Raw genomic sequence first — 57671 nt, forward strand, 5'->3', positions numbered from 1 at the left:
CAAACGCGTCGCCCAGGCGCTGCGCGGCGGCGTCGAGCAATCGTTGACGACGTTGTCCATAAAGCGTGCGCATCTTGCGGATATGCGACGCGAAATGCCCTTCCGCGATAAATTCGGCCAGCACGGCCTGCTGCAGCAGTTGCCCCTCGCGATACAGTTCAGCACTCGCCGTGGCAAAGCTTTCCGCGAGCGCTTCGGGTACGACGAGATAGCCGACACGCAGCCCAGGAAAAAGCGTCTTGCCGAAGCTGCCGACGTAGATCACCTGTCCCGTGGTATCGAGTCCCTGCAGCGACGCGAGCGGCCGGCTGCCGTAGCGGAACTCGCTGTCGTAATCGTCTTCAATGATCCAGCACTGGGTCTGCCGCGCATACTCGAGCAGCATGCGGCGTCGCGCGAGGCTCATCACCATGCCTAGCGGGTACTGATGCGATGGCGTGACAAGCATCAGCTTCGGTGGTTGGGCGAGATCGGCAGGCGTCGGATTAATGCCTTCATCATCGACCGCGATCGGCCGCAGTTGCAGCCCGGATACCTGTAACACGCTGCGCACACCCCAATAGCACGGGTCCTCGGTCCAGATCACATCGCCCGGGTCGGATAACAGCCGCACCGCCAGATCGATCGACTGATGAATGCCGGTCGTGATCACCACCTGCTGCGGCGTGCAACGCACCGAGCGCGACGCGCGCAGATAGTCGGCCAATGCATGCCGCAAGAGTGCGGAGCCACCGCCCGGTGCATAGGTCAGCAGGTCGTGCCGTGCGCGCCGCCAGTACCTGTTCTGCAAGCGGCTCCAGACGCGCGCCGGGAATCGCGTGACGTCCGGCACGCCAGGCATGAAGGCGCCCCACTGCCGCTTCGACACGCCGGCGCCCGCGAGCCGGCGCTGGCCGCGCGCGGATAGCGAGCGACGCATAGGCAAAGCCGGCGTTTCAGGTGCTGCGTGTTGCGACATGGCGTGCCGCGTTGGCTGCGCCGTCGAGCCCGACGCCTCCCACCCGGTACACGCGGACTGCTCGTCGCGCGGCACGCCGCTGCCTGCCACCCCGTGCGTCGTGAGCGTGGCACTACCCGTGTCACCCCGCCAATCCGCCGCACGCCGCGTCGCGCCCCGCAACAGATCGACTGCGTGTTCTGGTACGCCGACGATTTCGTCCGGCGACGTATCCATCACGAACGTGCCTCGCCCGGTCGCCGCTGAAACATACCCTTCCAGCACGAGCTGTTCGTAGACCTGCGTGACCGTATTGCGCCCGACGTCCAACTCGAGCGCCAGCAAGCGCGACGACGGCAACCGGGTGCCCGCTGCCAGCTCGCGCGACAGGATGGCCTGCTGCAGCAGCTGGTGCAGTTGCCGGTACAACGGCTGATCGCCGCGGCGATCGAGCCGTTGCGCCAGCCAGTCGGACAACATCGTGGCCCGCAAGATTGGCTCCTTCATTTTTACAAAGATGGCTCTCAAACCAGGAGCCAAAGCTGATTATAGTCGGCCACATCAATCGCTCGCGCCCCGCCGCGGACGCAGCCCACCCAAACCGGACGACCCAGGAGGAGTGATGAGTGCCAGCAACGCTGACCTGCAACAACGCAAGAATGCCGCGACGCCACGTGGCGTTGGCGTGATGTGCGACTTCTATGCGGACCGCGCGCTGAATGCGGAACTGTGGGACATCGAGGGCCGCCGCTTTATCGACTTCGCGGCCGGCATTGCGGTAACGAACACGGGTCACCGGCATCCGAAGATCGTCGCGGCGCTTCGCGAACAGCTCGACCGCTTCACGCACACCGCGTATCAGATCGTGCCGTATGCGTCGTATGTCGAACTCGCCGAAAAGGTCAACGCGCGGGCGCCCGGCAAGCATGCAAAGAAGACCGCCTTCTTTACGACCGGCGCCGAAGCCGTTGAAAACGCGATCAAGATTGCGCGCGCCGCAACCGGCCGGCCGGGCGTGATCGCATTCACCGGCGGCTTTCACGGCCGCACGATGATGGGCATGGCGCTGACCGGCAAAGTCGCGCCGTACAAGGTCGGCTTCGGCCCGTTCCCTTCGGATGTGTTTCATGCACCGTTTCCGAATCCGTTGCATGGCGTCACAGCCGCCGACTCGCTCAAGGCACTCGAGCACCTGTTCAAGGCCGACATCGATCCGCAGCGCGTCGCCGCGATTATTTTCGAACCGGTGCAAGGCGAAGGCGGCTTCTATCCGGCGCCGGCCGAGTTCGTGCGCGGCTTGCGCGCGTTGTGCGACACGTACGGCATCCTGCTGATCGCCGATGAAGTGCAGACCGGATTTGCGCGCACGGGCAAGCTGTTCGCGATGGAGCACTACGACATCGTGCCCGATCTGATGACGATCGCGAAGAGCCTGGCGGGCGGCATGCCGCTGTCGGGCGTCGTGGGTCGCGCGGACGTGATGGATGGGCCCGCGCCGGGCGGTCTCGGCGGAACCTACGCGGGCAATCCGCTTGCCATCGCCGCCGCGCACGCGGTGCTCGACATCATCGATAGCGAGGCACTGTGCGACCGCGCGGCCGCGTTCGGCGAGCGCCTGAAGGCGAAGCTGACCGCACTGCGCGCGAGCGTGCCGCAAATCGCCGATGTCCGTGGCCCGGGCGCGATGATCGCCGTTGAATTCAGCAAGCCGGGGGCGCCGCACGAACCGGACGCGGCCTTTACGAAGCGCGTGCAGACGCGCGCGCTGGAGCGCGGGCTGCTGCTGCTCGCCTGCGGCGTCTACTCGAACGTGATCCGCTTCCTGTTCCCGCTGACGATCGAAGAGAAGGTGTTCGACGAGGCGCTGGCGATTCTCGAAGACGTGCTGAAGGAAACCGCCAGCATAGCCGCCTGACGCCGTGGCCAGCCTGCCCCACCTGCACAACACATCGACACCATGACCACTATTCAGCTCAGAGATCCTTCGCTGCTGCAAACGAAGTGCTACATCGCCGGCGAGTGGCAAGACGCCGACACACAACAAACCTTCGACGTGACCGATCCGGCGAGCGGAACGGTGATCGCGCGCGTGCCGAAGATGGCCGAGGCGGAAACGCGCCGCGCGATCGATGCGGCGCATCGCGCGTGGCCCGCATGGCGCAAGAAAACGGCCAGGGAACGCGGCGCGATTCTGCGCAAGTGGTCTGACCTGATGATCGCGAACCTCGACGATCTCGCGCTGATCCTGACGACCGAGCAAGGCAAGCCGCTTGCCGAAGCGAAAGGCGAGATCCAGTACGCCGCATCGTTTATCGAATGGTTCGGCGAGGAAGCGAAGCGCACCTACGGCGACGTGATTCCGACCGTCGCCAGCGATCGCCGCATCGTGGTCACGAAGGAGCCGATCGGCGTCTGCGCGGCCATCACGCCGTGGAATTTTCCGGCGGCGATGATCACGCGCAAGGTCGGCCCGGCGCTGGCCGCCGGCTGCCCGATGATCGTGCGGCCGGCCGACGCGACCCCGCTGTCCGCGCTTGCACTGGCCGTGCTGGCCGAACGCGCGGGTGTGCCCAAGGGCGTGTTCAGTGTCGTGACGGGCAGCTCGCGCACGATCGGCGCGGAAATGACCGGCAACCCGCTGGTGCGCAAACTATCGTTCACCGGGTCGACGCCGGTCGGCAGCCTGCTGATGGCGCAGTGCGCGCCGACCATCAAGAAGCTGTCGCTCGAACTAGGCGGCAATGCACCGTTTATCGTGTTCGACGATGCGGATATCGACGAAGCAGTGGCGGGCGCCATCGCGTCGAAGTACCGCAACTCCGGGCAAACCTGCGTGTGCACCAATCGCTTCTATGTACACGACCGCGTCTACGAAACGTTCGCGGCGAAGTTGACGGATGCGGTCAAGCAACTGAAGGTCGGCCGCGGCACTAGCGAAGGCGTGACGCAAGGTCCGCTGATTAACGAAGCCGCGGTGCTGAAGGTCGAGAGCCATATTCAGGACGCGCTCGACCAGGGCGCCCGCGTGCTGACCGGCGGCAAGCGCCACGCGCTCGGTCACGGCTTCTTCCAGCCGACCGTGCTCGCCGATGCGAAGCCATCGATGCTGCTCGCGCGCGATGAAACGTTCGGGCCACTCGCGCCCCTCTTCCGCTTCCATTCCGATGAGGAAGTGGTCGAACTCGCGAACGACACCGAGTTCGGCCTCGCCGCCTACTTCTATAGCCGCGACATCGGTCGCATCTGGCGTGTCGCGGAGGCGCTCGAGTACGGCATGGTCGGCATCAACACCGGCCTTATTTCAAATGAAGTCGCACCGTTCGGCGGCGTCAAGCAGTCGGGCGTGGGCCGCGAAGGCTCGCACTATGGGATCGACGAGTACATGGTGATCAAATACATGTGCATGGGCGGCATTTGATCCACGCGCGTCAGCCCGGTCGGTGCATGAGACCGTGGAATAATCAGTTTTGCGAAATACGTGAATCCGGCGCGGCGTACCGGCTCCTCGCTGCGCCCAGCCCGACGACGGTCTGCGGCACCAGCAGGATCAGCAGAACCACGAGCGGCGCGCTCCAGCCGCCGCTCGCCTGCCGCACGGCGCCGATCGCCAGCGGTCCTGCCGCGGCCAACAGGTAGCCGCAGCACTGCGCCATGCTGGACAACTGCGCCGCATGCCGGCCATCTGGCGTGCGCAGCACGATCAGCAGTAGCGCAAGCGAGAACGCGGCGACCTGCCCCAGACCCAGCAACAGAATCCACCCGTACGCGAACGAAGCGGGCGCGAAGATGAGCCCGGCAAGCCCACTCGCCGTGAGCGTTGCGACCAGCACGGCGAGCAGTCCGGGCCTGCCTGCGCGTACGGCCAAGGTCGGCGCGACGAAAGCAGCGACGATGCCCAACAGGTTGGCGAGCGACAGCATCCATCCCGCCTCGCCCGCCGACAGGCCGGCGTCGATCAGGATGGAAGGCAGGTACGCGGTCGTCGCATAGTAGCCAAACGACTGCAGGCCCATAAAAGCGGTGACCAGCCATGCCACAGGATGCGTCCACATCCCGCGCACCGGTTGCGTAGCCGGGCTAGTCCGGGCCGGCTGCCGACGACGTTGGCGCCGTAGCTGAGGCACCCACGCGACCAGTGCCGCCGCGGCGAGCCATCCCCACAACGCGAGCGTCGTGCGCCAATCGGTATGCGCGGCACGCGCGAGCGGGACGGTCACGCCAGCCGCCAGCGCGGCGCCGATGGACAACGACATCGAATAGAGGCCCATCATGAGGCCGATATCGGGACCGCAGTCCCGCTTGATGATCGCGGGTATCAGCACATTCGCCACCGCGATACCCGCGCCGATCACGACGGTGCCGCCGAGCAGCGCGGGCATCGACGGAACGTCGCGTATCGCCGTCCCGACGCAAACCGCCACCATTGTCGCGCACAGGACGGACTCGATGCCGCACCGGCGAGCAAGCCACGGCGCGATTGGCGCGAGCAGGCCGAAGCACAGCAGCGGCAGCGTCGTGAGCAGGCCGGCAACGGCGGTCGACATACCGGTGTCGTGCCGGATGAGGTTGAGCATCGGCGACACCGCGATGATCGATGGCCGCAGGTTGAGCGCAAGCGCAATCACGCCGACGGCAAGCAGCAGCCTCGCGCGCGCATCCGGCGGCTGGCTGGCGGGTGAAACGACGGACGTGGCGTCCGCAGCAAGGTCTGATTGGGTAGTCATCGGAAGGCTTCTGCTTCTAAGGAGGCCGCAAGCGAAAGTTACGACTATAAATCAAACAGTCATAACTTACACACAGAAACATCAGCCTAATTGTTATTATCGTACCCGTTTAGTTCATCACTGCAGTGTGATAGTCTGAGTCAATGATCAAAAAAACAGCCCCTTCCCGGATGCCGCACGTCCCGCCAGCCGTCGACGACGACATGGCGCTGCTCCTGCGTTTCGCGAACACGCGCAACGATCGCTTTGGCCGCAGCGAACGTTTTGGTGATGCCGCGGGACTCTCGGCATGGCTCAGCGAGAACGGCTTCGCCGAGGCCGCGGCCAACGTGACGCGTGCCGACGCCGCCGCCGTGCGCGAACTGCGCGATGCCGTGATCACGCTTCTGTTGAGCCATTCGAGCGCCCCTCATATCAGTGCACAGGACGTGGAGGACGCTGAGAATCTGCTGCGGCGGATGGCCGCGCGCTACCCGTTGGTCACGATCGTGGATCGTACCGGCGCTCGCCTGATTCCCGCGAGTGGTGGCCTGCCCGGCGCGATCGGCCGGATATTCGCCGCGATAACCGAACTTGCGCTCGCCGACGCCTGGCATCGAATCAAAGCCTGCCGTAACCAAGGCTGCCACTTCGCGTTCCACGACCACAGCCGCAATAGCTCCGGCGCGTTCTGCAGCAACGTTTGCAGTAGCCAGGTCGCGATGCGCAATTACCGACAGCGGCGCCGCGCGGTTGCACAGACGGGGAACGACTCTCACTGCTCATGAGCGGCTAACGCTGTTTCGAGCGAAGGACGTTCTTCGAAGTAACGCCAGATCCGACACGCGCTATAAAAAGCTTCATGCGACGAACTTCGAATCGAGCGACCTGCAATGGGATCGTCATTCCCGAAGCTTAGTGTCCAAGCCCACTGCTCGCGATCTGCCGCTCGACGAACTGCGCGAAGAGTGCATGCAGGTGAGTGGTCGGATGGAGGTCATCCGCGAACATGTAGGTCTGGTCCGCATTGGGCGTGGCGTAGGTCGCCGGCGAGCAGAGCAATGACGTGTCGTCAGGCGTTTTCGACGGGTCACACGCCTGAGCGGTATTCGACACCGTAAAGCCATTCGCCTGAAAGTTCGCGAAAATCTGGTTCACCCAGCTATACGCGTCAATCTGGATAACCCTGCCCTGCAAACCGTTGCTTTGCAGCGCCGCATTTAGCGTGTCGTTGAAGAGCTGCGACAACTGCGTCAGGTTGGCCCCGCCGTCGGCCGATGCGCGTCCTGTGGGCGTCAAACCTATGTTCGGAACGTTGACCACCACAACGTGCGTGGCGCCGCTTTGCACGATCTGACCAACGATCTGTGCCAGCGTCGTCGCCGCGGTCTGCACGGTCGGCGCCGCGCCCGGCAGCGGGCCCGCACGCAGCACATCGTTCGCCCCCGCCCACACCAGCACGAGTTGCCCCGCATTGAAGCTTCCGTGGGCAGTCAGATAGCTCGAAACCTGCTGATTCACAGGCATTTCGACATTGCCGATCACGTCAACGAGGAAGTCGTTCAGGTTGGCGGGCGTCGCGACGGTGGCGCCGCCCTCGGCATAACCCAAGCCGCCTTGCGGGCTCAATTGATGGTTGAAGTCGATCGTGTACGCGGCGCCTAGCGTATCGCCATAGTATTGCGCGACAAGCTGACTCCACACCTGCCCGGGATTGGTCGTGAAACGCCCGCCGCCCACCGCGCCAGCGATCGGCGCAAAGGTTCCGACGTCCGACAGGCTGTCTCCAAACGAAACGGTTTGCAGATGGATGCCACCCGCCGGTCCCGTCGACGCACTGCCGCTGCCGCTGCTGCCGCCGCCGCCGCACGCAGCAAGCAATGCAATGGCGACGGCGGAAATTGCAATACGTACCTTTCTAACGATCGCTGGCATCGGGATTCCCCCTGTTTCGACGGAGCGTTGCGCCCGGATGGTTCACTCATCGTCAGCCGATGAAGGGCTTTAACGAAGGGTTTAAGCAAGAAGGATGCAAACGCTGACCTGAGCATTGCGTTTGACTTTAGATTTCTAATGACATCTAATATGGATGTCGCTCATCTTCTAATGGAAGATGGGTTCGTTCGGCATTCCACTCAACCTCGGCACCGGGTGAAAGGACTTCGTCATGTCAAAGGTCATTCTTATTACTGGCGCGAGCAGCGGCTTTGGCCGCGATACGGCGGAAACACTTGCATCCGCCGGGCATCGCGTATTTGCGTCGATGCGCGATGTCGCCGACCGTAACCGGCCGCACGCGGACGCATTACGCGCCGCAGGCATTCGCGTCATCGAGCTGGACGTCACCGACGATGCGTCGGTTGAGCGCGGGGTGGCCTTGGTGCTCGAGCAGGCAGGCCGGCTTGACGTTCTTGTCAACAATGCGGGCATTGGCTGCGCGGGCGTTTCCGAATCGTTCACGGCGGATCAGGTGCGCGCACTCTTCGACGTCAACGTCGTTGGCATTCAACGGATGTTGCGAGCGGCGTTACCCGCATTCCGGCACCAGGGAGAGGGCCTGATTGTGAATATCGGCTCGTTCATGGGACGGGTGACGTTTCCGTTTTTTGGCCTGTACGGCGCGTCGAAATACGCGATCGAAGCACTCAATGACAGTTACCGCTACGAGCTGTCGCAACTGGGCATCGACGTGGTGCTCCTTCAGCCGAGCACGTATCCGACGAATATGTTTGCCAGTGCCCAGCGGCCTGCGGACACCGCACGCGGTGACGCTTACGGCGAAATCGGCACGATCCCCGGCAAGATGGTGGAAACGTTGATGGATCGTTTTCAAGGCGAGCATGCCCCCGACCCGCATGACGTCGCCGAAGCGATCGCCTGGCTCGTCGAGCAACCGAACGGCTCGCGCGCCGCTCGCGTGGTTGTCGGTGATCCGTTTGGCGCCGACCTGGTCAACGAACAGGCTGCGTCTGTCCAGAGTCAGTTGATGGAGGGGCTTGGTCTGGCACAACTCGCGACGCTGCGCGTCGTTTCCCCGACCAGCGGGAACTAGCGTCGCCGGTGGTAAGCGACGCTTAACTGCTTGCCATTCAACCGGTCTTCGACTGAGGTTGCGGCGGTCGCATCGGCAACGGCCCGGTCAACCCGGCGCCGAACCGTTGATCACCAGCAATGAGAGCGCTCGACGCGGCAATTCGCGCCATCAGGACGTTCTGCGCAACGACCGCCGCACCTGCGCCAACAACAAGCCAAACAACAGCTGCAGCGTCATCGCGTTGCGACTACGTCAGGCGACGGACGGTCATCGAGCTTAAGCTGCATGAAGGCGAGATCGAGCCATGCGCCGAACTTCTGGCCCACTTCTTTCAGGTGTCCGACTTGTTCGAATCCGAGTTTTGCGTGCAGCCTGATCGAACCTGCGTTGTTCGCGTCGATGCCCGCGATCATCACGTGCTTGCCGATTGACTGGGCCCTGCCGATCAGCTTCTGCATCAGCGCCTCGCCGATGCCCTTTCCTCGCTGGTCACTACGAACGTAGACGGAATGCTCAACCGTGTGGCGATAACCGTCAAAGGCCCGCCAGTCGCTGAACGACGCATAGCCGATTACGGCCCCGCGCCCGTCCAGCGCCACGAGCACCGGGTAGCCGGCCTGCTGGCGACCTGACAGCCATGCCGCACGGTTCGTGTAATCGACGGTCGAATCGTTCCAGATTGCGGTCGTGTGCTTCACGGCGTCGTTGTAGATTGCCGCGATACCTTCGATATGATTGGGACCTGCATCGCGGATTTCCATTTGCAGCCCTTCCAATAGTCCACTATAGTAATACGAGTGTACACGATATTAGACAATGTCGATGAGCGCATCGGCGCCCGCATTCGGGCCGAGCGAGAAAGCCGCGGCTGGTCGCTGACCGGTCTTGCGGAGAAGTCGGGCGTGTCGCGAGCCATGATTCACAAGGTCGAGCGCGGGGAAAGCAGCCCCACGGCCACTTTGCTGGCGAAGTTCGCCGGCGCGTTCGGCATGACCATGTCGGCGCTGCTGGCATTCGCGGAACTGGAAGAGGGACGCCTGCTGCGTCTGGCGGACCAGCCGCTATGGGTCGATCCGGAAAGCGGATATCTGCGGCGCCACGTGTCGCCGAAATCGGCGTCCGGGTTAAACCTGGTCGAGATCGACCTGCCACCTTCAGCGGAAATTCCGATGCCGGCGGCAGCCTATCGGCAGGCTCAACAGTTAATCTGGGTGCTAGACGGCAACCTGGTGTTTATCGAAGGCGGAGAACGCCACGAACTGAGCACAGGCGATTGCCTTGAACTTGGGCCACCTGGCGACTGCGTGTTCAAGAACGAAAGTTCACGGACATGCAAATACGCGGTCATTGTGGTTCGGAAATGAAGCCCCGCGCGCGCCCGGCGCGAAGCCACAAGTAGCGTCAAGGCGTCAGTAGTCGGGGGTCGAAAGGTATTCGGCCACACGAACCATCATCGCGTCGCATTCCGTCAACTGCGCGACGGTAATGAACTCGTCTGGCTTATGCCCTTGATCCATGCTGCCCGGCCCGCACACCACCGTCGGAATGCCCACCCGCTCGAACAATCCGCCTTCGGTGCCGAATGCAACGGTACCGAACTCCGACGAATTGCTTAGCATCGCCAATAGACGAGCCGCTTCGCTATCGGGCGCGGTGGCCAGTCCCGGGTAGGCACTCAACGGCTGCAGACGGATATCGGTGTCGCGCTGCACCGCGCGCATTTTAGGCAGCAATTCGGCCTGAGCGTACGTCTGCAATTGATCCGACACCTCCTGCGCGTTGAAGTCCGGCAGCGCCCGCACTTCGAAGTCGAACTCGCATTCGGCGGGCACGATGTTCAGCGCGCGCCCCCCCTTGATGACGCCAGTCTGGACCGTCGAGAACGGCGGGTCGAAGCGCTCGTCGTGGTGCTCGGGCTGCGCCAGTTCGTCACCGATCTGCTCGAGCTTGCCGATCAGTCGCGCCGCGTATTGAATCGCGTTGACGCCATAGGGTGCGTACGCCGAGTGGCACGCCGCTCCCTTCACATGGCAGCGCATCGCCAGCTTGCCCTTGTGGCCCAGCACCGGTTTCAACCCGGTCGGTTCGCCGATCAGACACAGCTGCGGCCGGTGCGAACGTTTTTCGAGTTCCGCCAGCATCGACCTCACGCCGAGGCACCCGACTTCCTCGTCATAGGAAAACGCGAGATGCACGGGCCGCTTCAGCGGCCACCTGAGAAACTCCGGCACGGCCGCCAACACCGAAGCAATAAAGCCCTTCATGTCCGCGCTGCCACGACCGTACAGCCGTCCGTCGTGTTCGGTCAGGCGAAACGGTTCCACCGTCCACGCCTGCCCGTCGACCGGCACCACATCGGTATGGCCGGACAGTACCAGGCCACCCCGATCGACAGGACCGATAGTGGCAAACAGATTGGCCTTGGTGCGCGCTTCGTTGTAGAAGAGTTCGCATTGCACCCCGTGCGCCTCCAGATAACGCTGGATAAACGCGATCATCTCGAGGTTGGAATCGCGGCTGACCGTCGCGAAGCCGATCAGCCTGTCGAGTAGTTTCTTGCTCGACCCTTCATTCATCGCCCGGTACTCCGTAGCTAGGGGCCGCGGACGGGTTCAACGCTCGCGTCAGATAGTCGTGCATCTGCGGCCGATAAGCTTTCCATAGCGCATCCAGTTGCCCGATCGGGTCTTCATCCGCCCAGTCGACGCGCAAATCGACGATCGGCCACACGACGTCGCCGACCACCTTGAGTGCCGCCGAATGCACCGGCCCCGCTTCGCCGCCGGCCGCGAGCCCAGCCTGCATCGTCGATAGCAAACGGTCGGCGAGCATGCCGGACGCTTTCTCGAACGCCTGAACCATTGCTTCGATCACGTGGGCGCCGGCCAGCATGTTGCCCGCCGCCACACACTGCGCGCCCGCAACCGCGTGGTGAGTGCCCAGTGCTTCCTTACCCGTGAAGAACGCCGTCCGGCCCTGACTATCGACCACGGTAACCTGCCGGTACTGGCTCCAGTTGTCGGCGTTGAGCGCATGGTCACGTGCGGCGGCGGGGGTGTGCTGCCCGGCGCCGAGAAGATCGAGAATCTGCACGCCGAGCGCCGGCAGTGTGACATTCTGCGTTGCCACCGCCCCGACGCCTGCGCGCACCCACGCGCATCGTGCGCCGACCGCGATACTGGACGAACTGACCGCGATCCCGAGCTGGCCCGTTTGCTGGCAGCGTCCGACAATCGAAAATGTCATGTCCTGCTCCTCAAACCTGGGCCGGCTTCCAATTATCGGGGATCACCGCGATCACATCGATTTCCATCAGCCATTGAGGCTGCCCCAACGCGCTCACCACCAGGCCGGTCGAAATCGGGAACACCCCCTTCAGCCATTTGCCGACCTCCTGATACACCGGCTCGCGATAACGAGGGTCGATGATGTACGTGGTGGTTTTGACGATATGGGACAGATCGCTACCCGCTTCCTCGAGCAATTGCTTGATGTTCTTCATCGCCTGCTGGGCCTGCGCTTGCGGATCGCCAAGCCCGACCAGATTGCCGTCGAAATCGGTGCCCACCTGCCCGCGCACATAGACGGTGTTGCCGGCCCGCACCGCCTGGCAGAGGTCGTTGTCCAGCGCCTGGTTCGGGTACGTATCCTTCGTGTTGAACATGCGGATGCGAGTGTGGGTCGGTTGGTTCATCGTGCACCTTGTTGGTCAGTCGAAAAGATCGGCGAGATGGCGCGAATCAGGTTGGGCGCCATCTGAGCCCTGCGTGCGGCAGTCATTCGCGTGACGCTGCGACGCATCGCGATACGACAGGTAATTGCGCTGGATCGCGATATGGTCCGCAATGTGCCGTGCGTCGTGCCATACCCCCCAGATGAAACTGGAGCCGCGGCGCGATAACCACGGCAGCCCCAGAAAATAGATACCGGGCTCGCTCGACACGCCGCGCTGATGTTGCGGCTTGCCGTTCGCGGAGAACGCATTGACCTTCAGCCAGCTGTAGTCTGCTAAATAGCCGGTTGCCCAGATGATCGTCGTCACGCCGGCCTGGGCCAAGTCGAGTTCCAGGATCGGATGAATCACGCAGTCCGGATCGGGCAGCATCCTGCGCGCCTCGGGTTCTTCCGGAAGATCGAGCCCATTGCGTGCGATATAGTCATCCGCGGCGTCGAGCACCGCCAGATAGTTCTCATCGCCGCGCGCGAGGTTGTCCGCCAGATCCGCCTCGAAAGCGATCACGCCGCGCTCGAACGACTTCGTCAGACCCACGAGTGTGATGCCCTGCTGAGCAAGCGCCCGGAAGTCGACTGTATGACCGCCGCGCGCGCCGCTGACCGCGATCGTCACATGCTCCCGGCCCGGCGTCGCGACTTCCTTGTCCCATTCGCCCAGCACGCCGAGCCACCAGCAATAGTCGCGATGGCGGTATGCGCGCGGGGGGCGATCATGAGGACCGACCGACAAATAGACCGTTTTGCCTGCGCGTTGCAGTTCATCCGCGATCTGCACGCCTGATGACCCGGCACCCACCACTAGCACCGCACCGTCAGGCAGTTCGCGTGGATTGCGATAGTCGGCGGAGTGGATCTGCGTCAGTGTCGCGTCTTTCGGAATGATCGGCGGAATCAACGGACGCTGGAATGCGCCGGTCGCAACCACCACACGGTTGACTTCGATCACGCCTTCCGATGTCTCGACCATAAAGCCCGGCCGGCCCGGCGCACGTTCGACGCGCCTCACTTCCACGCCGGTGCGGATCGGCGCGTTGAACTTCGTTGCGTACGCTTCGAAATACGCGGCGACCCGTTCTTTCGACGCAAACGCATCGGGATCGAGATCGTCGAACTCGAGCCCTGGAAACCGGTCATGCCAGACGGGGCCGTTCGCCACCAGCGAATCCCATCGCCCGGTGCGCCAGCGTTCGGCAATGCGGGCGCGTTCCAGCACGAGGTGCGGCACCCCTTGCCTGCCCAGGTGCTCGCTCATCGCCACGCCGGCCTGGCCGGCGCCCACCACGAGCGTATCGATTGACGTTACGTCAGCGGTCATCGCTGTCTCCTTCTAAAAGCGCTTGTGCAATCTACGCCCGCGTTCGGCATCCGAAAAACACATTTCAAAAATGCAATTCATCGTTTTTCCCTATGCAGGCCGATTTCTGGCGACCCACAATGGCGGCGGATAAAGGCATCGAGGGACAAGCGATGGAAGTGGGCCAGTTGCACTATTCGTTGCGGCAGTTGCGGTACTTCGTCGTCACCGCGGAAGTGTTGTCTTTCACCGCGGCGGCCCGAAAGCTGCATATCTCGCAGCCATCCATTTCGACGGCGCTGGCCGACCTGGAAGCATCGTTCGGCGTGCAACTGTTTATCCGCCATCACGCGAGCGGCCTGTCGCTGACGCAAGCGGGCCGCGACATGCTCGGACAGGCGCGCAATCTGCTCAAGAACGCAGAAGAACTGCAGTCCGCCGCGCGCGAGATGGACAGTGGCATGTCGGGCGCCATCGCGCTCGGCTGCATGGTTTCGCTCGCGCCGCCCGTGATGCCGGCGCTGATCAGCCGCTTTATCGCCAGCCACGCGGGGGTCAGCTTCCGCACCCAGGAGGCGCATCAGGACGACCTGTTGCGCGGCTTGCGCGACGGCACGCTCGATCTCGCGCTCACCTATAGCCTCGACCTCACCGACGAAATCGCGTTTACCCCACTCGTGTCGCTGCCGCCGTACGTGATCCTGCCCAAGCTGCATCGGCTGGCACGCGCGCGGGCACGTGCGGTTTCGCTCACGGAACTGCTCGACGAACCTTACGTGATGCTTGACCTGCCGCACAGCCGCGAATACTTCGCAGCCCTGTTCGATGTGGTCGGCACGCGGCCGGTGCCGGCGTTCCGTTCATCGCAACCGGAAGTAGTACGCGGCATGGTCGCCAATGGTCTCGGCTATAGCATCCTGAACTACCCGCTGAAATCGTTCCGAACGGTGGACGGCGCGGACTTCGTGATCAAGCAGTTCAAGGAAGACGTACTAGCGACGACGCTGGGTATCGCGCAATCGCGCGAACTCAAGCCGCGTCAGGTCGTGAAGCGCTTCGCGGAGTTCTGCGAGACCCAGATTCGCGAGTTGCACCGCAACGGCTGATTGAGCGGCCTGCATAAGCCGCCTGCATGCGCCAACTGACGCACTGCATAGGTAAAAACTGTCCTTTACATCCAAAAACAATATTTTGGCTGGTAATTTGACTTGATAGATTGGTGTGCATCGCAACGCATGCTAGATGGAGACCCTATGGCTGCTCTTGCACCCTCGCCCGACACCGCATCCGGGATCGCTCGTGAATTGCAGGCGAACTGCGAGCGGCCATTCGAGGACGCGCGCGCGATGCCGCCAAGGGTCTACACGTCCGAAGCGTTTCTCGCGCTCGAGCAGCGCGAGATCTTTCGCAAGGAATGGCTCTGCGTTGGGCGCGCCAGTTCGCTCAGCAACCCCGGCGATTATCTGACTGCGCACATCGACGGGCAGCCCGTCGTCGTTCTGCGTGACGAACAGGGTACGCTGCGCGGTTTATCGAACGTCTGCCTGCACCGGATGTCCGTGCTGCTCGAAGGACGCGGCAACGTCAGACGTATCGTGTGCCCGTATCACGCGTGGAACTATGCGCTGGATGGCACGCTCGCGGGCGCGCCGATGATGGACCGGCAGCCGGGCTTCTGCAAGGAAAGCTACCACCTTCCCTCCATTCGTTGCGACGTCTGGCAGGGTTGGATTTACGTCACGCTCAATGCGGACGTGCCGCCCGTCGCGACCCAGCTTGACGCGCTGACGCAACTGATCGAGCCATACGGTATGACGGACTACGTCGAGACCTTCCACGAAGCACACGTGTGGAACACCAACTGGAAGATCCTCGCGGAAAACTTCATGGAAAGCTACCACCTGCCGATGCTGCATCGCGCGACGGTAGGCCCGCATTCGCGGCTCGACGAGATGGAGTGTCCGCCCGGACAGCCCGCCTTTAACTATCATTGGATCACGAAGGAAGCGTCGCTGCCGATCGGTAATGCGCACCCGGACAACACACGTCTGCAAGGACACTGGCGGCGCACGACTGCGCTCCTCGCGATCTACCCGACTCATCTTGTGACGCTCACGCCGGGCTACTTCTGGTATCTGCTGCTGCAACCGCGCGGTGTGGGTCAGGTGGAGATCCAGTTCGGCGGCGGACTGTCACCGGAATTCATCAACGATCCGCAAGCAGCGAACTACATGGCCACGCTGAAAACGCTGCTCGACGAGGTCAATGCAGAAGACCGGCGCGGCGTCGAAGCCGTGTTTCGCGGGGTGCACGCGCCGCTCGCGAAGCCCGGCAACCTGAGCCATCTCGAGCGGCCGAACTACGACTTCGCGCGCTATGTGGCGCAGCGAACCGCCACGTCATGACGCGCGCGACCGCGCACCGGATAATCACCACACCATGTCCAGCCAATCGTTCATTTCCTTCGACGGGGTCAGCAAGTCCTACGATGGCGTGCACAGCGTCGTCGAAGGCCTCGACCTTGATGTCGCGCGCGGCGAGTTTGTATCGCTGCTCGGACCTTCCGGTTCAGGCAAGACGACGACGCTGATGATGCTCGCCGGGTTCGAATCGCCGACGCACGGCGAGATCCGCCTGAACGGCAAGCGCCTCGACGACAAGCCGCCGCATCAGCGCGATATCGGCATGGTGTTCCAGAACTATGCGCTGTTTCCGCACATGACGATCGCGGAGAACGTCGCGTTTCCGCTGTCGGTGCGCAGGATCGGCCGCAGCGAACAGAAGGCCCGCGTCGCACGCGCGCTCGAGATGGTTGAAATGCCGCATCTCGCGGCGCGGCGGCCGGCGCAGCTGTCGGGCGGCCAGCAACAGCGCGTCGCGCTGGCGCGCGCGCTGGTGTTCGAGCCCAGCGTGGTGCTGATGGACGAGCCGCTCGGCGCGCTCGACAAGCGGCTGCGCGAAAGCATGCAGTACGAAATCATGCGTCTGCATCGCGAGCTGTCACTGACGATCGTCTACGTGACCCATGACCAGAACGAGGCGCTGACGATGTCGGATCGCGTCGCGGTGTTTTCCGACGGACGCATCCAGCAGGCGGCGACACCGACCGAACTCTACGAAAACGCCGCGAACGCGTTCGTCGCGAACTTCGTCGGCGAAAACAACGGTTTGACCGGCCGCGTGGTCGGCAGCGCCGGCGACTGGGCCACGCTGCGGCTCGCCGACGGCACGCTGATCGGTGGCCGCGCGGGCGCCGGCCTGCACGACGGTAGCGAAGCCATGCTCGCACTGCGGCCCGAACGCGCGCACATCGCGACCGCCGCGAATGCGACGGCCGATGCCGCGCGCGGCGAAGGCGAACTGAATGTCGTTCATGCGCTGGTGCAGGAGCTCGTCTATTGCGGCGACCATCATCGCGTGCACCTGAAACTGGCACACGGCGAGAGCGTCGTCGTGAAGGTGCCCAATACGCAGCATCACGACCTGCCCGCACTCGGCCATACCGCGGCCGTGACGTGGCGGCGCGACGACTGCAAGGTACTGCCCGCCCTGTTGTCTCGCGTCGCGGTCACGACTGGCCACGACACCGCGTTTTCGCCTTCATCGTCCGCATCGCCACTTATCGCAGGAGCCAATTAAAATGCACGCCACACGTTCCCGCTTCCGCCACGGCGCCGTACTCGCCGCGGCCACCGTCCTCTGCGCATTGTCGTGCGCCGCGCAGGCCGCCACCACGCTATCCGTCGTCACGTTCGGCGGCGCTTATGAGAACGCTGCGAAGAAAGCCTGGTTCGAACCGTTCACCGCGAAAACCGGCATCGACTTCTCAACCGAATCGTACGACGGCGGTCTCGCGAAGCTGTCCGCCATGGAGCAGGCCAAGAACCCGACATGGGATCTGATCGACCTCGAAACCAATGACGCGATCACCGCGTGCGACGAAGGTCTGCTGCAGAAGTTCGACCGCAAGCTGCTTGGCAATACCAGCGACTTCCTGCCTGGCTCGATCAGCGATTGCGCTGTGTCAGCGATGGTGTGGTCGACCGTGTACGCGTACGACACGACAAAGCTGAGCACGCCCCCTACCACCATCAACGATTTCTTCGACCTGAAGAAATACCCGGGCAAACGTGGCATGCGCAAGTCGCCGAAGGTCGCGATGGAATGGGCGCTGATCGCCGATGGCGTGGCGCCGAAGGATGTCTACAAGGTGCTCGGTACGCCCGCGGGCGTCGACCGTGCGTTCAAGAAGCTCGACACGATCAAGTCGAGCATCGTCTGGTGGGACGCCGGCGCGCAGGCGCCGCAATTGCTCGCGGACGGCGCGGTCGTGATGACGCAAGCGTATAACGGCCGCATCGACGACGCGATGCACAAGGACCACAAGCCGTTCAAGATCGTCTGGGATGCGCAGGTGTACGACTACGAATGGTGGGGCATTCCGGCGGGCGCGAAGAATGCGGCCGACGCCGCGAAGTTCATCGTGTCGGCATCGACGCCGCAAGCCTACGCGGATTTGTCAAAGTACATCGCCTATGCGCCGCCGCGCAAGGATGCGATCCCGCTGATCGACAAGAGCCGCCTCGGCGATCTGCCGACCGCGCCGGCCAACTTCAAGCGGCCGCTGCAGATTGACGCGACGTTCTGGGCCGACAACGCGGATGCGATCAACAAGCGCTTCCAGGTGTGGCTCACGCAATGACGCGAAGCGGCGCGACGATGAACCCGTCCCTGCAGCCCACGGCAACCATCGACGCCGGTCTTCGCGGCGGCAACCTTCACGCGTGGCGGCGCGCACGCCGCAAAGCCGCCGTGCAGGCACTGCTGCTGGCGTTGCCGCTGCTCGTGTTTCTGCTTGCCACGTTCGTCGCGCCGATCGCCAGCCTGCTTGCGCGCAGCGTGCAGAACCCTGAAGTGCGCGGCAGCATGCCGCAACTGACGGCCGCGCTGCGTGCGTGGGACGGCAGCGGCGTGCCTGGCGAAGCCGCGTTTGCCGCGCTCGCGCAAGGCCTCAGACAATCGGCTGAATCCGGCGACCTCGGCAACGTCGCGCGCCGGATGAATTTCTATCAGCCGGAATTCCGCAGCCTGCTGATGAAGACCGCGCGCGAGACGCGCTCGCAGACCCCTGATGTGTGGAAGCCCACGCTGATCGGTATCGATCCGCGCTGGGGTGAACACGAAACATGGCGACTGCTGCAACGCGCCGCCGTGTCGCCGACGCCCGACTATCTGCTTAACGCCGTCGACGCGCAGGTCTCGCCTGACGGCTCGGTGACATCCGTGCCCGCGGACAGCGCGATCTATCGCGCCGCGTTCGTGCGCACGATTCAGGTCAGCGCGGTAGTGACGCTGCTGTGCCTGCTGCTCGGCTACCCGGTCGCTTATCTGCTTGCCACGCTGCCCGCGAAGCAGAGCAACCGGCTGATGCTGTTCGTGATCGTGCCGTTCTGGACCTCGCTGCTGGTGCGCACGACCGCGTGGTACGTGCTGTTGCAGCCCGGCGGCGTGATCAACACCGCGTTGCTGCGCTTCGGCATCGTGCACCATCCGGTGCCGCTGATCTTCAATCGCACCGGCGTGTTGATCGGCATGACGCATATCCTGCTGCCGTACATGATCCTCGCGATCTACTCGGTGATGAAAAGCGTGTCGCCCGTGTATGTGCGCGCCGCGCAATCGCTCGGCGCGCATCCGGTTACGGCGTTCGTGCGCGTCTATATTCCGCAAACGCTGCCGGGTGTCGGCGCGGGTTGCTTTCTGGTGTTCGTGCTGGCGCTGGGCTACTACATCACGCCTGCGCTGCTCGGCGGCGCAGGCGACGAAATGATCAGCCAGCTGATCGCGATGCAGACCAACGAGCAACTGAACTGGGGGCTGGCCGGTGCGCTGTCGTGCTACCTCGTGATCTTTACCGCGATTTTCTATTTCGTGTTCAACCGGCTGGTCGGCATCGACCGGCTGCGTTTCGGTTAGCGGGGAAACCGGTATGCAAGCCCAACGTCACCGCACGCTGTCTGAACGCATCGCCAGCGCGGGACTGCGCGTGCATTGCGCGCTGATCTTCCTGTTTCTGGTCGCGCCGATCCTCGCGATCGTGCCGCTGTCGTTCAACTCGGGCTCGTTCTTTTCGTATCCGATGGATGGCTTTTCGCTGCGCTGGTACGCGAAGGCTTTCGGCTCGCACGACTGGCAACTCGCGTTCGCGAACAGCATCGGCATCGGCGCGGTCGCCACGTTGATCGCGACTTGCCTCGGCACGTTGGCGGCGCTCGGCTTGAGCCGCCAGGTTTTCCCGTTTCGCGCGATCGTGATGCCGCTGCTGATTTCGCCGATGATTATTCCGATCGTCGTCGTGGCGGCCGGCTTCTATCTGATCTTCTCGCCGCTCGGGCTGGTGAATTCATACGCGGGCGTCGTGCTCGCGCACGCGGCGCTCGGCACGCCCTTCGTGGTGATCACGGTGACCGCATCGCTGCTGTCGTTCGACCAGAGCCTTTTGCGCGCCGCGTCCGGTCTCGGCGCACGGCCGTGGACGGCGTTCCGCCGTGTCACGCTGCCGTTGATCACGCCGGCCGTCGCGACAGGCGCCGTCTTCGCGTTCGCCACGTCGTTCGACGAGGTGATCGTGATCCTCTTTATCGGCGGCCCTGAGCAGCGCACGGTGCCGCGTCAGATGTGGAGCGGCATTCGCGATCAGATCGATCCGTCGATTCTCGCGGTGGCCACCGTGTTGATTGTCTTCGCGACGCTGCTCTTCACGGCGATGAACTGGCTACGCGGCCGGGCGGCCGCTGCGTCGCGCACCTGATCGCGGCACGCACAGGCACCGCGTCGCCAGGTCCTCCACCTTTACATGAACGCTTTGGATGCTCTGCGCGCAGTGCAAAGCGTTCGCCGTCGATCGATCGCATACTAACCGGGACGATGGATCATGCGAATCGGACGCCGCACTATGGTCGCCAGGCCAGAGTCCCTCTAGAGTAATAGTCGGATTTCTCTTTCATTCAGTGACGAAGGCGACACACGGAAGTCGCCGCTTCGCCGCGTCGTCGATGCGATTCCCGCGCTCGCACAGCTCGCGAATGTGATCGCCGACCCGCAGGTGCGCGATCGCGGCACGATGGGCGGATCAATCGAAACCTGTACGGGCCGCGCATTGAGCTCGGTTGACGTTGCAACCGGGAAACGTGGTCGAATTTCCCTTTATCTATGCAAGCCAAAGTGATGAACACGGTCGCTGACAAATCTGTCGGCGCGCTCGAGTCGATCGTATACGTGGTGGATGACGATGTTGAAACGCGCGAGTCGCTTTCGGCGCTCTTCCGATCCGTCGGCTTCAATGTCGAACTGTTCGACTCGGTTCCCAAGCTTCTCGCTTACCGCATGCCCGCGACGCCGGGTTGTCTCGTCCTCGATGTGAGGCTCAAAGGGGAAAGCGGTCTTGTCGCGCACAATCGAATCGCGCGCCAGACGGGCCTGCCGATCATCTTCATGACCGCGCATGCGGACGTCGAAATGTGCGTGCAGGCCATGAAGGGCGGGGCGGTGGACTTTATTGAAAAACCGTTTCGCGGCCAGAGGATGCTCGACGCCGTCACGACTGCCCTCGCCTCGGATAGACAGCGACGTGAGCTAGATCAATCGTTTGAAGCACTACGCTGCTGCTATGAGAGTTTGACCCGGCGCGAGCGAGACGTGATGAGCCTCGTGGCGAAGGGCCGTTTGAATAAGCAGATCGCCGCCGAAATGAACCTTAGCGAAATGACCATCAAGATTCATCGAATGCGGGCCATGAAAAAGATGAAAGCCGATTCGTTCGCCGACTTTGTCCTGAAGGCCGCGACGCTTCTCAAGTTCGATGCAATCAAAGGAGCGGCGGTCTGAATATCCGGACGCGCAGCCGTTCGCCACGGCCGGGAAGCATCGTTCGCATTTGGCAATGGGATGCCCTTCACGTGCATCGCTCAACCTGCCAAATTACTTTCATTTATTTAACATTCTCCTGTCAAATAGCGCATTTACTTTGTCGATCCAATTACAACGCGAGCATCGCCATGGATCGTCGCCACTTTCTAAGATCTTCCACTTTCTTCACCATCGCGGCAGCCACGGGGACGCTGGCCGCCTGCGGCTCGGGATCATCGGATAGCCCGGTGCCGTCGTCCGACGCCGAAAAGCCGCCTGCCGGCACATTCGCGTTCGCGCAGGGCGTCGCGAGTGGCGACCCGCGCGCGGACAGCGTCGTATTCTGGACACGCGCGACCGCCCATGGAGGCGGCAGCGCGCCGATACCCGTCGCGCTCCAGGTCTCGCCCAACAGCGACTTTTCGGCGCTCGCCGCCAACGTCGCGCTGCAGGCGCTGCCCGAGCACGACTTCACGGTGCATGCGAAGGTGACCGGCCTGCAGTCCGGAAAGACGTACTTCTACCGCTTTGTCGCGGGGTCCGACACAAGCGCGACCGGCAGCGCAAAAACGGCCCCGGCCGCCGACGCCGCAAACGATAAGGTGCGCTTCGCGTGGTTCACATGCCAGGACTGGACCGTCAATCACTGGCAGGCGATGTCGCTGATCGCGGCCGAGACCGACCTCGACTTCGTCGTGCATGTCGGCGACTACATCTATGAAACCGTCGACGCATCGTTCCAGGCCGGCGCCGCGGAACCCGCCCATACGCGGCTCGCGCTGCCGAACGGCGAACCGCTGCCGGGCGGTGTCGGCCAGTACGCGAACACGGTCGACGACTATCGCACGCTGTACCGGACGTATCGCACCGATCCGCGTCTGCAGGCCATCCATCAGAAATTCGCGATGATCCCGATCTGGGACGATCACGAGTTCTCGGACGACTGCTGGCAGGATCACCAGACGTACACGAACGCGAACACGCAGCAGACCGCGCGCCGCCGCGGCGCGACGCAGGCATGGGCCGAGTACATGCCGATCGACTGGAGCGATGTCCGGTTCGATGCGACCAATCCGTCGTACGCGAACATCTCGATCTATCGCGACTTCCACTACGGCAAGCTCGTGCACCTCGTGATGACCGACGAGCGGATGTTCCGCGACGATCATCTCGTCAACGAGGCGACGATCGCGCAGCTGCAGGGGCACGATCCCGTGAACGGCAGCGACTCGATTGGCGCGCGCTACTTCGTGCAGCAGCCCGTCCTCGCGCAGTTCGAGGCACTCGACGCGCAGGCGCTCGGACGCACGCCGTCGATCCTCGGGACCGAACAGACGGCCTGGTTCAAGAACACGATGAGCGGTTCGACGGCAACCTGGCGAGTGTGGGGCAATGAAGTCACGCTCAACCGCATGCACGTCGACCTGACCTCGATGCCGCCCCCCTACAATGCCGTGTACGTCGTCAACTGCGACGGCTGGGACGGCTATCCAGCCCACAAGCAGGAGATTCTCGGCTATCTGAAGAGCAACAACGTGTCCAACGTCGTTTCGATCACCGGCGACTTGCACGCGTTTCAGTGCGGCGCGGTATCGGACCCTGCCACGGGCACGCCGGTGCTGGTCGATTTCGTCAGCGCGGGCATCAGCAGCACGTCGTTCTACAACTACCTGAAGGCTGGCTCGCAGGGCTCGCCGCTTGCGCCGCTCGTCGCGACGCCGAGCGGGTTCGATCAGCTGCTGCAACTGAACAACCCCGACTTCAAGTACGTCGATCACGACGCGCAAGGCTATGCGTCGGCAACGGTCACCGCCGATGCGTTCTCGGTCGTGTTCACGAAGGTCAAGCCGCTGAACAGCGACGGCACGGCGCCCGCGGACCCGGTGCTCAAGCGTACACGCCTGACGGTCGCGTCGGGCTCGACGGCGGTTATCGTCGAACAGATGTAGTGTCCTGCGGCGCGTCGACGGCTCGTTCGACGACGCGCCGGCCCCATCGTTCGATCGACTTTGCGACGTCACCCAGCACCGCGATGAACTGGCTGCGTGGCCGGGCGGCCGCTGCGTCGCGGGCCTAACGCGCCGCAGCGAGGTCTTCCTGCGTCATGTCTTCTGTCAGCGCCGCAATGAAAAGGCCGATAGTCTGCTCATTGCGGGAAACGAACACCCATTGTCCAACGCGATGCATTCTTAGCAGTCCGGCTCGCATTAGTGTGGCAAGGTGCGCCGATACCGTCGATTGCGCGAGGTTGATGCGCGCGTGGATCGCGCCGATAGGCACACCCTCCGCGTGAGGAAACCGGCTGTCCGGAAAGTTCACGGCCGGGTCCTTCAGCCACCTCAAGATATCTCGCCGGACCGGATTGGCGAGAACCTTATGAATCTTGTCGATGTCGATCATATCGAGCCCGCCGGTTAGAACATGTCCGATGCCTGTCGACGTTCGACATCCGGCGTTCCTGCCTCCAACCGCGGACGCGACGGGATGAACGGTCCTGTGATCATCTCCGCATAGCTTTGGCCCGGCCCGACCATCGGAAACACATCCGCGTTCTGATCGATCATCACTTCGAGAAACGCGGGGCCCTCAAACTCCACGAACGCACGCAGACTGTCCTCCAGTTCGCTGAGCTTGTCCACGCGGCGAGCGAAATCGAATCCGTCGGCCTTCGCCGCCATCACGAAGTTCTTGCTATGGAGCGCCTTGTCGCTAACGCAAAAGCGCCCTTCGTAAAAGAGGCGCTGCCACTGCCGGATCATCCCGTCGCCGAGGTTGTTAAGCAGCAGTACCTTGACGGGAACACCGTAGGTACTCGCCGTTTCGAGGTCGCCGGCATTCATCCGGATGCTGCCATCGCCGTCGATATCGATCACCAGTGCGTCCGGCCGCGCCAACTGCGCGCCGATAGCAGCAGGCAGCCCAAAACCCATCGTCCCCATGCTGCCCGAAGTCAGAAAGCTGCGCGGCTCGACGAAATCGAAAAATTGCGCAGCCCACATCTGATGCTGACCGACACCCGTCGTGATGATCGCTCGTCCGCCAGTTATTTCACTGAGTTTCTCGACCACCCATTGGGGTTGAATCAACGCGTTGTTCCGGTCGTAGTTCAGACCGTAGACTCGCTTCAGTTCAGCAACCTGGTCAAGCCAGTCCGACGGCGACTGCACGGCGGCGTCCTGTTCCAGCAAAGACAACAAGGTGTCCTTCGCATCGCCAACGTGAATCCAGTGTGCGCGCTTGACCTTGTTGATCTCGGCTGCGTCGATATCGATGTGCGCGACATGGCGCGCACCGGGCGCAAACGCTTCAGGGCGCCCGCCGGCCACGCGATCGTCGAATCGCGCACCCACCGCAATCAGGAAGTCGCAATCTTCAACCGCGTAGTTCGCGCAGGCGGCGCCGTGCATGCCGAGCATGCCCAGCCATAACTGATGTTTCGCGGGCATGGCGCCAAGGCCCATCAGCGTGGTGACGACAGGTATTTTGTAGTGCTCGGCAAACTTCTGCAGTTGGGCCGCCGCGCCGGCCGTGATCACGCCGCCGCCGGCATACAGCAGCGGCCGTTTGCTTTGTGCAAGCAGCTCGAAGAATTCCGCTCGCTTGCCCGCGTTCAGGCGAGCGCCCTGGGCCACGGTTCGCAGACGGTCGGAATAACCGCGGAATTGCAGTGTGCCCTGCCCCTGATACGTTCCTCTCCAGTTCTGGATGTCCTTCGGCACATCGACGACAACGGGACCAGGCCGGCCGGTGCGAGCGATGTCGAATGCGGTTCGCAGCGTCTGTTCGAGCTTTTCCGGGTCGGTGACCAGAAACACCTGCTTCGCACACGCCGACATGATGTTGAAGACCGGCGCCTCCTGAAACGCATCGGAGCCGATCGCCGCGCGCGGAACCTGCCCGCATATCAGCACGACCGGGACCGAATCGCCGTTGCAGTCGGCAATCGGCGTGACCGCATTGGTGGCGCCTGGGCCAGACGTCACCATAAAGACGCCCACTTTACCGCTCGCGCGCGCATAGCCGGCCGCCATGAAACCGGCCGCCTGTTCATTGGCTGGCACCACCAGTTTGATCTGCCGCTCGGGGTGTCCTTCATGCATTTCGTTGAAACGAAAAACGGCGTCGTAGGTCGGCAGAATCGCGCCGCCGCTGTATCCGAATACGGTGTCGACACCCTGCTCGCTAAGCACGCGCAGGATGATGTCGGCACCCGACATCACTTCGCGGGTGTCAGGTGAAGGCTGCAATGCGTGTGAAACGCTGGTCGGGTTCTGAGTCACGGCTGGGTTTCAAATGAAAACGGGTTAAAAGCGGGGTGCCGGGCAGTCGGTAGCCGAAATCCAATGGCGTGGGCTACTCGGCAAATGCATGCGACACAGGTTCCGCCTGTCTCGCCACATGCACTGCGTGGTAACCGGGTGCGGTCGATGCGAATGCGGCGGGCCCCGCAGTGCCGTGCCCGAACGGATAATCTCGCGCAGTGGCGGTTCAAGGCCGACCGCCTTGAACCCAAGTCTAGTCAGCGGATGGGGGCGGCATGCGAGCACATGGCGCGATGCGTGGCCATTCAATGCGCGATTTCGGCCACGTCGCGCTCAGTTCGCATTCGTTACACGCACGCAAGAGTCAATTAACGGAAAGGCTGTCCCCATTATGTGGGTGTTCAGGTAATCTGGGGCATCGCTCGTTAGCACTGGATGAAGGTCAGATGATGAAGGTCGCCATTGTCGTGTTCGATGGTGTGCAGGCGCTAGATCTTGCAGGCCCGATGGATGTGTTCGCCGAAGCAAACACATTTCTTCCCGAGCACCAGCACTATCAGGTCGTGCTCGTCGCAGCGCGGGCAGGCTTTGTCACCTGCTCGAACGGCCTGCAACTGTCGGTGCCGTTTGGCTACGAAGATTTCGACATGCAAGCCGACCTGCTGCTCGTTGCGGGCGGGCCGCGCTTGCCCGATTTCCAGCCGCACGGCGAGTTTCTGGCGTGGTTGCGAAACCAGGCGCGCGACGCCGCGCGGTATGGCTCCGTTTGTAATGGCGCGTTCGTGCTCGCGCACGCCGGACTGCTCGACGGCAAGCAGGTGACCACGCACTGGTCCGATGCAGCGCGGCTCGCTAGCGAGTTTCCGCAAGCGCACGTTCAGCCGGACCGGATCTTTACGCGCGACGGGCGCCTCTTTACGTCGGCGGGCGTGACGGCGGGCATCGACCTGTGTCTGTCGCTCGTGGCCGAGGACTGGGGGCACGAGATCGCCGTGCGGGTTGCGAAACGGCTCGTGGTCTATATCCAGAGAGAGGGCGGACAGTCTCAGTACAGTCCTTATATCGGCGTACAAAAGGGTGAAGACCCGATCATCAGCAAGGTGCATCGATACATCACCGAACACATCGCCGATGCGCTGTCGATCGAGCAACTCGCGAAGGCGGTGTCCGTGAGCCGGCGTACGTTTTCGAGGCTGTTTGAGCGATATGCGAAGGTGACGCCGTCTGCGTTTGTCGAACAGGTTCGCGTCGATGCGGCGCGCAGGCTGCTCGAGGAAACCGATGCGCCGCTCAAGACCGTCGCGTTCAATTGCGGCTTCCATAGCGCGACGCATATGCGAACCACTTTCGCGCGGCGGCTCAATGTCACGCCAAAGCAATACCGTCAGCGATTCCGTGGCGGCGCAGCGAAACAGCCGCAGTGGACGTACACAGGTCGCGAAGAACCGGTCCGGTCGAACGACCTGGCCGAAGAAATGGCTTAGGGTCTGCTCACCTATGGAACGTGCATGCGTTGCGCCCGATTCTCTTCAACGTCTTCCGGATATTCTTGCGCCCGGTTTATCCGTGGTGTTCTGCGGAATCAATCCGGGCATGCTGGCGGCGTCGACAGGCCGCCACTTTGCCGGCAAAGGCAACCGGTTCTGGCGAGTCGTGCATCTGGCGGGTTTCACACCCGAACAGTTTCGCCCCGAAGACGACCATGCTTTGCTGCAATATGGTTGCGGGTTAACAACCGCCGCCACACGACCCACACCACGGGCCAACGACCTGTCGCGAGTTGAAATTCACGCAGCCGCAGCCGAATTCGAACGAAAGATCGAGCGATATGCGCCGAGGTATGTCGCGTTCCTCGGAAAAATGGCGCTTGCGGCCATGTCCAACACGCGCGACATTCAATGGGGCCTGCAATCCGCCGCATTCGGCGGCGCGCGTGCGTGGGTATTGCCGAACCCCAGTGGCTTGAATCGCGGATTCAGTCTCGACGCGTTAGTGAGCGCGTATCGGGAGCTTTATCTGGCCGTTGCGCCCACGGGTTCGGCTATTGCGTACTGACGCCGGCCTGTTTCTTTGCGCGCTTTGTCGCCTTGGGTCGGATCGAAACGGGCGATCGGCTAACTTCGCCGATCGCTGCGGCATTGTCAGCGAATCGAAGGTGCACATTTTTGCGCAACGTTTCGGTGACGAATTCGACGAAGGTTCGAATCTTGCCGCTCGCGCCGCGCCGTTCCACATGCAGCAGATTCACCGGCGTCGACTCGGGTTCGAATGCGGTGCATTCACCTGCCAGGATTGTAAGCGCGTTAAATGGCTGTCGACGCCGTGCGTTTTCGATTGGCCCAAAAAAGCTGAAAGATGGCCTGTTAGCGATTGATTTAAAGCGCGGCCGGGTCGACCCGTCGATTCGCAGCATTGGCAAAATTCGCGCACTGATTGGCCCGATACGCGGCCTGCTTGGGCTTCTGGAATTCCCGTCCATCTCCGACAATCAATCAAGCCAATGGGCGATGCGATATCGCTCGATCAGCATCCCTAACCAGACAAAGGAATCCGTCATGTTTGCCGCAATGCTTGAAGTGAATCCGTTCCCCGAACAATTCGACGCCTATCTCGGCATGGCGAAAATGCTGCGCCCGGAGCTCGAGGCAATCGATGGCTTTATCGACAATACGCGCTACGCCAGTCTGACACGCGATGGATGGCTTCTCTCGCTGTCCAGTTGGCGCGACGAGAAGTCGCTGGTGCGCTGGCGTGTTTCATCGAAGCACCACAAGGTGCAGCAGGCCGCGCGCGATCGGGTCTTTTCCGACTATCGGCTGCGCATCGGCCAGGCGGTCGCGGATACGCAGGTGCCGGCCGGATACACGTTGCTCGAGCAACGTCTCGACGTCACCGAAACCGGAGCGGGCACAGCGGTCGCGCTGTTCGACGCAAAGCGCGCGCCGGAGTGGGTCCAGCAGGCGGGTGCCGATTCGGTCGCGAGATCGCTCGGACTCGATGTCGACGCGACCGGCCTCGTCGCGTGGGACGCGTTCAATGCGCTGTTGACGCCAGGCGATGTGATCGTCGTTGCGACATGGCGCGATCTGGGCGCCGCCGAAGCGTTTGCCCGCAACGCGACGCTGCCGGACGGCGTGCGTCTACGGCACATCCGCGTGATCCGCGAGTATGGAATGTTCGACCGCCGCGAGGCGCCGCAGCACTTCGACGAGAAACAACGCTACGCATAACACGTCAAGCCGGACGTTTGCGTGAACTGTTAAACACGAGTCGCAGCAGAGCCTGATGAACACCGCCACCCCCTGGACCCCTGGAATGGAAGAACAGACGGTCGTACAAACGTCGCCGCCGGCCGCCGCGCCGCGCGCGGAGCAGGCTGTCCGGCAAACGTCCGCGCAACCCAAGCTATCGCTGCGTCTCGCGATCGGCCTGATCGGGATGCTGCTTGCGTCGTTATCCGCGATCCTCAACCAGCAGGTCACCGGGCTGGCGATGACGGACATTCGCGGTGCGCTGTCGATCGGGCATGACGACGGCACATGGCTCACCGTTCTTTTCGAGGCGGCCAACGTCGCGTCGATGGTATTCGCTCCGTGGTTCGGTGTGACCTTCACGCTCAAGCGATTCGCGAGCGGCGCGATGCTGGCCACCATGGTGCTGGGTCTGCTTTGCCCGTTTGCACCGAATCTGCCGGCACTGTATACGTTGCGCGTATTGCAGGGTCTATCCGGCGGATGTCTTCCACCGATGCTGATCATCGTCGCACTGCGCTATCTGCCGCCGAAGGTCAAGTTGTATGGGCTTGCCGGCTATGCGCTCACGGCAACTTTCGGACCGGCGCTCGGCACACCGCTCGCCGCCTTATGGACCGAGTATGTCAACTGGCGAATGGCGTTCTGGCAAGTCGTGCCGCTCGGCCTCGCGAGCTGCGCCGCGATCCATCTGGGGCTTCCGCAGGACCCCGTCAAAATCGAACGATTCCGTTCATTCAACTGGACAGGATTCTTGACGGGATTCCCCGCTGTCGCGATGCTGGTCGTCGGTCTGCTGCAGGGCGATCGCCTCGACTGGCTCCATTCCGGGTTGATCTGCGCGATGCTTTACGGGGGAGCGCTCCTGCTCGTCGCGTTTCTCATCAACGAGTGGTATCACCCGCTGCCTTTTTTCAGGCTTCAACTGCTTTCCCGCCGAAATTTCGCACACGGGCTGCTGACACTGGCAGGCGCGGTCGTGCTGCTAACCAGCATCGCCGTCATACCGGCTCAATACCTCACGACGATTCACGGCTACCGGCCGCTGCAAACGACACCGCTGGCGTTGCTGGTAGCCATTCCATTGCTGATCGCGCTGCCTTTGACGGCCGCCATCCTGAATCTGCGGCGCGTGGACTTCCGCTGGATGCTCGCGATTGGACTCTCGCTGATGGCTATCACCTGCTTCATGGGCAGCTTTGTCACGTCCGACTGGGTGCGCGACAACTTTTACTGGCTTCAGTCGTTACAGATCGTCGCGCAACCGATGGTGATCATGTGCATTCTGATGGGCGTCACAACTGGCTTGCCGCCCACCGAAGGTCCATTTGCTTCGGCCATGTTCAACTCGCTCAAAACGTTTTCCGCGGCGGCCGCGACCGGGTTGATCGAAGGCGTGGGCACGGCTCGCGAGCATTTTCATTCGAGCATGCTGGTGGACCGGCTGGGCAACAACATGCTGATGACGAGCCAAAGCCTCGACGCGTCCCATGGTCTCGGCGAGCTGGCGCATCGTGTCCACGCGCAGGCCGTCGTGCTGACCTCGGCCGATCTCTATCGGGTGATGGCGGGTATTGCGCTCTTTCTTCTCGTGCTGGTCCCGCTGTTACCCGTGCGTATTTATCCGCCGTGGGCTGCCACCCAGCCCTCTTCCCGCTGAGCGACGATATATGTCATTGATAATGAAAGTTCCTCACAAACTGATTGGCGTTGCCATGTGTCTGGCCGTAATCGGCGTTGCCGCATCGGGTCGCACCGCGCTGCTTGGCGATTCGAATACGGAGTCCACCAATGATGCGTATGTGGCCGCCGATTTCACGCTCGTGGCGCCGCGTGTCGCCGGCCAGGTGTCCGACGTGCTGGTGGAAGACAATCAGCGTGTACAAGCCGGGCAATTGCTTGTGCGGATTGACGATCGCGACTTCCATGCCGCATTGATGAGCGCGCGGGCGGATGTGGCAGCGGCACAAGCATCGGTCGCGAACGATGACGCCGAGATTGCACGGCAGCCGTCGCTGGTCGATCAGGCACGCGCGACGCTTCGGGCCGACGATGCATCGATTATGTTTGCGCGAGCGAACGCGGCTCGCTACCAGAATCTGTCGGATACGGGCGCAGGAACGACACAGGAACAACAGCACGCGTCGAGCACGCTTGCCGAGCAACTCGCGAAGCAAGCGCACGACGCGGCCGCGTTGCTCGCCGCCGAGCAAAACCTCGATGTTTTGCGTACCCAGCGCGACAAGGCGGCCGGCGCATTGGCCCATGCCGAGGCCGTTCTGGAACAGGCAAAACTCAACCTTTCCTATACGGAGATTCGCGCGCCGATCGACGGCAAAGTGGGCCGACGTTCAGCACGCGTCGGCGCATTCGTCACGACGGGCGCGCCGATGCTCGCGATCGTTCCGCTGTCGCAGGCGTATATCGTCGCGAATTTTCAGGAAAACCAGCTCACGAAGATGCGTCCCGGCGAACGCGTGCGTATCAAGGTCGACAGCATGCCGGGCGTGGTGATCCACGGTCATGTCGATAGTCTCGCGCCGGCTACCGGCTTGAGTTTTGCTCCGATCGCTCCCGACAACGCAACCGGCAACTTCACGAAAGTGGTCCAGCGCGTGCCCGTGAAGATCACCCTCGACGCGGGGCAGGAAGCCGCCTCCGAATTGAGCGTGGGGCTGTCGGTCGAAACGGAGGTAACCGTTGCCGGGCGAAACAAGGCGCCCGTCGAACAGGCAGATAAACAATGAACGCGAGGGAATTCCGGATCCGCACGCGGACGCTCGCGGTATTGCTGTGTTCTTCGCTGACAGGCTGTCTCGTCGGCCCCAACTTCGAACACCCGCAGGCCCACACGCCCCCCGATGTGTTTGACCGGACCCAGTCTGCGCAAGCATCGAGCCAGGCCGTCGAGTCCGAATTCAATCCGGACTGGTGGACGCTCTTTAACGACCCGATGTTGAACGCGCTGGAAAAAGAGCTGACCGATCAGAACCTCGACGTGGCCGCGGCATCGGCGCGTCTGCTGCAAAGCCGGGCTGGACAGCGCATTGCCGGCGCCGCGCAATATCCATCGGTGGACGCCGCCGCGTCGTATAACCGCGAGCGCGGCAGTCCGAACGGCATTCTCGGGTTGCTTGGGGTGAGTCCCACCGGCAGTCAGTCGCAATCCGCGTCGGGCAGCACACCGCTCGGCGTGGCGCCATTGCCCGGTTCGAAGGGTTCGCCCGCCTATAACCTGTACCAGTTCGGCTTCGATGCGTCGTGGGAACTCGATATCTGGGGGGGCGTGCGGCGCGGTGTGGAGGCCGCGAGCGCGCTCACCGCGGCATCCTACGAAGACCGCAACGCGGTTCTGCTGTCGGCACGGGCCGAACTCGCGCGCGACTATATCGAACTGCGTGAGACGCAGGCGCTGCTGCAGATAGCGAAGCAGAATCTCGAGATTGCGCGCAACGCGACGAAGCTCACGGAGATGCGCAAGCACGAAGGCGTCACAACCGATCTCGATGTGGCCAATGCCGCCGCGCAAGCCGAGTCGATCGAAAGCCTGATTCCGACGCTCGAGGCGCGTACCGAGACCACGATCAATGCGATCGGCTTGTTACTGGCCAAAGAACCCGGCGCGCTCAAGGCGCGGCTTGCCGAGCCGCGCGATGTCCCGGGTCTTCCGGAGCAGGTGCCAATCGGTTTCCCGTCGGAACTCGTGCAGCGACGGCCCGACATCCGGCGTGCGGACGCGCAGTTGCATGCGGCCACCGCCGCGATCGGCATGGCAAAAGCGGACTTCTACCCGCGCATTTCGCTCAATGGCAGTGCGGGGTTCCAGAGCCTTCAGTTGTCGAACCTTGCGGATTGGGCGTCGGGTCAGTTCGTCGTCGGACCGTCGATTACGCTTCCGATATTCGAGGGCGGGCGCTTGAAGGGCACATTGCAACTGCGCGAGGCACAGCAGCAGGAGGCCGCGATCGTGTACAAACGGACCGTGCTTCAGGCATGGCGCGAAGTGGACGACGCGTTGATCGCCTACGATGCCGAACAACGCCGGCGCGAACGGCTCAAAGCGGTGGTGAGTCTGAACCTGCGCGCGCTATCGGTTGCGCAACAACGGTACAAGGCCGGCGCGATCGACTATCTCGAGGTGCTCAACGTGCAGAGGCAATTGCTGAAGGCGCAGAGCGATCTGGAGCAGAGCGACGCGGACGCCGACGCTCACCTGGTCACGCTATGCAAGGTGCTGGGCGGCGGGTGGGAATCGACTTACGCGCAACCAGGCGCCGCTCATTGACGCGCGTAACCCTCTGCCCCTGCGGCGCGCGCTGCGCTTATTCAGCGCGCACCAAGCAAGCCACGCTCAGCAAGACTGCGATAAAGCGCGCGTACGCCGAAGGTCCACGGTTCGATCTCGGTACACAGCCGCACGGTATTCACGAGCGCGCCGAGCTTCGGCGTCGAGATCGTCACGATATCGCCCAGGTGGTGCGTAAAACCGCCGCCTGGCGTATCGCGATCCTTGATCGGCGAGAACATCGTGCCGAGGAACAGCATAAAGCCGTCCGGATATTGATGATGCTTGCCGCAAGTCTGCGCGACGAGATCGCTCGGATCGCGGCTGATCTCGGTCATATGGCTCACGCCGTCCAGTTCGAAGCCATCGTCCGCGCCGTCGACGCGCAACGACAGGCTCGCCTCACGAATCGTATCGAGCGTGAAACGCTCATCGAACAGGCGCACAAACGGCCCGATCGCACATGAGCCGTTATTGTCCTTGCATTTGCCGAGCAGCAGCGCGGAGCGCCCTTCAATATCGCGCAGATTGACATCGTTGCCAAGCGTCGCACCGACGATCCGGCCCGCGCGATTGATGGCCAGTACGACCTCCGGCTCCGGGTTGTTCCAGACCGACGCGGGCAACAGGCCGATATCGGCGCCGAAGCCGACTGACGACATCGGCTGGGACTTCGAGAACACCTCGGCATCCGGCCCGATGCCGACCTCCATGTACTGGGACCATGCGCCGCGACGCTCCAGTTCAGCCTTCAAACGCAATGCGGCATCCGACCCCGGCTCGATCTTTGACAGGTCAGTGCCGATCAGCGCAGTCAACGTCGCGCGCACTTCGTGCGCCTTCGACGGATCACCGCCCGCCTGCTCTTCGATCACGCGCTCGAGCAGGCTGACCGCGAAGGTGACGCCGCATGCCTTGATCGCCTGCACGTCGCACGGCGCGAGCAGGCGCGGCGCGCCGGCAGCATCGGTGCGGGCGGCCAGACCCGCTTCGAGCAGCGCGGCCACCGGACCAAGCGATGCACCCGGCGCATTGCGCGCGACGTCGAGCGCATCGTCGCGATCGAACAGATCGGCGGTGGTGGGGACGGTCTTCGTGATATCGAACACGTTGCCGCCGCGCACGGCGACCACGCACGGGCCCTCGTGCGCACCGTCGCGCCGCCATACGCGACCGACCAGCGACGCATGATGCAGATCGTCAGGCAGACAGGCTGATGCGGGGATCGTTTGCATGAGTGTGATGAATTGGGCTGGAAAGGAGCCCTATCGTAGAGCCCTCCCACGCCAAAGTCCAACCACGCACGCTTGCGAGGTCTAGGTCGTTCCGTATCCGGCGGCGCCAGTGCCGCGCCGCGCTGCATGTTGACGCAGTGCAGCGATGAATTTCCGCGCCGGCCACGCTTCGGCCAGCGCCTCTTTGAGCAGGGTCTGCTGGCTGGGCGGCGCGAGACCGCCGAGCGGCGGGTCCCGGTCGAGATTGGTCGGGAACGGATACCCTTCCGCGCAACTGGCAATCACCGCATCGAGTTGCGCGGCACTCAGGCGCGTTTGCGCGACGCACGCGTGCAACACCGGGTAGATCGCTTCGCACATCGCCGTTCGATTGATCGACTCCATCGCGCGCCCGTATGCGGACGAAATCTGCAACAGGTTGGCCATGCGCGCGACATCCGCGGTGCGGTTCTCGCCCGCCGCATGAAACAGCGCCGGATTGAAGAACAGCGCGTCGCCCTTCGCCAGCGGCAGTTGCACGCAGTGGGTTTCGAAGTAGCCGCGGAAATCGTCGCGCCGCCATGCTAGGTAGCCCGGCGCGTAGCGCTGCGAATACGGCAACAGCTTCGTCGGGCCGCTTTCGACCGGCATGTCGATGTGCGCGATGGCCCCTTGCAGCGTCAGGAACGGCGACATCGTATGCACGTGGGCCGGATAGCGTTGCGCTTCATCGACCGTCTGAAAGCCCAGGTGATAGTCGCGGTGCGCCTGTTGCGCGGCGCCGCCCGGCCGCACGACGTTGATTTGCGAGGTCATCTGATAATGCGGGCCGAGCCATGCATCCGCGGCGGCCGCGACGAACTCGTTTGCGTAGTAGCGGGCGAACAGTTCCGGCGCGCGCAGACACAGCTTTTCCAGCGCGTTCCAGATCCGGTCGTTCGCGCCCGCCTTCGCGAAGTGATCGCCACCCACCGCGCCCTGCGCACGCTCGTCGCGGATCACTGCTTCGAACACGGTGGTCGCTTCATCGATTGGCGCGGTATCGTCGTATGCATGCTGCAGCACGAGCACGCCTGCGCCTTCACGCAACACATGCACCCATTCCGCGAGCAAGCGTGCTCGCGTGACTGGATCGCCCAGTGCGTCCCGCAAGATGTCGCAGTGGTAGAGCGGAATGCCGTGTGGCGTCGAATCCGCGAATTCGGTCTGCTGTGTCTGGGTGCCTGCGGCAATCTGCGCGGCAAAGTCCGCGATTGAACAGTTGTCCTCGCGATAGCTGTCATGCCGCGGCAGCGTCGGCGTCGGCGTCGGCGTCTGAAAATCGTCTCCTCGCATTTTCGTTTCTCCAGTGTGCGTCGCGAGCATATCGCCAATCCGGGCGGGCGCGCCAGTGCCCGACGCGGCGCCACGCGTTAGGTACGTCCCTTGCGTCTATGAGTTCACGCCTGCGTTCATGAAGCCGTGTCGCGCTTCGGCAGTCGCACAGGGAGAACGAAAATGCCTTATCTCATCGGGTGGATACTCGGCGTCCCGCTGATCGTGCTGGTCATTCTTTATCTGATCTTTCATTGAAGCGCTGCAGTCATGAGGACGATCGCCGGCGCGGCGATTCAGCGCGCGCCGCGATCCAACGTGCTGCACGCGGCTCACACGATACGTTCATGTCCGCGTTGCTTACCGTCTGAACAATCGGCGTTGACGCGCGACCCTTGCGTCGCTCGCCACGCGTTTCGTCGGCGCTTTGCTGCGCTTGCCGTGCTTCGTATTCCCGAAGCATTCCATCCGTCGCCTTACGGATGAAAGACTCACCGTGCGCACCCATCGTGCCCGAAGCACCGCGCCTCGTGCATTTGCGCGATTTTCGCAGCGTGCGCTCGGGTTTACGTTAGTTTGTGTTCGGTAACACCGCCCGTTTACTGGGTTGAAAACATTAAGGCTTCCGAAATGGGTTCGACCTGATTAAGGAACGCCTTGAGTGGTCCATCGTGCGTGGAGGTGTGCAATGCCGAATCTGTCGAAGAATGCAATGGATGATCTGAAAGCCGCCGTGCGCGGACAGGTGTTCGTGCCGGAGGATGCCGGCTATCACGAAGCGCGAGCAATCTGGAATGCGATGATCGACCGGCGGCCCGCCGTGATTGTCCGCTGCGCCGGCGTCGCCGACGTGCGTCGCGCGGTGAACTTCGCGCGCGAGCAAAATCTGACGCTCGCGATGCGCGGCGGCGGCCACAACATCGCGGGCACCGCGCTGTGTGACGACGGGCTGGTGATCGATCTGTCCGCGATGAAATCGGCGCGCGTCGATCCGTTCACGCGCCGCGCGTATGTCGAGCCCGGTTGCACGCTGCGCGATCTCGATCACGAGGCACAAGCCTACGGTCTTGCGGTGCCGCTCGGCATCAACTCGACGACCGGCGTCGCGGGTCTGACGCTCGGTGGCGGATTCGGCTGGCTGAGCCGCCGCTTCGGAATGACCGTCGACAATCTGCTGTCGGCCGATATCGTTACCGCCGGCGGCGAACTCCTGCATTGCAGCGAGAGCGAACACGAAGACCTGTTCTGGGCGTTACGCGGCGGCGGCGGCAATTTCGGCGTGGTCACGATGTTCGAGTTTCAACTGCATCCGGTCGGGCCTGAAGTCTACGGCGGCCTGGTCGTGCTGCCGATCGACCAGGCGAGGGAAGCGTTGGCCAGGTATCGCAACGCGGTGGACTCGATGCCCGATGAACTGACCGTCTGGAGCGTCGCGCGGCTTGCACCGCCGCTGCCGTTTCTGCCCGCCGACGTGCACGGCAAGCCGATGATCGCGTTTGCGATCTGCTACACCGGCCCGCTTGAAGAGGGTCCACGCGCAGTCGAGGCCGTGCGCCAGTTCGGCACGCCGTACGGCGAGCACCTCGGGCCGATGCCGTACACCGCATGGCAGCAGGCCTTCGACCCGCTACTCACACCGGGCGAACGCAACTACTGGAAGTCGCACAATCTGTCCGCGCTGCAGGATGGGCTGATCGATGCGCTGCTCGACGCGATCGGCACGCTGCCGTCGCCGCAGTGCGAGATCTTTTTCGGCCAGGTGGGCGGCGCGACTGCGCGTGTCGCGATCGACGCAACCGCGTACGCGGGGCGCGACGCGAAGTATGTGATGAATGTGCATGGCCGCTGGAGCGATGCAGCCGACGACGCACGCTGCATTGCATGGTCACGCGCGTTCTTCGAGACCACCAGACCGTTCGCACTCGGCACCGCGTACGTGAATTTTCTGACGCAGGAAGAAGGCGACCGGATTGGCGCCGCATACGGTCCGAACTATGAGCGTCTGGTGGCCGTGAAAGACCGCTACGATCCGCACAATCTGTTCAGCAATAACCAGAACATCAAGCCGTCCTCGACCGCGTAGTCGCTGGCAGAGCAGCCGGGGCATCGCGCGTCGCGGGCCGCCGCAGCTGGGACACTGTTTGCGGCAAGCGGCGAGCCGCTGTCGCGCACGCGGCTCGCCGCGCCCGGCACACTCGCGATGCTCGCGTTCGCGGGCAACGCGCGGCTGTGCCGGGTCGCGTTGCAGGCGACCGCTCGTCATCGGACGCAAGACGAAGCCGCGTAGCCGTTCGCGCGTCACCGGTGCGTATCCCGACATCGCCGTGCGGTGAAATTTGGAGCGCAACCCCGTTTTGACGGACAATCGCGGTTGCCTATCCACCCCAAACGTTCAATACCTATGAATTCCCCCGTCAACGATACGCCGCGTCCCGCGCTGCGCGCGCTGACCCCACTCGAGGCACGCGTAGTCGGCGTCCTTTTCGAAAAACAGCACACGGTGCCGGACACCTATCCGCTATCGCTGAATGCGCTGACACTTGGCTGCAATCAGAAGACATCCCGCTCGCCGGTCATGAACGCGAGCGAATCCGACGTGCTGGGCGCACTCGAAACACTCAAACGGCTGAGTCTGGTATTCGAAGGCAGCAGCAGCCGCGTGCCGCGCTTCGAGCACAATCTGGAACGCGTGCTGGGTGTGCCGCGCCAGGCCGCCGCGCTGCTCGCCGCGCTGTTGTTGCGCGGCGCGCAAACAGCCGCCGAGTTGCGTCTCGCGACCACGCGTCTGCATGCGTTCGCCGATACGTCGTCGGTCGAAGCCTTCCTCGACGAACTCGCCGCGCGCGACACGCCGCTCGCAGTGAAACTGCCGCGCACGCCGGGCGAGCGCGAAAGCCGCTGGATGCATCTGCTGTGCGGCGAAGTGCAGGTGGATGACGCGGCGCCGCCGCGCGGCGCGGGCGAGCCGTCCGAACGTCATGCGGCGTTCGGCGCAATGGACGACGAACTCGATGCGCTCAAGGCCCAGTACGGCGCGCTTGCCGACAAGGTTGCGCGGCTTGAGGCGCTGGTCGAAAGAATGGCTGCGGAGCTCGGCATCGCGGTGGACAAACCGGCACAGCAACCGCAATAACCTGACGCCTGATACCTGATTACCTTGCTGGCCGCGCACGCGTGCAAGCGCGAGCGGCCAGGAGCCTACGCGAATGGCGAACGCACAAGCGCGTCCGCCTACCCGGCACCGTTCAGGTGCGCCGCGTGATCATCGCGGCGAGACCCGGTTTGTCCTTTGCGTCGGTCTGCGGCGCGCGCTCGTCGTCGCGTGCTTTCTTCGTGCTGGCATGCAGCCCCGTGCCGTTCGACTTGCGGCTCGCCGCATGCCGCTCGATCACCCGCTGCAGCAGGCAGAACGCGCATAGCAGCGCGCCGATCACAATACGGGTCCACCACGAACTCAACGTGCCGTCGAAGGTGATCAGCGTCTGGATCGTGCCGAGAATGCCGACGCCGAACAGCGAACCGAATACGTAGCCGACGCCGCCCGTCAGCAGCGTGCCGCCGATCACCGTCGCGGCAATCGCATCGAGCTCCATCCCCTGCGCGGCCAGCCCGTAGCCGGACAGCAGATACAGCGTGAACACCACGCCGCCGAGCGCCGAGCAGAAGCCGCTCAACGCATACACGCCGATCTTCGTGCGCGCGACCGGCAGGCCCATCAGCAGCGCCGAGCGCTCATTGCCGCCGATCGCATAGACATTGCGGCCAAAGCGCGTGAAGTGCGCGATATAGATCGCGGCGAGCAGCGCGACGATGCCGATCAGCGCACCGGAGTTCAGCGTGCCGCCGCCGATCGGCACGCTGAACTGCGCAACCGCATGAAAGGTCCGCTCGTTGATCGTGATCGACTGCGTGGTGATCAGGAAGCACGCGCCGCGCGCGAGGAACATGCCGGCCAGCGTGATGATGAACGGCTGCAATCGGAAGAAATGGATCACCGCGCCCATCGCCGCGCCGAACAGCGTGCCCATGATCAGCACGAGCGGCACGATCGCCCAGATCGGCCAATGCCACCATTGCGCGGCCACCGAGCACAGCACGGTAGTCAGCGCGACCACCGAGCCGACCGACAGGTCGATGCCGCCCGACACGATCACAAAGGTCATGCCGAGCGCGACGATCAACAGGAACGAATTGTCGACCAGCAGGCCCAACAGCACCTGCAGCGAGAAAAAGCCGGTGTACATCACCGAGCCGAAGCCGAACAGCACACAAAACAGCGCGATCGTCACGACGATCGGCAGCGTGCGCGGATCAAGGAGGCGCGCGACGAATTTCGTACGGGACATACGCGTGCCGTCTTTTGTCATTTTTGTCATTTTGCCGCCTCGCTAACGGGCTTTGCCTGCGCGAACGAAAACGCGCGCTTCAGTTGCCGCACGAGCAGCACGCGTGCACGCTCCGATTGAATCACGCTGACGAGCAACACGACGATCGCCTTCACCACCAGCGTCGCCTCCGGCGGCACGCCGATCGAGTAGGTCGTATACGTCAGTGTCTGAATGATCAACGCGCCAAGCACCGTGCCCGCGAGGCTGAAGCGTCCGCCGTTCAACGACGTGCCGCCGAGCGTCACCGCCAGAATCGCGTCGAGTTCGAGCAGCAGACCCGCGTTGTTGCCGTCGGCACTGCGCACGTTCGAGCTCATCAGCACGCCGGCGATCGCCGCGGTCAGCCCGGAGAACACATAGACCGCGAACACGATCGCATTCGCGCGCAAGCCGACGAGGCGCGTCGCCACCGGGTTCACACCGATCGCGCGGATAAAAAGCCCGAGCGCGGTGCGGCTCATCAGCAGCGCGGTCGCCACCGTCACCGCGATCGCCACCCACACCGCGCACGGCACGCGCGCGAGGTAGCCGCCGCCCAGCACCAGATAGTCCGGCGCGCCGATCGGGATGATCTGCCCGCCCGTCAGCAATTGCGCGACGCCGCGGCCCGCCACCATCAGGATCAGCGTCGCGATGATCGGCTGCATGCCGATAAACGCGACCAGCAGACCGTTCCACGCGCCGGCCGCGAGCCCGACCGCGAGCGCGGCGGCAACCGCCCGCGTCACATGCGTCGGATCGTCGGCCAGCAGCGTGGCCGCCGCGGCGCCTGCGATCGCGACCACCGCGCCAACCGAAATATCGATGCCGCGTGTCGCGATCACGAGCGTCATGCCGAGCGACACGATCACGAGCGGCGCCGCGCGATTCAGGATGTCGATGGGCGCGCCGAACAGATGGCCTTCGAAAGTGGAGATCGCGAGAAAGTTCGCGCGGTGCGCGACGTCGAGCGCAATCAGCAGCACCAGCGTGAGCACCGGCCACGCAAGCGTGTGCTGGAACGCGGCTTTGATCGCCTTCATTGGTCGCTCCCTGCAATGAGCTGATAGACCTGATCCTCGGACACCGCGTTGCCCGCGATCTCCGCCACCTTGCGCCGGTCGCGCAGCACCGCGATGCGGTGGCTCACGCGCACCACTTCGCTCACCTCGGACGAGATGAACAGCATCCCGAGCCCTTTCGCGCACAACGCCAGCACGCGGTCCATGATTTCGAACTTCGCGGCCACGTCGATGCCGCGTGTCGGTTCATCGAGAATCAGCATCTTCGGCTCGGTCGCGAGCCAGCGCGCGAGCAGCACCTTCTGCTGGTTTCCGCCGGACAACAGGCCGATCGGCTGGTCCGCGTCGCGCGCCTTGATGCCCAGCATCGCGATGTACTCATCGGCCATCTCGCGCTGTTTCGCGCGGCTGATTGCGCGCCACCAGCCGCGTCGCGCCTGCAACGCGAACACGATGTTCTCGCGAATCGACAGGTCCGCGACAATGCCTTCCTTCTTGCGGTCTTCCGGGCAGTAGCCGATCCCGTGCCGCACCGCGTCGTGCGGCGAGCGCATCTTCACGCGCCGGTCGCCCACCATCATCGTGCCCGCGTCGGCCTTTTCCGCGCCGAACAGCAGCTTCGCGGTTTCCGTGCGGCCCGAGCCGAGCAAACCCGCCAGACCGAGAATCTGCCCGGGCCGCACGTCGATGTCGATCGGGTTGAGCAGCCCGCGCCGGCCGACGCCGCGCATTTCGAACAGCGGCGGCGCTTCGGAGGCCGGCTTCGGCGGCTCCGTCGCCGCCTGCTTCAGCCGTTCGGACATGCGCGCGTGGCCGACCATCTTCGCGACCAGCTCGTCGACCGGCAGGTCCTTCGCCAGATATTCGCCTTCGCGCTCGCCGTTGCGCATCACCGTAATGCGGTCCGACACCGCGTACGTCTGTTCAAGAAAGTGCGTGACGAACAGAATCGCCATGCCGCCCTGCTTGAGCTTGCGCAGCACATCGAAAAGCCGCGCGACTTCACCGTCGTCGAGGCTCGACGTCGGTTCGTCGAGAATCAGCACGCGTGCGTCCACCGACACCGCGCGCGCGATCGCCACCATCTGCTGGACCGCGATCGGATACGCGTCGAGCGAACGCGTGACATCGAGCGATACGTTCAGATCGGCAAGCGCCGCTTCGGCCCGCGCGTGTATCGATTTCCAGTCGATCATGCCGCGCCGCTTCAGATGCCGTCCGGCGAAGATGTTTTCCGCGACCGACAGGTTCGGACACAGATTCACTTCCTGGTACAGCGTGCGGATGCCAGCGGCCTCGGCTTCGAGCGGTGTCGCGAACTGCACGTGTTCGCCCGCCAGACGGATCTCGCCGGCGTCGTGCGCGTGCACGCCGGTGAGCACATTGATCAGGGTCGACTTGCCCGCGCCGTTTTGTCCCATCAGCGTATGAATCTCGCCCGGGAACAGACGGAAATCGACGCGCTGCAACGCGTTGACGCCCGGGAACGACTTGCTGAGGCCGATCGTTTCGAGAATGGGAGAGTCGCTCATGAGCGTAGCGAGAAAGAAGCCGAAAAAAAGTCAGGCGCCGCGCGCATCGCGCCGGCGCCAGACCCGCCTACTCCACTAATGCTCAGTACTTGCGCTGCGGCAACACCTGCGCGGCGACGCTCATCGGGAACACGGTTTCCTCGGTCGTGATGCGCTTGGGCAATTGCTTGCCCGCCACGACTTCCTTCACCGCGGTCATCAGTTGCGGTCCGAGCAGCGGGCTGCATTCGACGTCGACGTTGATCTTGCCCGCGATCATCGCTTCGAAGCCGCCCTTGGTCGCATCGAACGACACCACGCTGATGTCGGTGCCCGGCTTCAGGCCCGCTTCTTCCATCGCCTGAATCGCGCCAAGCGCCATATCGTCGTTATGCGCGTACACGACGTTGATCTGCTTGCCGTACGTCTTCGCAAACGCTTCCATCACCTGCTTGCCGCCCGCGAGCGTGAAGTCGCCGCTTTGCGACGCGATGATCTTGAACTTCGGATCGTTCTTGATCACTTCCATCAGGCCGGCGTGGCGATCGTTGGCCGGCGCCGAGCCCACCGTGCCCTGCAGCTCGACGATATTGATCGGGCCTTTGTCGTTCTTGTAACGCTCTTCGAGCCAACGGCCACCGCGGCGGCCTTCCTCGAGGAAGTCAGAGCCGATCATCGTCACGTACAGCGACTGGTCTTTCACGTCGATGTTACGGTCGGTCAGGATCACCGGAATCTTGGCGTTCTTCGCTTCGGTCAGCACCGGCTCCCAGCCGGATTCGACCACCGGCGAAAATGCGATCACGTCCACCTTCTGCGCGATGTACGAGCGGATCGCCTTGATCTGGTTTTCCTGCTTCTGCTGCGCGTCGGAAAACTTCAGGTTGATGCCGGCGTCTTTCGCGGCCTGCTTGACCGACACCGTGTTCGCGGTACGCCATGCGCTTTCGGCGCCGACCTGCGCAAAACCGAGCGTGATCTTCTTGTCTTCCGCATGGCCGTTGATGGCCGCCGCGAACAGCAGCGCCGAGCCGACCAGCGCGCCGAGTGTCAGGCGTCTCGTGTGATTCATTTCCTGTCTCCGGATTTATATCGTTTATTCTGGCGCCGTTACCGCAGGCGAGCGTCCTTACGGGCACGCGACGGACGATGCCGGCGCCACCTTTCACAACACTGCACTACCGATCAAGCTGCCCAACTGGAAACGTACGACTCGCGCCGGCTCCGTGCGACTCCCCGTTCGTGACGGCGAATACCGTAAGTCCGGTCTATTAATAGCCAAACTATATCCATGCACCGACACGGCGGTGATTGGTGTTTTCCCGAGCCTCGCAGTGCCGCCCGACACCGCAATTCCCTCTGCATAGCGCACGCCAAGTCCGGTATACGGCAGCTACGGAAAACGGTCGGAGGATTTTGCGGTCCGTCGCGAAGCGTCAATATTCACCCGATATAGTCCTACTATTTAGGCATCTTCTGCGGATGCTGAACGCGACCATGGTGCCCGCACATACGATCGCCCTACCGGTATGCGGCGAAACCGGGCGCAATCACCGCAAGAAATGCGGTGATCGGGTTGCCCTTGCGGAGAATACACGCGATAATCTCCGCATGGAAAGCGGAGATTATCCCTACATCTGGACTGCGCCGGGCTGGCCGCAATGGCAGTACGACCTCGCGTCGCTCGCCGCGCCGCTTGCGGCCGTCACCGGCGCGCAAGGGCTGCTGCTCGGTCGCATGTACGACGTCGGCATCGCGCAGCGCGGCGAGGCCAACCTCGCCGCGCTGACCGCGGACGTGCTCAAAACCAGCGAGATCGAAGGCGAGTCGCTGGACGCGCGGTCGGTGCGCTCATCGATCGCGCGCCGGCTCGGCGTCGATATCGGCGCACTCGCGCCGGTCGACCGTCACGTCGAGGGCGTCGTCGAGATGGTGCTCGACGCGACCCTGCACTGCAACGCGTCGCTCACGCAAGAGCGGCTGTTCGGCTGGCATGCGGCGCTTTTCCCCACCGGGTACAGCGGCCTCGTGGCGATTCGCGTCGGTGCGTACCGGGACGATGCGCGAGGCCCGATGCAGGTCGCGTCCGGACCGGTCGGCCGGCAGCGCGTGCACTTCGAAGCGCCGCCCGCGCCGCGTCTCGCGGCGGAAATGGCGCGCCTGCTCGATTGGGTCAACGACAACGACGATCACCATCCGGTGCTCAAGGCCGGCCTCGCGCACCTGTGGTTCGTCACCGTTCATCCTTTCGACGACGGCAACGGCCGCATCGCACGTGCGATCGGCGACATGCTGCTCGCGCAGCTCGACCACAGCGGCCAGCGCTTCTATAGCCTGTCCGCGCAGATCCAGCGCGAACGGCGCAGCTACTACGACATTCTCGAACGCACGCAGCGCGGCCTGTCGGACGTCACCATGTGGCTCGGGTGGTTCCTCGAGAACTTGCAGCGCGCGATCGAAGCGGCACTGCAGACGCTCGACGCGGTGCTGGCGAAATCGCGCTTCTGGCAACGCATCGCCGGCACACCGCTCAACGAACGGCAGGCGAAGCTGCTGAACCGGCTGCTCGACGGCTTCGACGGCAAGCTGACGAGCAGCAAGTGGGCGGCGATCGCGAAGTGCTCGGCGGACACCGCGTTGCGCGACATCAACGAGCTGATTGCGGCCGGAATCGTGCGCCGAGCCGACGGCGGCGGACGCAGCACCGCATACGAGCTCGTTGCAGCGCCTGGTGTGACACGCGCGTGACAGCCGCTGCAGCGGTTTTGCCCACAGCCGGTTCGTTTTTTCTGCTTCGCGCAGGTGGCAAACGGTGCGAGTATGCGGTGCGAGCGACGCGCATCGATGCTCCCCTCTCGCCTGTCTCGCCACCACAGCGTCAAGGAGAACGCCCGTGAATGACACCGATCCGAACCGCCTTGCCGACGCAACTGCCGCCGCCGGTCCCGACCTGCCCGACGACCCCGAGCGCCGCCGTGTGCTGACCGGCCTCGCGGCGGTCGGCGCCGGGCTGGTTCTGGCCGGATGCCAGTCCGCGAGCCAGACGTCGGCGAGCAACGCGTCGGCGAGCGCCGCCGACTTGCGCATGGACGCCGCGCTGCACGGCCAGGTGAAGAACATCGTGGTGATCTATGCGGAGAACCGCAGCTTCGCGAACCTGTACGGCAATTTCCCCGGCCTGCAGCATCCGCTCGACTCGGCCACGCCGCAGACCTATGTGCAGTTCGACCGCGACGGCACAACGCCGCTGCCGCGCCTGCCGGCGATCTGGGGCGGGCTGGTGCCGCAGGCGCAGGTGGTCGACGGCAAGCGCTACGCGATCAGCGAGCGCGAGATCGCGAACCTGCGCAACCAGCCGTTTCACCTGACCGACGCGCAAGGCGCGCCGTTGCCCAATGGCGTGATTACCCGCGATCTCGTGCATCGCTTCTATCAGAACCAGATGCAGATCAACGGCGGCCGCAATAACCAGTTCGCTGCATGGAGCGATTCGGGCGGCCTCGTGATGGGCCATTACCGCAGCTCGCCCGCCACGCTGAAAATCTGGGGCCTCGCGCAGCAATACACGTTGTGCGACAACTTCTTCATGGCGGCCTTCGGCGGCTCGTGGCTCAACCATATCTTCCTGATTTCCGCGCAGGCGCCGCTCTATCCGGATATCCAGAACAGCCCTGCGAAGAACCAGGTGTCGGTTCTCGAAGGCGACGATCCGCTCGGCACGCGACTGAAGACAGCGCCGAACTCGCCCGCCTCCGCGCTCGACGGCCCGCCGAAGTTCGTGCGCGACGGCCTGTTCACGCCGGACGGCTATGCGGTGAACACGATGGCGCCGCCGTACCAGCCGAGCTTTATTCGGCCCGCGCCCGACGGCAATCCGCTGCTGGCCAATCCGGCCGACCCGAAGGTGCTGCCACCGCAGAACTACGCGACGATCGGCGACCGACTCACCGACCGCGACGTCGAATGGGCGTGGTACGCCGGCGCCTGGCAATACGCGCTCGAGCACCAGGACACCGGCGCCGTGCCCGATTTCCAGTATCACCATCAGCCGTTCAACTACTTTTCGAACTACGCGCCGGGCACCGCGGCGCGCACGCGACACCTGCGCGATGCGGGCGTCGGCGACGACGCGTCGACCAACCGGCTGATTGCCGATATCGACGCGGGCCGGCTGCCGCCGGTCGTGTTCTACAAGCCGCAGGGCAACCTGAACATGCACGCGGGCTACGCCGACGTCGAATCCGGCGACCGCCACATCGCGGCGGTCATCGATCATCTGCAGCGCGGGCCGCAATGGCACAACACGGTCGTGATCGTGACGGTCGACGAAAACGGTGGCTGGTGGGACCCGGTCGCACCGCCAAAGGGCGACCGCTGGGGCCCGGGCTCGCGCATTCCAGCGCTGGTCGTATCGCCGCTTGCGAAGAAGGGCTATGTCGATCACACGGTCTACGACACCAACTCGATTCTGCGATTCATCAGCCGCGTGCATCGGCTCGAGCCTCTGCCGGGCGTGGCCGCGCGCGACCGCGCGTTCGCGCAGAACGGGCTTGCGCCACTGGGCGACATGACGGGCACGCTTGACCTTGCCTGACTGACAGGCTGACCAGAACTGAAGCGAGGCATAGCGGCCCGCGGCCCGCTATGCCTCGACGATGCCCGCGCTGCGCACCGTGCGCCGCTCGCGCATCCAGTCGTCGAGCTGCACCGACGACAGCGGCCGTGCGATCCAGAACCCTTGCAGTTCGTCGCAACCGATGCTGCGCAGCAGATTCGCCTCGCGTTCGCTTTCGACGCCCTCCGCAACCACCCGCAAGCCGAGCATGTGCCCAAGGCCGACAATCGCTTCGACGATCGCGAGATCAGTCGGCTTGTCGAGCTTGTTGTGCACAAAGGTGCGATCGATCTTCAGCCGGTCGAGCGGGAAGCGGTTCAGATAGCTGAGGCTCGAATAGCCGGTCCCGAAGTCATCGAGCGAGATGCGCACGCCGAGCGCCCGTATCGCGCCGATCGTCGCGATGTTGCGCTGCGCGCCGTCGAGCAGCACCGATTCGGTGATCTCCAGTTCGAGGCTCGCCGGCGCGACGCGATGTTTCGCGAGACTCGCCTTCAGCGTATCGACGAGCGCGTCGTCGCGCAGTTGCACCGCCGACAGATTGATCGACAGTGTGAGACCGGCCAGCGGACCATCGCGCCAGTTCGCCAGCTGCCGGCACGCCTCGTCGATAACCCACGCGCCGATCGGCACGATCAGACGCGTCTCTTCCGCGATCGGAATAAACTGCGCGGGCGACATGCGGCCCAGTTCCGTGCTGTCCCAGCGCAGCAGCGCCTCGACCGCGATCACGTCGCCGCTGGCCGTGTCGATGCACGGCTGATACGCGAGCCACAGCTCGTCACGCTCGATCGCGGTGCGCAGACACGCTTCGAGTGCGAGCCGCAACCGGCTTTGCTCGATCATGTCCGGCGAGAAGAACTTCGCGAGATTGCGCCCCGCCGCTTTCGCCTGATACATCGCGAGGTCGGCGTTCTGCATCAGCGTATCGATATCGAGCCCATCCTCCGGATACATCGCGATCCCGACGCTGCACGACACGTGCATCGCGATACCGTTGACGTCGTGCGGCTCGCCGATCAGCGGAATCATCCGCTCCTCGATCATCTGCGCGACGTCGGCCGCGCTTTGCGCGCCATTCAGGATCACGGTGAACTCGTCGCCGCCCAGGCGGCTCACGGTGTCGTCGCGCCGCACCGAGCGCACGAGGCGCGTGGCGACCGAGCGCAACAGGCCGTCGCCGATATGATGACCGAGCGAATCGTTGATGTCCTTGAAGCGGTCGAGGTCGATAAACAGCACCGCGACGCGCCGGCCCGTGCGTTTCGCGGTATCGAGCGCAACCGCGAGACGCTTCTTGTAGAGCGCCCGATTCGGCAGTTCCGTGAGAAAGTCGTGCTCGGCGAGAAACTGGATGCGCGCCTCGCTCTTCTTGCGATCGCTGATGTCAATCAGCGTGCAGATGTAATGCGTGACCTGCCCCTGCGGGTCGCGCACGACGCTCACCATCAACCACGCCGGATAGTCGCCGCCGTGCCGGCGGCGCACCTGCGCTTCGCCGTTCCACGTGCTCGTGCGATCGACCGTCGGCGCGAGCGTCGCGAAGCTGCCATCGCCGGGCCAGCCGTCGACGATGAAGCCGGGCAGGCGCCCGATCACGTCGTCGGACCGATAACCGGTCGTTCTGTAGAACGCCGCATTGGCGGTCAGCAACTGGTACGCGTCGTCGAGAATCAGGATCGCCTCCGACGATGCCTCGAACACGCGGGCCCACAACTCGAGCCGCTGCTCCATCAGCTTGATCTGGTTGATCGGCGTGAAAGCGGTCAGAATCGCGTCCTGCCCCTGGAAGCTCAGGCGCCGCGCGGACAGCATCGCCCATGTCGATTCGTCGGTCGCTTTCCAGTGCACCTCGAATTCGTCGACCGCCTCGCGATCGGACAGTTGCTGGAAAAAACGCGCGCGCGTGCCCGAATCGAGTCCGCGCGCCCATGGATCGATTGCGCAACCGTTCAGCCAGTACAGCGCGGGGCGGTTCGCATGCAGCACTTCGTGGCCCGGCACCGCGGTCACGACCATCGGCAGCGGTGTGGCTTCGACGAGCGCATACTGCGCAGCCGATGCACGCGCGGTCGCCGCCAGTTCCTTCTGCACGTCGCGCTCGCGATCGAGCTGTTCGAGCATCTCGTTGAAGCCGTTCACCAGCACGCCGATCTCGTCCTGGCTGTGCCAGCGCGCGCGCAGCGAGTGATCGCCGGTGCGGCGCACGGTATCCATTACGCGCGCGAGCTGGCGCAGCGGACGCGAGATCTGCTGAGCGACGGTGTACACCATCGCCAGAATCCCGAACAACAGGAAGAGCGCCGTGCCCAGATGCAGCCACATCCGCGCAAACAGCTCACGCACGCGCTCATGCAGCAGCCGGTCGAGCTCGGCACCGGTCTTGCGCCACGTCTGGCCGACATCGGCCACCGCGCGCTGCTGCGCGGCATCCAGCGCCGCGAACCGGGCCGCATCCGCGCCGCCACCGCGCTCGACGATCGCGCGCGCCGCGCTCCGGTACTGTTCGACCGAGTGGTTCATCTGTCCGATCGACGGGCCCAGCGCGCGTTCGACTTCGGGGTTCGCGGCCACGGCCTCCGCGAAGTCGGTGCGCAACCCTTGCAGCACGGCATCGAGCTGGCCTTCGCGCACCAGATAGCGCGTGCGCATCAGGTCCGCGCTCGCCGGTTGCTGGTCGCCGCGCAAGCCGCTGCCGATCTGGTTGACCGCGTCGAGCAGCGCCGGGTAGCGCAGGATCGACAGCGACATCGAATAGTAGCTGTCGAGGTCCGGGTCGAGAATCAGGTTCGACTGATTGCCGATGCGTGTCACGAGTTCGCGGCATGCGAGCAGCGCGTCGCTCACCTCGGCGGCGCTCGGCGTCGCGTCGCGCGAGAGCAGCACGAGCCCATCGCGTACGCGCCGGTTGAGCGCATCGCTTTGCATCGCCGCGCCATAGCGCGCCTCGGCATCTTCGAGCGCGCGCGCGGTGTCGCGCAACGCCTGCGCCGGCGGACGCGCGCCCGCCCCTGCCGACGCCACCTCGACTAGCGCCTCGCGCACCGTGCGCAAATAAGCGTTGCCGACGATCTCCTTGTTCGAGAAATCGATCGCGATGTACTTCTCGTGAATCAGAATGCCGCTGATAAAAACGACTGCGCTCAAATCCAGCAGATAGATCAACAACAGCTTCCGGCCGACGCGCAGCCGCGCGAGCAGACGGAAGAAGAGATTGCGTTTCATCAAGTGCGGACCCTTGCGCAAATTAGAGTGAAAACACCTTGTTGCCGCGCGTATTCCGCAGAAACGAAAGCCTAGGTGAATTTACCTATCAGCGCATGATAGGCGCACATTAATCGTGTATTCGATATTCCCCAGCGCAGTGCAAGTGCGCGCCAATTCGGCGCATACAAAAACGTTTGCCGTGATCTGGTGGTGCTTCGCGTTCAGCGGGAATCGACCGGCGAAACACGTTGCGCTTCGAGTTCCGCGAGTATGGCCGCCGTATGTTGACCCACCGCGGGCACCGCGTTCATCACCGGCTCGACGCTCACGATCGTCACGAGTGGCACGAACATATCGTGCGGGCCGCTTTCGGTCATCACACTTCGATAGCGGTTGCGCGCTTGTAATGGCGGATGCGCGAGCGCCTATCCACGCACATCGCCGACGCGCGAATGCAGCCACGCCCCGAACGGATCTCGCACTTCCTTGTGATGCAGCGCGAAGTCGACCGTTGCCTTCAGGTAGCCAAGCTTGGTGCCGCAGTCATAACGCGTGCCGACAAACTCGTATCCCAGCACCTGTTCGTCCTTCAGCATCGAGTCGATCGCGGGCGTCAAATGAATCTGGCCTTGCGCGTCCGGACGCACAGGGCGCAAATGCTCGAAGATGCCGGGCATCAACACGTAGCGCCCGGCAATGCCGTAGTTCGACGGCGCATTTTCCGGCGCCGGTTTCTCGACGATCCCGGACACGCTGATGACGCGTTCATCCCAGTGTCTTCCGTCAATCACACCGTGATCCGGTGCTTCGCTTGATTCAAACTCTTCGACGGCGAGCACCGAGCAGTCATAGTGGCTAAATAAATGGATCATCTGCTCGAGGACGGGAGGCTGGCCTTCAAGGAGATCGTCGGCCAGCACGACCGCAAATGGCTCGTCGCCAATCAGCTTTTGCGCGCAAAGCACCGCATGACCAAGTCCCAGCGGCTCAGCCTGCCGGACATAGACGCATTTGGCATGACGCGGCATCACGTCCTGAACGATTTCGACCAGGTTTTGCATGCCTCGCGCCATCAGCACATGTTCAACTTCGTAGGATTTGTCGAAATGATCTTCGATGACGCGCTTGCCGCGACCGGTGACAAAAATCAGTTCGGTGATGCCGGCGGCAATCGCCTCTTCAACTGCGTATTGAATGAGGGGCTTATCGATGATCGGCAGCATTTCTTTGGGACTTGATTTGGTCGCGGGGAGAAAACGCGTGTCGATGCCTGCGACGGGAAACACCGCTTTATGGACGCTGAACATGATAGACCCACCTGTTCTGGAAGACGATGACCGGGGCGCGTGCGCCCGTCACCTGTCATTTGAAAGAATTCGCTGTTACTCCGTGAATTTGCGATCAGGTGCAATAAGCATAGATTATCCTGCCAGAATCACGGAAATAGTTGATGTGCTTTGCCTCTAGTGGAAATATGCCGGAAAAGCATATTCACCAATGCCAATGGCATCATTCGCGCGATCAAACCATGCGGATACAAATAAACCCGCGAATCGGTTAAATAAAGGCATTTGGCACTGAATAACCGCGCATTGCGGCGTATGCCGGATTACCGCGGCCCGTCTTCGCTCACGCGCGTTTCAGGCGGCATGAGTTCGCCGGCCGTCCCGGCGTCCGATGCGCCGCTATCCACTTCCTTTTTGATCCATTGACTGAACGCGCGCATCGCGGCAGTCGCGGGTTTCGCCTTTTGCCAGGTCAACCAGTAACTGCCCGCGTGCACGTCGATATCGAACGGACGCACGAGGCGGTCCGTCGCCAGATCGCGTTCGAACATCGACGCAGGCACGAGTGCGACGCCCGCGCCTTGCAGCGCGGCTTCCACCATCAGCCGCGATGAGTCGAACACGGGGCCGCGCACGGGACGCGGCGCGAGTCCCGCCGCGCTGAACCAGTTCGCCCAGTCGTCGGCGCGATAGGAGCGCAGCAGCGTTTGGCCGGCGAGATCGGCGGGAACGCGCAGACGGTGCGCGATTTCCGGCGTGCAGAGCACCGATAGCGGCGCGTCGAACAGCTTCAGCGCACGCGAGCCCGGCCAGGTGCCGTCACCGAAACGGATCGCGAAGTCGAGTCCCTCCCCGGCCAGATCGACGAGGTTGTTGTTCGTCATCAAACGGAGTTCGACGAACGGATGCGCATCGCGAAACGACTTCAGACGCGGGATCAGCCAGCCAACGGCGAAGGTCCCGACTGACCCCACGGTCAGCACCTCATGCAAGTGCCCACCTTCGAACTGCCGCAACACGGCTTCGATGCGATCAAACGCATCGCTTAGCACCGGGCGTAGCGCAAGGCCTTCGTCGGTTATCGCCAGTCCGCGCGGCAAACGCTTGAAGAGGCTCGCGCCGAGCCGCTCTTCCAGCGTCCTGACCTGCTGGCTGACGGCCGCTTGCGTGACGTTCAGCTCCAGCGCGGCGCGTGTGAAACTCAAATGCCGGGCGGACGATTCGAAGGCTCGCAGCGCGTTCAGAGGCAGATAGGGTCGCATGGCTGAGGTATAAGTTTTTCCTGGGCAACGGCCAATTTATCATCGTTTGCCAGCAGGCTTCGAAAACGCAATAGTGGCGGCACTTCGAGCAGGAGCAACGGTTCACGGTGTCCCTGCGCGGCCGCCGGCGTGGTGCGGTGGGGTAGCTGAGGTTGCGCCCAGGCGTCGGCACGCGATGACGGCTGGCCGTCGCCGTGAGGTTCGCTAACGCCGCGATCCGTCGCTCGTCAACGTCGGAAATCTGGATAGCCTGGGAGGAACCTCGACAATGCAGTTCTGGAATTCAAAGCCCGTCGTGGCGGCGGTGAGCCTGCTCTGCGCGTTATGCCTCGCGCCAAGCGCGAGCCATGCGGAAAGCCCGGCGCACGATCGCGTCCAGCAAGCGGTGGACAACGCAATCCGGCCGATGATGGCGAAAGACGGGATTCCCGGCGTAGCGGTCGGCATCATCGTCGACGGCCAGCCTGCCGTTTACAACTTCGGCGTCGCGTCGACGCAAACGCGTCAGCCTGTCACGAACGACACCTTGTTCGAACTCGGATCGGTGACGAAAACCTTCACGGCCACACTCACTGCGTGGGCGCAGGTCAACGGCCAGTTATCGCTCGCGGACCGTGTCGGGACCGATCTGCCGTCGCTGCGCGGCAGTCCGTTCGGCAGCGTGAGTCTGCTCAATCTGGGGACGCACACGCCCGGCGGACTCCCGTTGCAGGTGCCTGACGAGATCCGGAACGACGCACAGTTGATGCGGTATTTCGACGCCTGGCGTCCGACCTATGCGCCCGGCACTTCGCGTACGTACAGCAATGTCGGCATCGGCACACTTGGGCTCATCACCGCGAAGCGCATGGGACAGGATTTCGATTCGCTGATCGACCAGCGCCTCTTTCCCGCGCTCGGTCTGAAGAGCAGCTTCATCGACATTCCCGTCGACCGCGCGGCGGATTACGCTCAGGGCTATACGAAGGATGACCAACCGGTTCGCATGGCGGGCGGCGTGCTCGCATCCGAAGCGTATGGCGTCAAATCGACGGCCGCCGACGTGCTGCGCTTTATCGAAGCCAACATGAAGCTGATCAGGATCGACGCAGCGTTGCAGCGTGCGATCACGGATACGCACACCGGCTACTTCCGCGCAGGGCCGCTGACGCAGGACCTGATCTGGGAACAGTATCCGTACCCTGTTGCATTGCAGTCGCTGCTGGACGGCAACTCGCCCGCGATGGCGCTCAATGCGACGCCTGCGACGGCGATCGAGCCGCCGCTGCCGCCGATGGACAATGTGTGGATCAACAAGACAGGCTCGACTAATGGCTTCGGCGCGTATGTCGCGTTCGTTCCGGCGAAGCGCATTGGAATCGTCATTCTCGGTAACCGGAATTTCCCGATGGAAGACCGGGTCGCCGCCGCGCACACGATTCTCACGTCGCTGGATGGCGCCTCGGGCACGCCGTTCAACATGCCGGTACATCACCTGCCGCAATGACCTCGCGCCACGGCTGCGCCCTTAAAATCCTCGTCGATGACTGAACGCCAATGAATCGGCATCGGGCTGGTCCTCGATGCGAATACCAAGCGACTCGATCAGAGAATCGAACGCGCCGGCCACGATCATTTGCAGCAGCTGACGCGAATTCATCATGCAACCGGGTTCGATCAGGATGCCGCGGTTGCTCCTGAAAATGATCACCGGGGCTCGCGCCGCCACACTGGCAGACTGACCGCCCACCTGGACCGTTCTGCGGCCTGACAGAAATACATCGATATCCTCGCCCAGAACGTAAAACCCCGACGCGACCGAGACTCTTGCCCGAGCGTGCCATCGGCCGTTGCGGCCCGGTAGATCCGGACCACGAATCGCCGGGATGTATCGATCCAGTCGCTCCATAATGCGCGCGATGCGGGACGCCACTTCGTCGCTGAAATTGGTCAACCGCAATTTCTGGCCGCCGCTGGACGCCAGCACGATATCGGAGAGTTGGCTCGTCAGGTCGACGTCCCGGGTCACGCGGACATTCTCCGGTGCATCCTGATGCGACGTGTGGCGGTGTAGAAGAAGCCGGATGCAAAGCTTGTCGTACCGGCGCAGCAGATAGCCTAGCCCCATCAGAAGACCGTTGGTCGACCCACCGCCAACGACCGTCTCGGTGACGATCAGGTTGAGTGACTTGTCCGGCTCGTGCCGCAGCATCGTTTCGACCGTGCGCACGAGCATCAGCACGTGCGACGTCTTCTTGTCGAACTCCTTGACACCAACGGAAACGCCAGGTGGGAAGGCACGCTGGAATTCCGCATGGATGATACTGAGCTGCGCGCTGCTGGGCTTGGGAATTCGCAGATGCGGAATCCGCCGGCCGCCGTGTGCGCTCAGCACCGCGCCTATCTGATCCGCAACATACGAGCCGCCGCGCTCCAGACTGACAATCAGATCCGCGCCATCCGTTTCGGCGGCGAGGCGGCGAATGGCATCGCGGTTCATCGAAATAAACGGGCTGTAGACAAGCCCCTGGGTGCGGCGAAACTCCTTGTCCTTGCCGCGAATAATCGCTTGCGCCCTGAGCCGGCTATCCTTCGATGGGCTTTCCAGTTCCGCTGTCAGGTGCGACAGAAACCTGGGCACGGAAACACGGCGGATGTTATGGCGCCCCGGCGCGTAAACCGATCGGGCGACCGGCCTGAGACCGACCAGCGACGGTGCATAGGCGCGCACGCCACTAACTGTCTTCAGTGAATCATCGTAGAAGTCGGGCGCCAACGCGATCGCACGCACGCCCGTCGAGAATCCCGGCGGCAGGCGGCCCAACCGTTTCGCACAGGTCATGATCGCGTAGGCAAAGGCGCCGATCGCGTGCGGGTTGCGCGGGTCCGGCAGCACGTCCGCGTCGGGAACGGCACGCAGAGCCTTGAGAAAACCGATCAGCCGCGACCACTCCGCTTCGCTAAAGGATTCCAGGCTGCGTTGCCCGGGCGCCGCTTGCTGCATCTGGCGCAACCATGCCAGCACGTGGCGCGGCAAGGTCGCGATCACTTTGTTGATCTTCTGTTCGCGTCCCATTCATTTCCCCGGTAGGCTTACACGAACGCGGTCATTCTGCAGACGATGTCAGTCGGTCGTTCGTGATTACACCGTTTGCGCGCGAGGCCGGTCAATCCCTGGAACCTGGTAACAGAAGGCTTCTGAGCGCCTTCCGCTAGACGTCGATACGAAGCGGCAGAACAGAAAAAAGCGGCCGGCTGCACCTACCGCCAGCCTGCCGCTCACTTCCCTGCCACGCCACACCGCGCTATGAATTCGCCGCTTCCGGCGGCGACCTGTCGTCGCGACGTCCTTCACGCGGCTCGAGCGACAGCCTCAGCCCGGACTGCTTTTCCGCAGCCCCAGTTCGCTGAGCCCCCTTCTGCGGCGTCGCTGCAGTCGTCGTAAACTTCACGCGCTGTGCATCCGCATCGTACGCACACAGAATGTGCGAGCCTTCGCCGATGTCGCCCTTCAGCATCTCCTTCGCCAGCTCATTCTCAATCAGCTGCCGGATCTGCCGCCGCAACTCGCGCGCGCCGAACTCCGGCCGGTAGCCTTCCGTCGCGAGAAAGTCGACCACCGAATCGTCGAACTCGAGATCGATGTCCTGGCTGCTCGCGAGACGCTTCACCTGTTCGAGCTGCAGCCGCACGACATGCCGCGTCTCGTCGCGGGTCAGCGCCTTGAACAGGATGATGTCGTCGATGCGATTCAGGAACTCCGGCCGGAAGTGCTGCCGCAACACGTTCATGACGCCGCTTTGCACCGTCGTCACCGCGTCGCCGCTCAGGAAACCCGGGCCCGAACGCATCTGTCCGCCGATCACTTCCGAGCCCAGATTGCTGGTCGCGATAATAAGCGTGTTGCTGAAGTCGACCACGCGCCCTTTGCCGTCGGTCAAGCGTCCATCGTCGAACACTTGCAGCAGCACGTTGTACACGTCCGGGTGCGCCTTTTCGATCTCGTCGAACAGAATCACACTGTACGGACGGCGCCGCACACGCTCGGTCAATTGCCCGCCTTCGTCGTGCCCGACGTAACCCGGCGGCGAGCCAATTAGCCGCGACACCGCGTGCCGTTCCATGTATTCGCTCATGTCGATACGCAGCATCGCTTCTTCGTCGCCGAACACCACTTCCGCAAGCGCCTTCGCGAGCTCGGTTTTGCCGACACCCGTCGGGCCGAGAAACAGGAACACCGCGGTCGGCCGGTGGCGCGCCTGCAAGCCGGTGCGCGAGCGGCGCACCGCGTCGCTGACCGCCTGCACCGCCTGGTCCTGGCCGATCACCCGCTCGTGCAAACGCTCCTCCATATTCAGCAAGCGTTCGCGTTCCTCCGTGGTCAACTGCGCGACCGGAATGCCGGTCAGCTTCGCGACGATTTCGGCGATATTCATCACCGTCACGTGCGACGTGTTCGCCCCCAGGCTGGTCTTCCACGCATCG

Annotated in this window: 46 protein-coding genes and 2 pseudogenes (2 of these 48 running past the window's edge); 25 read left to right on the plus strand and 23 right to left on the minus strand. The window is 63.3% G+C overall.

All coding sequences use genetic code 11. The annotated features are described in order from the left end of the window. Window positions 1–1429, minus strand: the 5' portion of a protein-coding gene (gene pdxR / locus HV796_RS05370) for a MocR-like pyridoxine biosynthesis transcription factor PdxR (RefSeq protein WP_175225423.1). Its footprint begins 251 nt before the window's first position; 1429 of the gene's 1680 nt are visible here — the first part of the coding sequence; the start codon lies at window positions 1427–1429; the stop codon falls past the left edge of the window. Between the two features lie 130 nt (window positions 1430–1559). On the opposite strand from pdxR, the gene HV796_RS05375 reads away from it, so the two are divergent. Both HV796_RS05375 and HV796_RS05380 read left to right on the plus strand, forming a co-directional pair. Beyond that, entirely contained in the window at window positions 1560–2852 is a 1293-nt protein-coding gene (locus tag HV796_RS05375; protein WP_175225424.1) for a 4-aminobutyrate--2-oxoglutarate transaminase, read from the plus strand. 42 nt (window positions 2853–2894) lie between these two features. Further along, a complete protein-coding gene (locus tag HV796_RS05380; RefSeq protein WP_175225425.1) occupies window positions 2895–4355 on the plus strand; it encodes an NAD-dependent succinate-semialdehyde dehydrogenase in 1461 nt (486 codons plus the stop codon). A 43-nt stretch (window positions 4356–4398) separates the two neighbouring features. On the opposite strand, the gene HV796_RS05385 is transcribed toward HV796_RS05380, so the two are convergent. After that, window positions 4399–5661 (minus strand): CynX/NimT family MFS transporter, encoded by a 1263-nt coding sequence (locus tag HV796_RS05385; RefSeq protein ID WP_175225426.1) that lies wholly within the window; start codon window positions 5659–5661, stop codon window positions 4399–4401. 203 nt (window positions 5662–5864) lie between these two features. Between HV796_RS05385 and HV796_RS05390 the strand changes: the two genes are divergently transcribed. After that, entirely contained in the window at window positions 5865–6428 is a 564-nt protein-coding gene (locus tag HV796_RS05390) for a CGNR zinc finger domain-containing protein (RefSeq protein WP_175225427.1), read from the plus strand. Window positions 6429–6555: 127 nt separating this feature from the next. On the opposite strand, the gene HV796_RS05395 is transcribed toward HV796_RS05390, so the two are convergent. Next, complete coding sequence (locus tag HV796_RS05395; RefSeq protein WP_175225428.1) at window positions 6556–7575, minus strand: SGNH/GDSL hydrolase family protein; 1020 nt, start codon at window positions 7573–7575, stop codon at window positions 6556–6558. A 232-nt stretch (window positions 7576–7807) separates the two neighbouring features. Here HV796_RS05395 and HV796_RS05400 point away from each other — a divergent pair, with 232 nt between their 5' ends. Continuing rightward, the gene (locus tag HV796_RS05400) at window positions 7808–8692 is read left to right on the plus strand and encodes an SDR family oxidoreductase (RefSeq protein WP_175225429.1); all 885 of its coding nucleotides are present in this window, start codon (window positions 7808–7810) and stop codon (window positions 8690–8692) included. 215 nt (window positions 8693–8907) lie between these two features. On the opposite strand, the gene HV796_RS05405 is transcribed toward HV796_RS05400, so the two are convergent. After that, on the minus strand, window positions 8908–9435 hold the full coding sequence (locus tag HV796_RS05405; protein ID WP_175225430.1) for a GNAT family N-acetyltransferase: 528 nt from the start codon (window positions 9433–9435) through the stop codon (window positions 8908–8910). A gap of 36 nt (window positions 9436–9471) precedes the next feature. On the opposite strand from HV796_RS05405, the gene HV796_RS05410 reads away from it, so the two are divergent. Beyond that, window positions 9472–10038: a helix-turn-helix domain-containing protein gene (locus HV796_RS05410; RefSeq protein WP_175225431.1), complete on the plus strand. Its 567-nt coding sequence runs from the start codon at window positions 9472–9474 to the stop codon at window positions 10036–10038. Window positions 10039–10083: 45 nt separating this feature from the next. Here HV796_RS05410 and argE read toward each other — a convergent pair whose 3' ends face one another. From argE to HV796_RS05430, 4 genes are read right to left on the minus strand one after another with little or no spacing between them, the layout of a single operon-like run. Next, complete coding sequence (argE, locus tag HV796_RS05415; RefSeq protein ID WP_175225432.1) at window positions 10084–11250, minus strand: acetylornithine deacetylase; 1167 nt, start codon at window positions 11248–11250, stop codon at window positions 10084–10086. Next, on the minus strand, window positions 11243–11920 hold the full coding sequence (locus HV796_RS05420) for a DUF1028 domain-containing protein (RefSeq protein WP_175225433.1): 678 nt from the start codon (window positions 11918–11920) through the stop codon (window positions 11243–11245). The genes argE and HV796_RS05420 overlap by 8 nt, the downstream gene beginning before the upstream one ends. A 10-nt stretch (window positions 11921–11930) precedes the next feature. Then, on the minus strand, window positions 11931–12368 hold the full coding sequence (locus tag HV796_RS05425; RefSeq protein ID WP_175225434.1) for a RidA family protein: 438 nt from the start codon (window positions 12366–12368) through the stop codon (window positions 11931–11933). A 15-nt stretch (window positions 12369–12383) separates the two neighbouring features. Next, window positions 12384–13724, minus strand: coding sequence for a flavin-containing monooxygenase (locus tag HV796_RS05430; protein WP_175225435.1), 1341 nt, complete (start codon window positions 13722–13724; stop codon window positions 12384–12386). 152 nt (window positions 13725–13876) lie between these two features. On the opposite strand from HV796_RS05430, the gene HV796_RS05435 reads away from it, so the two are divergent. From HV796_RS05435 to HV796_RS05475, 9 genes and pseudogenes are all read left to right on the plus strand, one after another. Then, the gene (locus HV796_RS05435) at window positions 13877–14809 is read left to right on the plus strand and encodes a LysR substrate-binding domain-containing protein (RefSeq protein WP_175225551.1); all 933 of its coding nucleotides are present in this window, start codon (window positions 13877–13879) and stop codon (window positions 14807–14809) included. A gap of 147 nt (window positions 14810–14956) precedes the next feature. Then, window positions 14957–16108 (plus strand): aromatic ring-hydroxylating oxygenase subunit alpha, encoded by a 1152-nt coding sequence (locus tag HV796_RS05440; protein ID WP_175225436.1) that lies wholly within the window; start codon window positions 14957–14959, stop codon window positions 16106–16108. A 34-nt stretch (window positions 16109–16142) separates the two neighbouring features. After that, window positions 16143–17342, plus strand: coding sequence for an ABC transporter ATP-binding protein (locus tag HV796_RS05445; protein WP_175225437.1), 1200 nt, complete (start codon window positions 16143–16145; stop codon window positions 17340–17342). 1 nt (window position 17343) lies between these two features. Further along, the gene (locus HV796_RS05450; RefSeq protein ID WP_175225438.1) at window positions 17344–18405 is read left to right on the plus strand and encodes an ABC transporter substrate-binding protein; all 1062 of its coding nucleotides are present in this window, start codon (window positions 17344–17346) and stop codon (window positions 18403–18405) included. Between the two features lie 17 nt (window positions 18406–18422). Next, window positions 18423–19679: an ABC transporter permease gene (locus HV796_RS05455; RefSeq protein ID WP_175225439.1), complete on the plus strand. Its 1257-nt coding sequence runs from the start codon at window positions 18423–18425 to the stop codon at window positions 19677–19679. A 13-nt stretch (window positions 19680–19692) separates the two neighbouring features. Then, a complete protein-coding gene (locus tag HV796_RS05460) occupies window positions 19693–20514 on the plus strand; it encodes an ABC transporter permease (RefSeq protein WP_175225440.1) in 822 nt (273 codons plus the stop codon). Window positions 20515–20723: 209 nt separating this feature from the next. After that, window positions 20724–20841: pseudogene (locus tag HV796_RS45645) on the plus strand (FAD binding domain-containing protein); the annotation flags it as partial. Window positions 20842–20930: 89 nt separating this feature from the next. Beyond that, window positions 20931–21590 carry a response regulator transcription factor gene (locus HV796_RS05470; RefSeq protein ID WP_175225552.1) on the plus strand — a complete coding sequence of 220 codons (660 nt, stop codon included), beginning with the start codon at window positions 20931–20933 and terminating at the stop codon, window positions 21588–21590. Window positions 21591–21760: 170 nt separating this feature from the next. Continuing rightward, window positions 21761–23560 (plus strand): alkaline phosphatase D family protein, encoded by a 1800-nt coding sequence (locus HV796_RS05475; protein WP_175225441.1) that lies wholly within the window; start codon window positions 21761–21763, stop codon window positions 23558–23560. A 124-nt stretch (window positions 23561–23684) separates the two neighbouring features. Here HV796_RS05475 and HV796_RS05480 read toward each other — a convergent pair whose 3' ends face one another. Continuing rightward, window positions 23685–24011 (minus strand): ArsR/SmtB family transcription factor, encoded by a 327-nt coding sequence (locus tag HV796_RS05480; RefSeq protein WP_175225442.1) that lies wholly within the window; start codon window positions 24009–24011, stop codon window positions 23685–23687. Between the two features lie 14 nt (window positions 24012–24025). Further along, complete coding sequence (gene ilvB / locus HV796_RS05485) at window positions 24026–25891, minus strand: biosynthetic-type acetolactate synthase large subunit (protein WP_377695413.1); 1866 nt, start codon at window positions 25889–25891, stop codon at window positions 24026–24028. Window positions 25892–26322: 431 nt separating this feature from the next. On the opposite strand from ilvB, the gene HV796_RS05490 reads away from it, so the two are divergent. Then, entirely contained in the window at window positions 26323–27357 is a 1035-nt protein-coding gene (locus tag HV796_RS05490; protein ID WP_175225554.1) for a GlxA family transcriptional regulator, read from the plus strand. A gap of 13 nt (window positions 27358–27370) precedes the next feature. Further along, entirely contained in the window at window positions 27371–27928 is a 558-nt protein-coding gene (gene mug, locus HV796_RS05495) for a G/U mismatch-specific DNA glycosylase (protein ID WP_175225443.1), read from the plus strand. Here mug and HV796_RS44020 read toward each other — a convergent pair. After that, window positions 27915–28148, minus strand: a pseudogene (locus HV796_RS44020) (hypothetical protein); the annotation flags it as partial. The gene mug and the pseudogene HV796_RS44020 overlap by 14 nt on opposite strands. Window positions 28149–28428: 280 nt before the next feature. Here HV796_RS44020 and HV796_RS05500 point away from each other — a divergent pair. The 4 genes from HV796_RS05500 to HV796_RS05515 are packed head-to-tail and all read left to right on the plus strand — an operon-like array spanning window position 28429 to window position 33409. Then, a complete protein-coding gene (locus HV796_RS05500) occupies window positions 28429–29103 on the plus strand; it encodes an antibiotic biosynthesis monooxygenase family protein (RefSeq protein WP_175225444.1) in 675 nt (224 codons plus the stop codon). A gap of 55 nt (window positions 29104–29158) precedes the next feature. Next, window positions 29159–30784 (plus strand): MFS transporter, encoded by a 1626-nt coding sequence (locus HV796_RS05505; protein WP_377695410.1) that lies wholly within the window; start codon window positions 29159–29161, stop codon window positions 30782–30784. A gap of 55 nt (window positions 30785–30839) precedes the next feature. Then, entirely contained in the window at window positions 30840–31871 is a 1032-nt protein-coding gene (locus HV796_RS05510) for an HlyD family secretion protein (protein WP_246355710.1), read from the plus strand. Beyond that, complete coding sequence (locus HV796_RS05515; RefSeq protein ID WP_175225446.1) at window positions 31868–33409, plus strand: efflux transporter outer membrane subunit; 1542 nt, start codon at window positions 31868–31870, stop codon at window positions 33407–33409. Before HV796_RS05510 ends, HV796_RS05515 begins: the two co-directional genes overlap by 4 nt. A gap of 41 nt (window positions 33410–33450) precedes the next feature. Here the strand turns inward: HV796_RS05515 and HV796_RS05520 are convergent, their stop codons facing one another. After that, window positions 33451–34644, minus strand: a complete 1194-nt coding sequence (locus HV796_RS05520; protein WP_175225447.1) for a fumarylacetoacetate hydrolase family protein — start codon at window positions 34642–34644, stop codon at window positions 33451–33453. Window positions 34645–34725: 81 nt separating this feature from the next. Further along, window positions 34726–35958, minus strand: a complete 1233-nt coding sequence (locus tag HV796_RS05525) for a phytanoyl-CoA dioxygenase family protein (protein ID WP_175225448.1) — start codon at window positions 35956–35958, stop codon at window positions 34726–34728. A gap of 667 nt (window positions 35959–36625) precedes the next feature. Here HV796_RS05525 and HV796_RS05530 point away from each other — a divergent pair. After that, window positions 36626–38020, plus strand: coding sequence for an FAD-binding oxidoreductase (locus tag HV796_RS05530; RefSeq protein ID WP_175225449.1), 1395 nt, complete (start codon window positions 36626–36628; stop codon window positions 38018–38020). A gap of 318 nt (window positions 38021–38338) precedes the next feature. Beyond that, the gene (locus tag HV796_RS05535; RefSeq protein WP_175225450.1) at window positions 38339–39070 is read left to right on the plus strand and encodes a YceH family protein; all 732 of its coding nucleotides are present in this window, start codon (window positions 38339–38341) and stop codon (window positions 39068–39070) included. Between the two features lie 112 nt (window positions 39071–39182). On the opposite strand, the gene yjfF is transcribed toward HV796_RS05535, so the two are convergent. The 4 genes from yjfF to HV796_RS05555 form a co-directional block, all read right to left on the minus strand. Beyond that, the gene (gene yjfF / locus HV796_RS05540) at window positions 39183–40283 is read right to left on the minus strand and encodes a galactofuranose ABC transporter, permease protein YjfF (RefSeq protein ID WP_175225556.1); all 1101 of its coding nucleotides are present in this window, start codon (window positions 40281–40283) and stop codon (window positions 39183–39185) included. A 26-nt stretch (window positions 40284–40309) separates the two neighbouring features. Beyond that, window positions 40310–41347, minus strand: coding sequence for an ABC transporter permease (locus tag HV796_RS05545; protein ID WP_175225451.1), 1038 nt, complete (start codon window positions 41345–41347; stop codon window positions 40310–40312). Next, window positions 41344–42858: a sugar ABC transporter ATP-binding protein gene (locus tag HV796_RS05550; protein WP_175225452.1), complete on the minus strand. Its 1515-nt coding sequence runs from the start codon at window positions 42856–42858 to the stop codon at window positions 41344–41346. Before HV796_RS05550 ends, HV796_RS05545 begins: the two co-directional genes overlap by 4 nt. Before the next feature lie 82 nt (window positions 42859–42940). Further along, window positions 42941–43909 (minus strand): ABC transporter substrate-binding protein, encoded by a 969-nt coding sequence (locus HV796_RS05555; protein ID WP_175225453.1) that lies wholly within the window; start codon window positions 43907–43909, stop codon window positions 42941–42943. Between the two features lie 539 nt (window positions 43910–44448). Here HV796_RS05555 and HV796_RS05560 point away from each other — a divergent pair. Together HV796_RS05560 and HV796_RS05565 are read left to right on the plus strand one after the other, a co-directional pair. Beyond that, window positions 44449–45585 carry a Fic family protein gene (locus tag HV796_RS05560; protein WP_175225454.1) on the plus strand — a complete coding sequence of 379 codons (1137 nt, stop codon included), beginning with the start codon at window positions 44449–44451 and terminating at the stop codon, window positions 45583–45585. 145 nt (window positions 45586–45730) lie between these two features. After that, a complete protein-coding gene (locus HV796_RS05565; protein WP_175225455.1) occupies window positions 45731–47431 on the plus strand; it encodes an acid phosphatase in 1701 nt (566 codons plus the stop codon). Between the two features lie 48 nt (window positions 47432–47479). Here the strand turns inward: HV796_RS05565 and HV796_RS05570 are convergent, their stop codons facing one another. From HV796_RS05570 to HV796_RS05585, 4 genes are all read right to left on the minus strand, one after another. Further along, window positions 47480–50677, minus strand: a complete 3198-nt coding sequence (locus tag HV796_RS05570; RefSeq protein ID WP_175225456.1) for a bifunctional diguanylate cyclase/phosphodiesterase — start codon at window positions 50675–50677, stop codon at window positions 47480–47482. A 203-nt stretch (window positions 50678–50880) separates the two neighbouring features. Beyond that, window positions 50881–51036, minus strand: coding sequence for a hypothetical protein (locus HV796_RS05575; protein WP_175225457.1), 156 nt, complete (start codon window positions 51034–51036; stop codon window positions 50881–50883). A 48-nt stretch (window positions 51037–51084) separates the two neighbouring features. Then, on the minus strand, window positions 51085–51966 hold the full coding sequence (gene galU, locus HV796_RS05580) for a UTP--glucose-1-phosphate uridylyltransferase GalU (RefSeq protein WP_175225458.1): 882 nt from the start codon (window positions 51964–51966) through the stop codon (window positions 51085–51087). 302 nt (window positions 51967–52268) lie between these two features. Next, the gene (locus HV796_RS05585) at window positions 52269–53207 is read right to left on the minus strand and encodes a LysR family transcriptional regulator (RefSeq protein ID WP_175225459.1); all 939 of its coding nucleotides are present in this window, start codon (window positions 53205–53207) and stop codon (window positions 52269–52271) included. Between the two features lie 268 nt (window positions 53208–53475). Between HV796_RS05585 and ampC the strand changes: the two genes are divergently transcribed. Next, window positions 53476–54693, plus strand: coding sequence for a class C beta-lactamase (ampC, locus tag HV796_RS05590; RefSeq protein ID WP_175225460.1), 1218 nt, complete (start codon window positions 53476–53478; stop codon window positions 54691–54693). A 21-nt stretch (window positions 54694–54714) separates the two neighbouring features. On the opposite strand, the gene HV796_RS05595 is transcribed toward ampC, so the two are convergent. Then, window positions 54715–56262 carry a hypothetical protein gene (locus tag HV796_RS05595; RefSeq protein ID WP_175225461.1) on the minus strand — a complete coding sequence of 516 codons (1548 nt, stop codon included), beginning with the start codon at window positions 56260–56262 and terminating at the stop codon, window positions 54715–54717. A 229-nt stretch (window positions 56263–56491) separates the two neighbouring features. Continuing rightward, window positions 56492–57671, minus strand: the final stretch of a protein-coding gene (locus HV796_RS05600) for an ATP-dependent Clp protease ATP-binding subunit (protein ID WP_175225462.1). 1631 nt of this gene lie beyond the right edge of the window; 1180 of the gene's 2811 nt are visible here — the last part of the coding sequence; the start codon falls outside the window, past its right edge; it ends in the stop codon at window positions 56492–56494.

The organism is Paraburkholderia humisilvae (genome assembly GCF_902859855.1).
GTDB lineage: Bacteria > Pseudomonadota > Gammaproteobacteria > Burkholderiales > Burkholderiaceae > Paraburkholderia > Paraburkholderia humisilvae.

Coding starts and splice junctions, on each gene's coding strand:
- HV796_RS05490 (WP_175225554.1), top strand. CDS start 26,323: ATGAAGGTCGCCATTGTCGTGTTCGATGGTGTGCAGGCGCTAGATCTT.
- HV796_RS05440 (WP_175225436.1), top strand. CDS start 14,957: ATGGCTGCTCTTGCACCCTCGCCCGACACCGCATCCGGGATCGCTCGT.
- HV796_RS05525 (WP_175225448.1), bottom strand. CDS start 35,958: ATGCGAGGAGACGATTTTCAGACGCCGACGCCGACGCCGACGCTGCCG.
- HV796_RS05380 (WP_175225425.1), top strand. CDS start 2,895: ATGACCACTATTCAGCTCAGAGATCCTTCGCTGCTGCAAACGAAGTGC.
- HV796_RS05405 (WP_175225430.1), bottom strand. CDS start 9,435: ATGGAAATCCGCGATGCAGGTCCCAATCATATCGAAGGTATCGCGGCA.
- HV796_RS05450 (WP_175225438.1), top strand. CDS start 17,344: ATGCACGCCACACGTTCCCGCTTCCGCCACGGCGCCGTACTCGCCGCG.
- HV796_RS05505 (WP_377695410.1), top strand. CDS start 29,159: ATGAACACCGCCACCCCCTGGACCCCTGGAATGGAAGAACAGACGGTC.
- HV796_RS05390 (WP_175225427.1), top strand. CDS start 5,865: ATGGCGCTGCTCCTGCGTTTCGCGAACACGCGCAACGATCGCTTTGGC.
- HV796_RS05420 (WP_175225433.1), bottom strand. CDS start 11,920: ATGACATTTTCGATTGTCGGACGCTGCCAGCAAACGGGCCAGCTCGGG.
- ampC (WP_175225460.1), top strand. CDS start 53,476: ATGCAGTTCTGGAATTCAAAGCCCGTCGTGGCGGCGGTGAGCCTGCTC.
- HV796_RS05395 (WP_175225428.1), bottom strand. CDS start 7,575: ATGCCAGCGATCGTTAGAAAGGTACGTATTGCAATTTCCGCCGTCGCC.
- HV796_RS05480 (WP_175225442.1), bottom strand. CDS start 24,011: ATGATCGACATCGACAAGATTCATAAGGTTCTCGCCAATCCGGTCCGG.
- mug (WP_175225443.1), top strand. CDS start 27,371: ATGGAACGTGCATGCGTTGCGCCCGATTCTCTTCAACGTCTTCCGGAT.
- HV796_RS05595 (WP_175225461.1), bottom strand. CDS start 56,262: ATGGGACGCGAACAGAAGATCAACAAAGTGATCGCGACCTTGCCGCGC.
- HV796_RS05570 (WP_175225456.1), bottom strand. CDS start 50,677: ATGAAACGCAATCTCTTCTTCCGTCTGCTCGCGCGGCTGCGCGTCGGC.
- HV796_RS05575 (WP_175225457.1), bottom strand. CDS start 51,036: ATGACCGAAAGCGGCCCGCACGATATGTTCGTGCCACTCGTGACGATC.
- HV796_RS05430 (WP_175225435.1), bottom strand. CDS start 13,724: ATGACCGCTGACGTAACGTCAATCGATACGCTCGTGGTGGGCGCCGGC.
- HV796_RS05425 (WP_175225434.1), bottom strand. CDS start 12,368: ATGAACCAACCGACCCACACTCGCATCCGCATGTTCAACACGAAGGAT.
- argE (WP_175225432.1), bottom strand. CDS start 11,250: ATGAATGAAGGGTCGAGCAAGAAACTACTCGACAGGCTGATCGGCTTC.
- HV796_RS05385 (WP_175225426.1), bottom strand. CDS start 5,661: ATGACTACCCAATCAGACCTTGCTGCGGACGCCACGTCCGTCGTTTCA.
- HV796_RS05445 (WP_175225437.1), top strand. CDS start 16,143: ATGTCCAGCCAATCGTTCATTTCCTTCGACGGGGTCAGCAAGTCCTAC.
- HV796_RS05510 (WP_246355710.1), top strand. CDS start 30,840: ATGTGTCTGGCCGTAATCGGCGTTGCCGCATCGGGTCGCACCGCGCTG.
- HV796_RS05500 (WP_175225444.1), top strand. CDS start 28,429: ATGTTTGCCGCAATGCTTGAAGTGAATCCGTTCCCCGAACAATTCGAC.
- HV796_RS05400 (WP_175225429.1), top strand. CDS start 7,808: ATGTCAAAGGTCATTCTTATTACTGGCGCGAGCAGCGGCTTTGGCCGC.
- galU (WP_175225458.1), bottom strand. CDS start 51,966: ATGTTCAGCGTCCATAAAGCGGTGTTTCCCGTCGCAGGCATCGACACG.
- HV796_RS05460 (WP_175225440.1), top strand. CDS start 19,693: ATGCAAGCCCAACGTCACCGCACGCTGTCTGAACGCATCGCCAGCGCG.
- HV796_RS05555 (WP_175225453.1), bottom strand. CDS start 43,909: ATGAATCACACGAGACGCCTGACACTCGGCGCGCTGGTCGGCTCGGCG.
- HV796_RS05470 (WP_175225552.1), top strand. CDS start 20,931: ATGAACACGGTCGCTGACAAATCTGTCGGCGCGCTCGAGTCGATCGTA.
- HV796_RS05455 (WP_175225439.1), top strand. CDS start 18,423: ATGAACCCGTCCCTGCAGCCCACGGCAACCATCGACGCCGGTCTTCGC.
- yjfF (WP_175225556.1), bottom strand. CDS start 40,283: ATGTCCCGTACGAAATTCGTCGCGCGCCTCCTTGATCCGCGCACGCTG.
- HV796_RS05530 (WP_175225449.1), top strand. CDS start 36,626: ATGCCGAATCTGTCGAAGAATGCAATGGATGATCTGAAAGCCGCCGTG.
- HV796_RS05375 (WP_175225424.1), top strand. CDS start 1,560: ATGAGTGCCAGCAACGCTGACCTGCAACAACGCAAGAATGCCGCGACG.
- HV796_RS05520 (WP_175225447.1), bottom strand. CDS start 34,644: ATGCAAACGATCCCCGCATCAGCCTGTCTGCCTGACGATCTGCATCAT.
- HV796_RS05515 (WP_175225446.1), top strand. CDS start 31,868: ATGAACGCGAGGGAATTCCGGATCCGCACGCGGACGCTCGCGGTATTG.
- HV796_RS05535 (WP_175225450.1), top strand. CDS start 38,339: ATGAATTCCCCCGTCAACGATACGCCGCGTCCCGCGCTGCGCGCGCTG.
- HV796_RS05545 (WP_175225451.1), bottom strand. CDS start 41,347: ATGAAGGCGATCAAAGCCGCGTTCCAGCACACGCTTGCGTGGCCGGTG.
- HV796_RS05585 (WP_175225459.1), bottom strand. CDS start 53,207: ATGCGACCCTATCTGCCTCTGAACGCGCTGCGAGCCTTCGAATCGTCC.
- HV796_RS05550 (WP_175225452.1), bottom strand. CDS start 42,858: ATGAGCGACTCTCCCATTCTCGAAACGATCGGCCTCAGCAAGTCGTTC.
- HV796_RS05435 (WP_175225551.1), top strand. CDS start 13,877: ATGGAAGTGGGCCAGTTGCACTATTCGTTGCGGCAGTTGCGGTACTTC.
- HV796_RS05560 (WP_175225454.1), top strand. CDS start 44,449: ATGGAAAGCGGAGATTATCCCTACATCTGGACTGCGCCGGGCTGGCCG.
- HV796_RS05475 (WP_175225441.1), top strand. CDS start 21,761: ATGGATCGTCGCCACTTTCTAAGATCTTCCACTTTCTTCACCATCGCG.